This window comes from Amycolatopsis sp. NPDC043889, from assembly GCF_056435645.1.
Window position 1 is genome coordinate 34216 of record NZ_JBWKEC010000036.1, and the last position, 48646, is coordinate 82861.

Genomic DNA, 48646 nt, shown 5'->3' on the forward strand with positions numbered 1-48646 from the left:
ATCGGGCTTCCTGGAGGGGGAAAGGAATTTGGGGGGGGGGGGGGGGGGGGGGGGGGGGGGGTTTTTGGGTCCCCACCCAAACCCCCCCCCCACGACCCCCTAGACCCAAGCGACCGTGTGGCACCAAGAACCACCGGCGGCGTCCTGAAGGGCCCCTTCCCTACCTTCAGAGTAGGCAAGAGGCCCTTCACTACCCCGAGAAGCGCGGCAGCGGCTCGAGACCTCACTACGACAGGGCTTTGCCCAGCCGCCGCAATCCCTCGGCGATCGTCTCCGGCGCGTGGGTGGCGAACGACAGCCGCAACGCCGAGCGGTCCGGCTCCCCCACCTGGAACGCCGAGCCGGGCACGAAAGCGACGTCCTGCCGCAGCGCCTCGGGAAGCAGCCGGTCCGTGTCCGCGCCGCCGGGAAGGGTGACCCAGACGAACATCCCGCCGTCCGGGTCGGTCCACGTCGTCCCGGGCGGGGTGATCGCGGGCAGTTCGGCCAGCATCGCGTCACGGCGCACGCGGTACGTCGCGCACAGCTTCCGCACGTGCGCGTCGAGATCCGCGACGGCCAGATACTCGGCCGCGGCCGCTTGGTCGACGGTCGAGCTGTGCAGATCCGTCGCCTGCTTGAGGATCGTGACGCGGCGCAGCAGTTCCCTCGGCGCCCGGAACCAGCCCAGCCGCATCCCGGGCGCGATCACCTTCGAGAACGTGCCGAGATAGATCGTGCGCCCGGCGAGCTCGGGGCGGGCCGACAGCGGTTGCTCGCGTTCGCCGCGATAGCGCAGCTCGTGGTACGGATCGTCCTCGACGAGCCAGAACCCGTGACGCGCGATCACTTCCGCGAGCGCGCGGCGTCGCTCCGGACCGATCGTGCGCCCGGAGGGATTCGAGAACGTCGGGACGAGGTACAGCAGCGCCGGCCGTTCCCTGGCCGCGATCTCGTCCAGCGCGGCCGGATCGATCCCGTCCGCGTCGCCGGGAACGGGCACGACACGTGCCTCGGCGAGCTGGAAGCATTGCAGCGCCGACAGGTACACCGGTTCTTCCACCAGCACGGTGGCGCCGGGGTCGAGCAACGCGGTGCTCAGCAGTTGCAGGCCCTGCTGTGAACCCGTGGTGATCAGCAGATCGTCCACAGTGGTCGTGACCCCACGACCGGACAGCCGCTGCGCGAGCAGCTCGCGCAGCCGCGGATTCCCTTCGGTGGGCGAATACTGCAACGCGGACCTGTCGGCGAGTGCCCGGTCGAAGGCGGCGTGGAGGCCGTCCACATCGAACAGTTCCGGTGCGGGCATCCCACCGGCGAACGAGATCACGCCCGGGCGGGCGGTGAGCGCGAGCAGGTCGCGCACGGGAGAACTGGTGACGCCGTCCATACGACGGGCGAGGGGAAGAGACATGCAGGCTCCTCGGGAGAAACGAGCGGCTCCAGTGCAGCAGCCGGGGATCTTCCCGCGCGAGCAAGCAACTGCCGCCACGATAGCAGTTTCGCCTGCCCTAAGCTTGTGCTCGTGCCTCTCGTGGAAATCACCTACGCGCCCCATCTTCCCGAAGCCAAGCTGCGTGAGCTCGGCTCGGTTCTGCCGCATCTCGTGTCCGTCGCGGTGGAATGCCCCGAGGAGCCCTACGACGGCGACCTCCAGCCCGGCGACGTCGAACTGCGTTTCCGCGCACCGGGACCGTTCGACCGCTTCGGACTCGACCTCCTGGTGGAGGTCAGGTCGAAGTGGTTCCCGAGCCGGGCGGACAACCGCCAGGAGCGGGTGGACCTGCTGCGCACGAGCATCGAATCCGCGACCGGGATCGACGACGTCGGCGTGTACCTCTCACTGCCCGTCGCGGCTTGGTCGCAATCGGACTAGCCATCCCCGAACACGTGCCGCCGGACGAACGGGTTCCGGAACTTGCCGTCCGGGTCCAGTTCGCCGGCGAGCGCCCGGAAATCGGCCAGCTTCGGGTAATCCGCCGCGCGGTGGAAGAGTTTTCCCCAGTGCGGCCGGACGTCGAACGGTGCCAGCCGCTCCTCCATCACGGGCAGCAGCTCGCGGACCGCCTTCTCGTCCGGCAGCCACGTGAAGTGCAGCGCCAGCCGGCCTCCACCGTGGAACGGGCTGAGCCACAGGTCGTCCCCCGCGACCGTGCGGATCTCTGAGGTGAGCAGGACGGGCGCCAGCCGGTGCCCGAGTCCGCGCATCGCCTCCATTGCCGCGACGGCGTGCCGGACGGGCACGAAGTACTCGGTCTGGAGTTCGTTCCCGACGCTGGGCGTGAAGTCCAGGCGGAAATGCGGGATCCGTTCGTGCCACGGCCCGGTGACGCCGAGCTGACGCGTGCAGTTGTCCGCCGGGATGCCCGCCGCGTGGGCCGGATGCCGTGGCCCGTCCGCCGCCGTCGCGCCGAAGAAGTCCGCGCCCGGTTGCCCCGATCCTTTGACCCAGACCTGGTCGACCTCGTCGCGGGCCCAGTTCGTGAACAGGCTGACGCTGTAACCGGCGTCCTGGATCTCGTCGAAGTGCTCGTACACCGATTCCCAGGGAAGGCCGTCGAAGACGTCTTGCCGGAGATCGAACGACGGGACCAGCTCGAGGGTCAGCCGGGTCACCACACCCAGCGCGCCGAGGCCGACGACCACGCCGTCGTGCCGGGAGAAGGTCTTCAGCCCACCGTCGGCGGTCACCAGCTCCAAACCGGACACCGCCGACGCCAGGCTCTGGTTCCGCCGCCCGGAGCCGTGGGTCGCCGTCGCGACGGTGCCCGCCACCGTACAGTGCGGCAGCGAAGCGAGGTTGGCCAGCGCGAACCCGGCAGCGTGGACCTGGACGGCGATGTCGCCGTAGCGGGCCGCCGCGGGCACCGTGACCGTCGCCGAGTCCGCGTCGAGGACGGCGTCGCCGTCGAGCGCGGACAGATCGAGCAGGACGCCACCCGGACAGTCCGCGATGTCGTTGAAACAGTGCCCGCTGCCGAGAGCCCTGACCGCGGCCGCTCCGGCCACGACGTCCTGGATCTGATCGACGGTGCGCGGGCGGAAGATCCGTTCCGCGGTGAAGCTCTGATTTCCCGCCCAGTTCGTCTCTCGCACCAGGCCCAGCCTAGATTGCCGGAGTCGGCTTCACCCGGAGGAGGTTCGCACTGACAGGCTTTCCCGGCGAGATGGTGTCCATCGCGCTCTTGCTGGTCGTCCTGGCCTTCGCGGTGATCCGGCCACGCGGACTCCCGGAGGCGGTCGCGGCCGTCCCCGCCGCCGGGATCGTCCTGGCGGCCGGGGCGATCTCGTTCCCCGACGCCCTCGACGAAGTGACCAGGCTCGCCCCGGTCGTCGCCTTCCTCGCCGCGGTGCTCGTCCTGGCCAAATTGTGCGACGACGAAGGACTGTTCCAGGCGGCCGGGACACTCATGGCGCGGTTCAGCCGGGGACGGCCACAACGGCTGCTGCCGGCGGTGTTCGTCGTCGCCGCGGCGGTCACCGTGGTGCTCAGCCTGGACGCCACCGTCGTCCTGCTGACCCCGGTCGTGTTCGCCACCGCCGCGCGGATGGGCGCGCGGGCCAAACCGCACGCCTACGCCTGTACGCATCTGGCGAACTCGGCCTCGTTGCTGCTGCCGGTGTCCAATCTGACCAACCTGCTCGCCGTCGCCGCGACCGGGATCTCGTTCCTGCGGTTCACCGCGCTGATGACCTTGCCCTGGCTCGCGGCCGTGCTCACCGAATACGTGGTGTTCCGCCGGTTCTTCGCCGCCGACCTGGCGGCCCGGCCACGAGGGGGAAAAGCGGTCCCGGCCGGGAAAGTCCCGGCGTTCGTCCTCGTCGTGCTCGTCCTGACGCTGGCCGGGTTCGTGGTCGCGTCCCTGCTGGACGTCAGCCCCGCGTGGGCCGCGTTCGCCGGTGCCGCCGTCCTGGCCTGCCGTGCCCTCGCGCAGCGAAGGACGTCGCCCGCCGCGATCGTGCGATCGGCGAGCATCCCCTTCGTCGCTTTCGTGCTCGCGCTGGCGATCGTGGTCCGCGCCGTCGTCGACAACGGACTGGATGAGGCGCTCAGCCACCTGGTGCCGTCTTCCACCTCGTTCCCCGCCCTGCTCGGCGCCGCCGCGGTGGCGGCCGTCCTCGCCAACCTGATCAACAACCTGCCCGCCGTGCTCGTGCTGCTGCCGCTCGCCACCGCCGGCGGGACACCGGTGGTGCTGGCCGTGCTGATCGGGGTCAACCTCGGGCCGAACCTGACCTACGTCGGTTCGCTGGCGACGCTGTTGTGGCGGCGGATCTTGCACCGGCACGACACCCGCGCCGAGCTGGGCGAGTTCACCAGGCTCGGGCTGCTCACGGTCCCGGTGTCCATCGTGCTCGCCGTCGGCGGGCTGTGGCTCGGGCTCGTCTTGACTTCCACTCAGTGAGAGGATGGGCGCATGCCCGGGAACCTGTCGACCCCCGGTGCCAGCGTCACGTCGCGGGCGTTCGCGCTGCTCGGCGCCTTCGACGTCGACCATCGTGAGCTGTCGCTGACCGAACTCTCGCAGCGGGCCGGCCTGCCGCTGCCCACCGCCCACCGGCTCGCCCGCGAACTCGTCGGGCTGGGTGCGCTGGAGCGGCGCGAGGACCGGTACGCGGTCGGGAGACGGCTGTGGGACCTCGGGCTGCTCGCGCCCGTCCAGTTCGAACTGCGGCAGGTCGCCGCCCCCTTCCTCCAGGATCTCTACGGCGCGACCGGCGCCACCGTCCACCTCGGCGAACGTGACGGCGACCAGGTGCTCTACCTCGACCGGCTCTCCGGGAACGCGTCCGTGCCGGTGGTCAGCCGGATCGGCGGACGGCTGCCGCTGCACGCCACCGGGATCGGGAAGGTCCTGCTGGCCTGGGCACCGGAGGAGGTTCAACGGCAAGTGCTCGCTTCGCTGACCCGCGTCACGCCGTACACCGTCACGCAGCCCGGCCGCCTGCGCGAGCAGTTGCGGCGGGTCCGGCGAGAGGGCTACGCGCAGACCGTCGAGGAGATGAGCCGGGGCGCGTGCTCGGTCGCCGTCCCGATCCGGCCGTCGGGTGGCGACGTCGTCGCGGCGCTCGGCCTGGTCGTCCCGGATCTGAGCCGCGGCCGGGCCCGGCTGATCTCCGCACTCCAGGTCGCGGCCGCCGGAATCGGCCGGAGCCTGCGGGTTTCACTGAGTGGAAGCGACCGCTAGCGGTTCCGCGGCCGCGCGATCAGACTCCGGTCATGCGTACCCCAGTCGCCATCGTCGGCGCCGGCCCGGCCGGACTGCTCTTGTCGCATCTGCTCGATCTCGCAGGGGTCGAGTCGGTGATCGTGGAGACCCGCTCGCGCGAGTACGTCGAAGCGCGGATCCGGGCGGGCATCCTCGAACAGTCCACAGTGGACCTCCTTCGTGAGACAGGACTCGGCGACCGGCTCGATCGCGAAGGCGACGAGCACCGCGGTATCCATCTGCAATGGCCCGAGGAACGGCATCACCTCGACTTCGTGGACCTGGTGGGCCGAAGCGTCACCGTGTACGGCCAGACCGAGGTGACGAAGGACCTCGGCAAGGCGCGTGCGACTGCCGGGCAGCAGATCCACTACGAAGTCACCGGCACCGCCGTGCACGACATCGAGACCGAGCGGCCCTACGTCACTTTCACCGACGCGGACGGCACACAGCAGCGGCTGGACGCCGACGTCGTCGTCGGCTGCGACGGCTCCTTCGGCCCCTGCCGCACCGCGATCCCCGACGCCGTGAAGCAGACTTGGGAACGCACCTACCCGTACTCGTGGCTCGGCGTGCTCGCCGACGTCGCCCCTTCGACCGACGAGCTCATCTACGCGTGGCATCCCGACGGTTTCGCCATGCATTCGATGCGCTCGGCCAGCGTCAGCAGGCTCTACCTGCAGGTGCCCAACGGCACCGACATCGGCGCCTGGTCCGACGACCGGATCTGGGAAGCGCTCGCGACCAGGCTCGGTCACGGCCAGAACGGCTGGACGCTCACGCCGGGGCCGATCACGGACAAGAGCGTGCTGCCCATGCGCAGTTTCGTGCAGCAACCCATGCGGCACGGCCGCCTGTTCCTCGCCGGTGACGCCGCCCATATCGTGCCGCCCACCGGCGCGAAGGGCCTCAACCTCGCCGTCGCCGACGTCGCCCTCCTCGCCCCCGCGCTGGCCGCTTTGGTACGGGACAAGGACTCCGCTCTCGCCGACGCGTACTCCGACACCGCGCTGCGCCGGGTCTGGCGGTGTACGCACTTCTCGTGGTGGATGACGACGATGCTGCACCAGTCCGGCGACCCGTTCGATCGGCAGTTACAGCTTTCGCAGTTGCAGTGGCTGGCGCGGAGCGAGGCGGGCCGGGCGGGCCTGGCGGAGAACTACGCGGGACTGCCCATCGGGTTCTGAAGATCGGTGACCGCTGACGGTCGTCGGCGCGTACCTGACGCACCGGCGGTCCCATCGGGGACCGGCGGCAGGGCGTTGTGATTTCCCGAAACCCGCCACGCGGACGGCGGCTCACCGCATACGATCTCCGCGGCGTCGCCGGCCCCCGATCTCCGGCGGAGACCTGAGGAAGGCAGACATGTCACCCTTTGCGTTCGCGAGCATCGAGACCATCCCACTGGTGTTGCAACTCGCGGTGGGCCTGCTCGGTCTGATCGTCTCGGTCAAAGGACGCGCCCGGGGAGTCTCCGGCCTGATGGTGGCCGCCTTCACGGTCATGCTCGTCACGACGGTGATGAGCATCGTGTGGCAGTTCGTGGCGCTGAACGTGCCGGACTGGAGCGAGTCCGGCAACCTGTCCGTCGATGACATCCGCTCGATCTACCTGGTGATCGGCCTGCTGTTCGACTCCGCCTCACTGCTGTCCTGGCTGCTGGTCGCGGTCGCGGTCGTCAAGAGCGGCCGGTCGTCCCGGCAGCAGCCGGGCTTCGTCCCGCCGGTCCATTACCCGATGGCCGCCCAGCCGGGATACCCGGCCGCACAGCCCGGTTACGCCCAGCCAGGTCAGCCGGACCAGACACCGCCGAACCCGCCTGCTCAGCAGCCGCCGAGCTAGCGCGAGGCGACGTGAAGCCTCAGCAGGTCCTCGACTCCCTCGCGGAAGGTTTCACAGATCGGTTCGGGATCGGACAGGCAGCCGGTGGCCATCGCGCCGTCCCGAAGCAGCACGAAGCGCCGGGTCGCCGTCGGGCGAACCGCAGTGGCGCCTGGACGCCGTCCCGGCGCGGCCCGCGAGCGCCGCGGTGGCGCGCACCAAGTCGGCAAGGCGGGCTTTGCCTGGCCACGAGCTCATCGAAATAGGCGATGGCCCGGACCGTCGGCGTCCACCTCGGACAGCCGCAAGAGCAGACCCTTCATCGCTCCAGGTCAGGCCAGCCTCGCCGCAGGAAGACGAAAGCGGCGTCCAGCGCCGCGGCCGGATCAGCCTCGACTCCGGCCAGATCCGGCACCTCCAGGACATAACGCGCCAGCAACCGCACTGAGAAGTCGTCCTGACCCGATTCCTCGGCGATGACCTTCGTCAGCGCGTTCTCGCAACCCGTCCACAGCGCCCTGGCGTAGGCACGCAGCGCCGGGGTGGCGATCACCAGGTCCGCGACACGGCGCGACAGCGGGTCCGGATCCGGATGGAACGGGCCGCGGGTCGCGAGGAAGTCCCGCAACGCCTCGAGGATCGAGGTGCCCTCGGCCCGATCACGCACCGCGGCGGCCAAGGCCGCTTCGCGTTCATGGCCGTCTCCGAGGATCAGCGCCTCCTTGCCACCAGGGAAGTGCGCGAAGAGCGTCGACACCGCCGTGTCCGCCGCGTCCGCGATCTCGGCGACGGTGACGTTGTCGAAGCCCCGTTCCAGGAACAGCTCTCGGGCCGCCCTCGACAGGGCTTGGCGTGTCGCCGCCTTCTTGCGTTCACGCCTGCCCGGCTCGGTCCGTTCCACGCGACCACCTTATATCGAAGTCACTCCGAAATCGTAATGAGTGTATCTTCGGAGTGGATTCGACTTTGAGGAGCCTGTCATGGGTCACTGGGACGTCCACCATTTGCCGCGCGCCGACGGCAAGACCTTCCTGGTCACCGGCGGCAACGCGGGGATCGGCTACTTCGTCGCCGAACAGCTCGCCGGATCCGGCGCGACCGTGTTCCTCGGCAGCCGGAACGCCGCCAAGGCCGATGCCGCGATGACCTCGATCCGCACGCGGGTTCCGGACGCGAGACTCGGGCACCTGCGGCTCGACCTTTCCGACCTCTCGTCCATCGAGTCCTCTGTGGACACTCTGGGGACCGAACGGCTGGACGCCGTCGTCTGCAACGCGGGTGTGCTCCTGGAGGACCAGCCGAGGCAAGAGACCGCCGATGGCCTCGAACTGACCTTCGCCACCAACCATCTCGGGCATTTCGTGCTGGTGCACCGGCTGATGCCCCTGCTCGAAGCGGCGGAGTCCGGTCGCATCGTCACCACGGGCAGTTTCGTGGGCAAGTCGGCGGAACTCGACCTGGACGATCTTCAGAGCAAACGCGACTACCAGCCCAAACGCACTTATGCGCGCTCGAAGCTGGCCCAGATGCTGTTCGCCTTCGAACTCGACAGGCGGCTGCGCGCAGCAGGCAGCACGGTACTGAGTGTCGTCGACCATCCCGGTGGCGCGCTCGATTCCCTGACCCCGCCGCGGCCGGTGCACGCGGCACCGGCCGGGCGGAAGTTCCCGGCCGGGCTTCTGTTGCAGGGCAAGGAAGCCGGAGCCTGGCCCGCTGTCCGCGCTGTCCTCGATCCCGCCGTGCGCGGCGGCGAGATGTTCGGCCCCCGGCTGTTCGGCCTGCGCGGCGAACCCCGCCGGGAACCGGTCCGCGGGAAACTCGCCGACACCGCGCTCGCCGCCCGGTTGTGGGCGGCGAGCGCGGAACTCACCCGGTGACGTCGGTCGAGTCCGGTGTGGACCGGCCACGGGACCGCAGGCCCAGCAGCAGGTCGATCACCAGGAACGCCAGCAGGCTGATCCCGAACAGCGGCACGAACCAGCCGATCGCGGCCGCGAGGACGAGAAGACCCACCACCAAGGCGAGCGGCGCCTTGCGCCACTGACCGCGCGGGATGGGCCGCCCGAAGGTCAGCCCGGTGGCGCGGGTCGGCCGACGCCGCCACCACATGCGGTAGCCGAGCACGACCAGCGTGACCAGACCGGCGCCGAGCAGGAGCAGCACGAGCTGGTTGGGCCAGCCGAACAGCACGCCCATATGCGCGTCGATCCCCCAGCGGGCGAGCTTGGCCATCAGCGGGTAGTCGGCGAACCGCACCTCGCCCAGGATCTGCCCGGTGGTCCCGTCGACCGCGACGGCGTCGACCTGCGTCGGCCAGCCGCGCTCGACTTCCGCCACCTGCCACGGAGCGCCGGGTTCCGCGGGCAGCCCGATCTCCACCGACGGCGCGTCGACCCCGGCGGCACGGGCCGACGCGAGCATCGCGTCCACGCTCTCGGGTTTCGCGGCGGGCGCTTCACCGTGACCCGAGTGCCCGGCGTGGCCGGCGTGCTCGCCGGCGCCGGCCACCTTCAACGCCGGGGTGGCCCAGCCGAGGGATTCACGCAGCGCCGAGACGTTCTCGCCCGCGTACGCCGACCACGTCAGCCCTGTCGCGGAAAGGAACAGCGCGCCGAGCAGCACCCACAGGCCGACAGATCCGTGACGGCGCACCGACTTCCCGCGCGCGGATTCGCTCTTCTCGTTCCGGCGGGCGCGGCGGCGGCTCACCCACAGCACGAGACCGCCCAGCGCGACCACCCACAGCCAGGACGCGGCCAGTTCGCTGTAGAGCCGTCCTGGCTCACCGAGAAGCAGGTTGCGGTGCAACTGGTCGAGCGTGGTCCGGAACGGCAAGGCGCCGCTCGAGCCGTACGCGACGAGATCCCCGCGCACCTGCGCGGTGGCGGGGTCGACGAAGATCGCGCGTCGTTCGGACTCGCCGAGCCCGTCCTCGGCGAAGAGCACGCGGGTGGTGTCGCCCGGTTCGGGAGCGGGCCGGATGGCGACCAGGTCACCGCCGGGGTTCGCGGCTTGTGCCGCTTTGACCTGGTCGGAGAGTGAGACCTGGTTCAGCCCGACGGGTGCCCGGAGCTGATCGGCGTAGATCCAGGACTCCATCTGCGGAGTCGCCGCGTACAGAACGCCGGTGAGCGCGGCGATGAGGACGAACGGGCCGACGAGAACGCCGGCGTAGAAGTGGAGACGGAGGAACAGTCCGCGCCAGCCGGACGCGCGCGGCGGGCTCGTGGTCGATTCGATTCGCGTTGCCATGGGGGACTCCTGAGGCGTCGGTGGGGAGGCGTGCGCCTGCGCCGCGCGCCGGTGTGGTCACGGCACGCGTGCTGAGCCCTGCCGCGACAGGGGTCTCGGCAGGGTTTCGGGGATCAGGCGAACGTCACCGGCGGGCCGCGCCGGGAAAGCACGTCTCGCAGGAGCGCCTCGGTCGCGGGGAACTTCACCACGAGCGGGACGTGGATCCGCAGCGGCGCCGTCGCCAGCCGCGGTGTCAGACGGCGTGGAAGGACCGAAGCGATCAACGCCGTGAGCGCGAACAGGACGCGCTCGGCGCCCGCGAGCACCATCGCCACCACAAGGGTCGCCGCGGCGTGCCCGGCCGCCATGGCCAGGCCGTTGCCGGGGCCCTCGGCGTGGTGGGCGTGCGACTGCCAGGTCAGGAAGGTCAGGCAGGCGTGCATCGCCAGTTGCCCGCCCGCCACCAGGCCGAGGATGGCGAGCGGACCGCGACGGCGTCCCGCGAACGCGTACGCCACCCAGCTCAGCAGGACGACGAGCAGCACGACCACGCCGAGGTCGGGGACGCGTCCGCTGGTCCCGGCGTGCGCACCGGTCGCCAAAGTGCCGGTCAGGACCCCCACGGCCCCGCCGCGGAGGCGCCTGGCCGGGCCTCGGTCCGAGGTCGGCGTGCGCACGGGAGGCAGAGTAGAGCGCGAAAGGGCCTGCTGTCTCTCCTTGCTATCGTCACCCCGGTGTTCCGCAGCCTGTCGTTCCTCCGGCTCTGGACCGGGAACACCGCCTCCGGGCTGGCGACCTGGGCCCTGCCGTTCATCCTCGGACTCGCGGTGCTGGAACGGTCGCTTTCGGCTGTGGACCTCGGCATCGTGCTCGCCGCGCGGACCGCGGGATTCCTCGTGGCCGTACCGGTGGCGGGCGTACTGGCCGACCGGTACTCACGGCGCGGGGTCGTGCTCTGGGCCGGTTTCGTCGCGGGTGCCGCCACTCCCCTGATCGCGGTCGGTATGGGCCGATCGGTCGTGGTGATGGCCGTCGCGGCCGCCGTCGTCGGCATCGGGCAGGGCGCGTGCCGCCCGGCGTTCCAGGCGCTGACCGCCGAAGTGATCGCCGAAGACCGGCGCCAGCAGGCCAACGCCGCGATGACGCTCGCCGTCCGGGTCACGACCCTGGTCGCCCCCGGGCTCACCGCCTTGCTCTCGCAGTTCGCCTCTACGTCGGCCCTGGTGATCGGGACCGGAGTGCTGTGGCTGGGCGCGGCGATGATCCCGCCGCGAGGCACTTTCGCGCCCGCCCCGGCCACGACCAGGATCCGCTTCTTCGGCGAGTTCGCCGACGGTCTCCGCGAAGCTCGCCGTCATCCGTGGTTCCTGGCCGGGCTCGGCGCGCTGACCGCCGTGATCGCGACCGGCTATTCCGCCACCGGCGTCGTACTGCCGTTGGTCAGCCGCGACCGCTACGACACCGAAGCCGTCCTGGCCGCCGGGCTCACCGCGTACACCGTCGGCGCCCTCGCGGGCGCCGTCGTCATCGCGCGCTGGCGACCGAAACGGCAGGGCCGGGCGGCGCTGCTCGGGCTCGGCTGCTACGGCTTCGCGCCACTGAGCCTGCTGTTCCCGGTGCACCCGGCCTTCGTCATCGCCGCCTACGCGGTCGCCGGGCTGGGCATCGAACTGTTCAACGTCCCGTGGTTCACCGCGACCCAGCGGGAGGTCGAGCCGGGGAAGCTCGCGCGCGTGTCCTCTTTGGACTTCCTGTTCTCCTATGGACTGGCGCCCGCCGGGCTCGCGCTCATCGCCCCCGCGATCGACCGGTTCGGGGCGGAGCCGGTGCTGGCGGCGTGCGCGGTCGTCTGCTTCGCCGCGCCCGCGGCCGCCGCCCTCGTGCCTTCCTCGCGTGACTTTCGGGCAACCGCACCGATCAAGAGTGTCTAGTTTTTGCGCTCGCTTGCGGTAATGTTGCAACCATGACGCGTCGTCTTGCCGAAGTCGCCCGCAAGGTCGGGGTCAGTGAAGCCACGGTCAGCCGGGTGCTCAACGGCCGGTCCGGGGTCTCCGCCAGCACCCGGGCCGCCGTCCTCACCGCGCTGGACGTGATGGGCTACGAACGACCGACCCAGCTGCGCGGAGATCGTGCCCGACTGGTCGGACTGGTCCTTCCCGAACTCCAGAACCCCATCTTCCCCGCGCTGGCCGAGATCATGGGCAACGCACTCGCCCAGCAGGGCTTCACCCCGGTGCTGTGCACCCGCACCGCGGGCGGCGTCTCCGAAGCCGAGTACGTCGAACTGCTGCTGCAACAGCAGGTTTCCGGTGTCGTGTTCGCCGGCGGGCTCTACGCCCAGGCCGACGCGGTGCACTCCCACTACCACCATCTCGCCGAGCGCCGCCTGCCGACGGTGCTGATCAACGCCGCCGTCGACCACCTCGGACTGCCGCAGATCTCGTGCGACGACGCGGTCGCCGTCGAGCAGGTCGTCGGCCACCTGAGCTCACTCGGGCACGAGAAGATCGGTCTCGTCCTCGGCCCGAACGACCACGTGCCGTCGCGGCGCAAACTCGAGGCGTTCCGCGCCTACGCGGCGAAACTCGGGCTCCCGGTCCTGGACGAACTCGTCGAACACGGCATGTTCTCCATCGAGGGCGGGCACGCCGCCGCGGCCAGGCTGTACCCGCGCGGCGCGACGGCCGTCCTGTGCGCGAGCGATCTCCTGGCACTGGGCGCGATCCGCGCGGCCCGGCGGCAGGGCCTGTCGGTTCCCGAAGACGTCTCGGTGGTCGGCTACGACGATTCGGCCCTGATGAACTGCACCGATCCGCCGCTGACCACGACCCGCCAGCCGATCGAGGCGATGGGCCGCGCCGTGGTGGAACTGCTGGTCAAGCGCATAAACGGCGGCGAGGTCGCGGCCGAGGAACTGCTGTTCGCCCCCGAACTCGTCGTCCGGGGCTCCACCGCCCGCCGTATCTAGCCTCTCTCCCGGAACACGTGTGCCTGGAGCCGGATCACGCGTGCTTGAGGGCGGATGTGAGAGTTCCGCCTTCAGGCACGCGAGTTCCGGCTCCAAGCACGCGTGTTCGGTGAAGTACATGAAGGCCCCCTTCCCTCGACTCAGCCAAGGGGAAGGGGGCCTTCACGCGCTTGGGGCACTCGGCGACGAGGGATGTCGGAAAGTTGCAAGTTCTCATCCAGTTATTGCGTAGATCCGGGGCTTCACTTTAGAGTGACCGCAATCACGTGACAGCCGTCGCGATCCCGAGATGAGGCTTGAAGATGAGCAGCACTTGGTCCCCCACCGTGCGCCGCCGGATGTTCTGCCTGCTCCTCGCGGGCGGACTCATCCTGGGGGTGGCCGCCTGCGGTTCCGGTTCCGGTGAAAGCACCGGGGGCAAGGTCAAGATCACCGTGACCGGCCAGCCCCCGACCAGCCAGCCGTTCGAGCGCGGCGTGTTCGACGCCGACGTCAAGGAGTTCGAGGAGACCCACCCGGACATCGACATCGAGCCCCACGAAGGGTTCATGGATCCGAAGACGTTCTCCGCCAAGCTCGCCGGCGGGCAGCTCGAAGACGTCTACTACGTCTACTTCACCGACCCGGCGCAGATCATCACGCGCCGCCAGGCCGCCGACATCACCGAAGCGGCCAAGGGCCTGAAGAACTTCGGCGACATCAAACCGGAATTACTGGACAACTTCCGGGACGCCGACGGCAAGCTCTACGGCCTGCCGACGATGAACTACAGCATGGGCCTGGTCTACAGCCGCCCGCTGTTCCAGAAAGCAGGGCTGGACCCGAACAAACCGCCGCAGACCTGGGACGAAGTCCGCGACGCCGCGAAGAAGATCGCCGCGCTGGGCAACGGCACGGTCGGGTACGCCGACTACAGCAAGAACAACCAGGGCGGCTGGCATCTGACCGCCTGGCTCTACTCGATGGGCAGCGAGGTCGCCCGCAAGGACGGCGACAAATGGGTCGCCGCGTTCGACAACGACAAGGCCAAGGCCGCCCTGAACCAGCTGCGCGCCATGCGGTGGGACGACGACACCATGGGCAGCAAGCAGCTCCTCGAAGCACAGGACGTCCAGCGCATGATGGGCGCGGGCCAGCTCGGCATGTACATGGCCGCACCGGACAACGTCCCGGTGCTGGTCAAGCAGTTCAACGGCAAGTACGAGGACTACGGCGTCGCCGGGATGCCGGGCGGGCAGGGCACGCTGCTCGGCGGCGAGGGCTACATGATCAACCCCAAGGCCTCGCCGGAGAAGATCAAGGCAGGTCTGGAATGGGTCCGCTGGAAGTACCTCAACCCGGAGCGCTTCGAGAAGCACGTCCAGCAGTACGTCGACGGCAAACAGCCGGTGGGGCTGCCCGCCGAGCCGACCCCGGACGTCTGGCAGGGCGCGGTCCGCGACCAGCAGCTCGCGATTAAAGCCAAGCACGCCAACGTTCCCGCCGAGAACTACCAGTCCTATGTGGACGCCGGTTCGCGGATCAAGGGCAGTATCGAACCGCCGAACGCGCAGCAGGTCTACGCCATTCTCGACAGCGTGATGCAGGCGGTGCTCACCGATCGGAACGCGAACATCGATCAGCAGCTGTCGTCGGCCGTGTCGAAGGTCAACAGTGTCCTCGCCCAGGTCAAGTAGCGTTCTCGACTGGCCCGCGACAGCGTCGTCGCGGGCCGGTCGCCCGGTGGCTTCGGCCGCCGAACGCCGCCGGAACCGGTCGCGCCGCAAGCTCAAGGAGAATCTCACCGCGTACGGCCTGTTGTGCGCCGCGCTCGTGGTGTTCGCCCTGTTCTCCTGGTACCCGATCGTGCGCGGGGTCCTGCTGAGCTTCCAGCAGGTCGACTTCGTCAACCCGCCGACGTGGGTCGGCTTCGACAACTTCACCCGCCTGTTCGAAGACCCGCTGTTCGGCATCGCCTGGCGTAACACGCTGTTGTTCACCGTGCTCGCCCTGGTCTTCGGGTTCGTGGTGCCGTTCGTGACCGCGGTGCTGCTCAACGAACTGCGGCACGCCAAGGCGTTCTTCCGGCTCGCGGTCTACCTGCCGGTGATGCTGCCGCCGGTGGTCACCGCCCTGATGTGGAAGTGGTTCTACGACCCGGGCGCCGGCCTGTTCAACTCCGCACTCGGCGCCGTGGGCCTGCCCGGCGGCCAGTGGCTCGACTCGAGCGACACGTCGATGCTGTCGCTGGTGTTCGTGTCGACGTGGGCGAACATGGGCAGCACCACGCTGATCTACCTCGCCGCGCTCGGCACCATCCCTGGTGAGCTCTACGAAGCCGCGGAGCTGGACGGCGCCGGGCTGTGGAAACGCCTGATCCATGTCACGCTGCCGCAGACCCGGTTCGTGTTGCTGGTGCTCCTGTTGCTGCAGGTCGTCGCGACCATGCAGGTGTTCACCGAGCCGTACGTGATGACCGGCGGCGGACCGGACGACTCGACCGTCACCGTGCTCCTGCTGCTGTACCGCTACGCCTTCGTCTACAACGACTTCGGCTCGGCGAGCGCGTTGAGCCTGCTCCTGTTCGTCGCGCTCGGGGTGTTCTCCGCGTTGTACGTGCGCCTGACCCGGAAGGCGGATCAGTCATGAGGACGCTCGTCTCCCCCAGCACGCTCCGCAGTCCCGGCGGCAAGATCGGGTACGCCGTGATCTTCGGCTGCACCCTGCTCCTGTTCGTCATCGCGTTCCTGTTCCCGCTGTACTGGGCGGTGACCGGCGCGATGAAGTCACCGCAAGAACTGGCGCAGACGCCGGCGACGTTCATCCCGGACGAGTGGCATCCGGAGACCTTCGCCGACGCGTGGGACCAGCTGAGTCTCGGCAAGTACTTCCTCAACACCGTCATCGTCGCGGGCGGCGCCTGGCTGGCCCAGCTGGCGATCGACGTCCCCGCGGCGTTCGCGTTGTCGAAGCTGCGGCCGAAGTTCGGCAACGTCGTGCTCGGGCTGATGCTCGTGACGTTGATGCTGCCGGCGGCGGCGCTGCTGGTGCCCACCTACGTGACGATCACCGACCTGCCGCTGCTGAACGTCAACCTGATCAACTCGCCGGCGGCGGTCTGGCTTCCCGCCGCCGCCAACGCGTTCAACATCTACCTGCTGAAACGGTTCTTCGACCAGATCCCGGACGAGCTGATCGAGGCCGCGCGCCTCGACGGCGCGGGACCGGTGCGCACGCTGTGGCGCATCATCCTGCCGATCTCCCGGCCGATCCTGGCCGTGGTCTCGATCCTCGCGGTGGTGGCCGCGTGGAAGGACTTCATCTGGCCGCTGCTGGTGTTCCCGGACACCGAAAAGCAGACGCTGTCGGTGATGCTGCAGCGGGTGGCCATCGACATGCCGCTGAACGTGCTCGTCGCGGGCATGGTGCTGGCCAGTCTGCCGATGGTGGCGCTGTTCCTGGCGTTCCAGCGGCATATTCTCGCCGGGCTCACCGCCGGCAGCCTCAAGGGCTGAATTCTTCGCCGCATTCGGGGTATCCACGTACGACTGAGGAGGGCATTTCCGTGACCGCATTGGGGCAGTCCGCCGGATGGTGGCGGAGCGCGGCGATCTACCAGGTCTACATCCGCAGTTTCGCCGACGGGAACGGCGACGGCGTCGGCGATCTCGCCGGCGTCCGCGCGCGGCTGGACTACCTGGCCGAGCTGGGGATCGACGCGATCTGGTTCACCCCGTGGTACCCGTCGCCGATGGACGACGGCGGCTACGACGTCGCCGACTTCCGGGAGATCGACCCGCTCTTCGGCACGCTCGCCGAAGCGGAGGACCTGATCGCCGCGGCCCACGCCAAGGGGATCCGCGTGATCATCGACATCGTGCCGAACCACTGCTCCGACGAGCACCGCTGGTTCAAGGAGGCACTCGCGGCGGAGCCGGGATCACCGGAGCGGCAACGGTTCTGGTTCCGGCCGGGTCGCGGGCCGGACGGCTCCGAGCCGCCGAACAACTGGAAGTCGCGCTTCGGCGGCTCCGCGTGGACACGGGTCCCGGACGGCGAGTGGTACCTGCACCTGTACAGCTCACGCCAGCCGGACTTCAACTGGGACAACCAGGACATCCGCGCCGATTTCGAGGACGTGCTGCGGTTCTGGTTCGACCGCGGCGTCGACGGTTTCCGCATCGACGTCGCCGACGGGCTGGTGAAGGACCCGCGGCTGCCCGACGTCGATCCCGGCGACGAGACGCCGTTCTCCGATCAGGAGGGGCTGCACGAGATCTACCGGTCGTGGCGCAAGATCGCCGACAGCTACCCCGGCGACCGGGTGATGGTCGGTGAGATGTGGCTGCCGGACATGTCGCGGGCCGCGCGGTACCTCCGCCGCGACGAGCTGCACGCGGCGTTCAACTTCGATTTCCTGGTGTGCCCGTGGGATTCCGCGCGTTTCCGGGACGTCATCGAGCGGACGCTGGCGGCACACGAGGAGGTCGGCGCGCCCGCGGCCTGGGTGCTGTCGAACCACGACGTCACCCGGCACGTCACCCGGTACGGCCGCCAAGGTGACACCGGCTTCGCGTTCGCCGACCGGCTGCACGGCACCCCGGTGGACCGAGAACTCGGGACCAGGCGGGCGCGGGCGGCCGCGTTGCTGACCATGGCGCTGCCCGGTGGTCTGTACGTCTACCAAGGAGAGGAGCTCGGGCTATGGGAGATCGAGGACATCCCGGACGCACTGCGTCAGGATCCGGTGTGGGCCCGCACTGACGGCGCCGATCCGGGCCGTGACGGCTGCCGTGTCCCGCTCCCCTGGTCCGGTGACGCGCCGCCGTTCGGTTTCGGCACCGGTGGGACGTGGCTGCCCCAGCCCGGGGAATGGCGCTCCAGTACGGCGGAGGCGCAGGCGGCCGAACCCGGGTCGATGCTCCGGCTCTACCGCGCCGGTTTGCGCTTGCGGAACGAACTTCCCGCGCTGGGCCCCGGCAATCTGGAGTGGCTGGCGCTGGGCGACGGCGTGCTCGCGTTCACCCGGGAGCCGGGCTTCACGTTCGTGCTGAACTTCTCGGACAGGCCTGTGGCGTTGCCGCCGCACCGCGAAGTGCTCATGGCCAGTGGCCCCGTCGAGGGTGAACTCCCGACGGACACGGCGGTGTGGCTGCTCACCTGATCAACGACCGGTCGTGACCCGGCTGATCCGGCCGCGCATCCGTGCGCGGCCCGCCGGGTCACGCCATCGGAGGTGCCTGTCGAGCACCTCGCGGAGCACACCGCCGAGGACGAGGCCGTGGGTGGTGGTCTCGACGCAGGGGTGGTCGCGGAGCCAGTCGAACAGCTCCGACGACCGTCCTCCCGGCAGCACGGACCGGAGTAGGTCTTCGGTGGTGTGGTCCGCTTGCGCGCACACGTACAACGCCCACCGATGTGCCTCCGTCGGCGGATCACCGGCCAGCTGCGCGTAAACCGTGTCCACCACGAAGCGCTCCGCGTCGGGCCGCGGTGACCTGCTGATCTCGGCGGCCAGCGAAAGCGCGAACGGGTTGCCCGCCGCGAAGTCCACAATGGACTTCCGGAGCGCGGGCGCGACACCGCGTGCTTCGAGTAGCGCCACGGACTCGGCCTCGCTCAACGCTTCGAGTTTCCGGATCCGGAGCCTTCCCGCCCACGCCGGATCGACCAGCAGCCTGGCGTCCGGCCCGGCCCTGCCCGCGATCACGACCGTGGCGCCGTCGGGCAGGCGGCGCAGGACGCCCGCCGGATCGTCGAGCCCGTCGAACAGCCGCACGGGCTTGCCCATGGCCGCCGCGTCGTCGGCGAACGTCCGCAGCAAGGTCGATTTCCCGATGCCGGGCGGTCCGGTGAGGAACAGAACCTCGGCACCGTCGGCCGGGTCCCTCGCGAGCAGCCGCCGGAATTCCGCGCGTTCGCGCTCGCGTCCGGCGAACAGCGGTGCCGGGTCACGACGCGTGGGCACCGGATCGTCCTCGGCCCGAAGCACCTTCTCGTGCAACGCCCGCAGTTTCGGCCCCGGCCGAACCCCGAGTTCTTCGTCGAACAGCTCGTGGATCGAGCGGTAGAGTTCGAGCGCCTCGGCCCGGCGCCCGCCGCGATGAAGGGCGAGAAGATAGATCTCATACAGCGGTTCCTCGAGGCGGTTCCGCTCGATCAGCACGGGTACCTCGGCCATCACCTCGTCGTGTTCCCCGAGTTCGAGGCGCAGCCGGAGCAGTTCCTGGGTCGCGGTCAGTTTCAGTCGCTCCAGGCGCGCACGTTCCTGTTCGGCCGCTTCGCCGGGGACGCCGGCCAGCGCCGTTCCGGTCCAGAGACCGAGCGCGCGTTCCAGCAGCTTCGCCGCCGTGTCCACGTTGTGCGCCTGTCGCGCACTCTCGATCAGCCCGGCGAATTCGACGGCGTCCACCTCGAAACGATCCGGGTCCAGCCGGTAACCGCCGGACCGCGAGACGATCGCCGAGCCCAAGCCCTGCAAGGAGAGCAGCCGCCGGAGTCGGGAGATGTAGGTGCGGATGACGGCCTCACCGGTGGCAGGCGCCCGCTCGCCCCAGAGCCCGTCGATCAGCTCACCGGTCCGGACGAAACTGCCCGCGTTGGCCAGCAACAGCATCAAGACCGCCTGCTGCTGCGGCGAGCCGAGGTCGAGCCGGGTGCCACCGCTGGTGAAGCCGGGCGGGCCGAGCACGGTGAAGCGGTACCGGACTTCCTGCGGCAGGCTGGACATGAGCGGAAAGTAGGCGAGCGCGCGCGACGGCCGCGAGCGTCGGACGACGTCATCGGCGTACGTCGTCCACCCATGACGTACAGCAATGACGTCATCCGACGGGCGCCGCCGTCAGGTCGGGCTTCCTACGGTTTCGGCATGTCTGAAACCACGTACACCGCCGTCGCCACTTCGACCGCGGAAGGCCGCAACGGCGGCCGGGCGACCTCCGCCGACGGCATGCTCGACGTCGGCCTCGCCGTCCCCAAGGCCTTCGGCGGCTCCGGCGACGGCACGAACCCCGAGCAGCTGTTCGCCGCGGGCTGGGCGTCGTGCTTCGTGGGCGCCGTCCGCCGCGTCGCGGGCGTCAAGAAGGTCAAGCTGGAGGACCTCGCCGTCGTCGCCGAAGTGACGCTGCATCACGACACCGAAGCGGGTGAGTTCCACCTGAGCGCCGCGCTGCACCTGGAGGCCACCGGCATCGACCAGGCCACCGCCGACGAGCTGGTCCAGGGCGCGCACCAGGTGTGCCCTTACTCCAAGGCGACGCGGGGGAACGTGGAAGTGACGTTGGACGCGACGGTCGCGTGAGCCCTCTGGCTCGTGAGTGGCAAGGACGGTTCTAACCGTCCTTGCCACTCACGAGGGAACTGGACCAGCCTTAACGTGCCGTTGCCGGCGTTCTGGTGTCCGTGAAGGCCTCCTTCCCTACCTTCAGAGTAGGCAAGGAGGCCTTCACGGACCTGCGACCAACTGCCACCACATCCAGTAGGTACCTAAGACACCCTTGGCACTAACCGTCCTTGCCACTCACGAGCCCCAACGCACCCTTGAGCTCCGCCCGGGACTTCACCCCAAGCTTGGGGAAGATCCGGTGCAGGTGCGTGCCGACCGTCCGGTGCGACAGGTAGAGGCGCTGCCCGATCTCCCGGTTCGTCAGGCCCTCCGCGGCCAGCTGCACGATGCTCAGCTCGTGCGGGGTCAGTTTCTCCCGCGCGTCGGGACCACGGTTGGGGCTGGACTCCCCGGCGCTGCGGAGTTCACGACGCGCGCGTTCGGCCCACGCGGTCATGCCGAGCGCGTCGAACGTCTCCCGCGCTGTGCGCAGGTGCGCCCGTGAGTCCACGGCGCGCCGCTGCCGCCGTAGCCATTCGCCGTAGGCCAGGTGCAGCCGACCGCGTTCGGCGGGCCAGCCGTCCAGCTCCGCCCGCAGTGCGGTCCCGAACAGTTCGTCGCTCGGTTCGAGCACGGCGCGGGCGAAGCGCAAGCCGACGTGCAACGCGGGTGCCGGGGTGACCAGTGCGAGCTGTTCCATCTCCGCGACGATCTCGCGCAGGGCCTCGACCTGACCCGCCCGGATCGCGACCTCGGTGAGTTCCGCGACGAAGTAGACGCGCAGCGCCAGTTGGAAGGCGGGATCGGCGGGGTCGAACAGGCGCCGCAGATCGGCGAAAGCGTCGTCGAAGCGGCCCTCGCTCGACGCGGTGATCCCTCTGGCGAGCTGCACGGTCGCCAGCACCGGACGGGCACCGGCGGCGAGCGCGGTCCGCTCGGCCTCGTCGGCAAGGGCCTTGGCCTGTTTGTGTTCACCCCGCAGCGCGGCGATCTCGGCCTGTACGGCGGTGGCGAGGCCGTACATGAACGGTTGCCCTGTCTCCTTGGCGAATTTGGCCGCTTCCGCCGCGGCCGGCACGGCCGCGGCGAGGTCGCCGAGCCGGACCCGGCTCCACGCCTGGACCGCCAGCGCTCGCGGCAGCAGGCCTAGCCTGCCCTGTGCCCGCAGCCCCGGCGCCGCGGCCGCCGAGAACCGGGCCGCCAGATCGACCGCGCCGACCTGTAGCGACGCGCTGCCGAGAAAACGGTCGACCTCGGGATCGGCACCGGTGACGGCGGCGAGTTCGCGCAGCTCGGCGAGCACCGATCCGGCCCGGTCGAACGGCGCCACGTAGGCGGCGACGGCGACCAGGCGCGGGTCCGAGTTCTCGACCGGGAGGCGGTCCGCGACGGCCAGCAGCGTTCGCCGCGTGTCTTCACCGGGTTCGGCCCAGAAACAGCGCATCGCGGCACCCCACAGGACACGCATCGCCGGATCCGGCTGTCCGTCCTCCGCGACCGATTCGGCCAGCCGCGCCAGTTCCGCGATCCGCGACAGGTCCTCGCGGACACCGTCCTCGAACCCGCTGAGCAACCAGCTCGCCGTCGCTCGTTGCCGTGGCGTGAGTTCTCCCGCGCGGGCGTCCCGGACGAGCCGTTCCGCCGTCTCGCGACCGCCGGAGTCGACGGCCAGCTCGGCAGCGCGCAGCAACCTGTCCGCCCGCCGTTCCGGATCGCCGCTCACCAGCGCCGCTTGCTCCAGCGCCGCGACGGCGGCCGTCGCTCCGCCGCGGTGCCGGGCGCGATCGGCGGCGTGCTCCAGCTCCCGGGCCACGTCCTCGTCGGCGCCGGTCGCGGCGGCCGCCCGATGCCAAGCGCTGCGATCCGGCCGCCCGCGGAAGACGTCGGCGAGGCTCAGGTGCGCGCGGCGCAGTTCCTCGAACGGCACCGAAGCCGGGATCGCCGAGCGCATCAGCGGATGCCGGAACGAGACCGCCCGCGCTTCGAGGTCGATCAACCGGGCATCGGCGGCCGGTGCCAGTGCCGACGGCTCGACGTCCTCACCCAGCAACGCGCCTGCCGCCGCGAGTGTCTCGGCGAGCGAGCCGGTCTCGTTGAGCGCGGCGACCAGCGAAGTCGTCCGGGCCGGTTCCGGCAGCGCGGTGAACCGGTCCCCGAACGTCCGCTCGAGCCGTTCGGTCAGCGGCAGCACGGGCCCGGGCGCCTCGGTCACGGCCGACGGCAACTCGGTCAGGGCCAGCGGATTCCCGGCGGCTTCGGCGAGCACCCTGGACCGGACCGGCGAGGAGAGTCCGGGAGCGACGGAGTCGAGCAACTCGGCCGCCACGTCGCCGGGAAGGCGCTCCAGGTCCATTGAGGACAGTCCCGCGTCGCGCAGCGGCGACGGCTCCCCGTCCCGGACGGTCGCGATCAGCACGATCGGCTCCGTCTCGATCCGCCTGGCGACGAACGCGAGCGCGTCGGCGCTCTCGCGGTCCATCCAGTGGACGTCCTCGGCGACGATCAGCAACGGCTTGGCCGCCGCTTCGTCCGAAAGCAGCGTCAACGCGGCGAGCCCGACCAGGTACGCGTTGGGCTCGCCCGCTTCGGCGAGCCCCAGCGCCGCCCAGAGCGCGGAACGCTGCGGCGCGGGCAGGGTGTCGGCACCGGCCCGGATCGGATGGAGCAGCTGGTGCAGGGCGGCGTACGCGTAGTTCCGTTCGGCCTCGACGCCGGTCGTGCGCAACACCCGCAGGCCCCCGACCGTCGCGGCGGCCACCGCCTCCGCCACGACGGCGGACTTGCCGATACCCGGTTCGCCCTGGACGAGGACACCACCGCAACCCGCGGCGGGCCCGTCGACGAGCTCAGCCAGGTCCTTCAGCTCGGCTTCCCGTCCGAAAAGCGGCATGGTGCGGCATTCCTCCCCTCGGCCGTGGGCGGCCGCCCGTCCGACGATACCCAAACGGTCCGGTTAGGACTCCCCGGCGGCGTCCACAGGATGTAGACGGCGTGTCGACACGATCGGCCTAGCTTCGGGAAGGTGATGAGACGCAAGAAGTTGTTCCTGGCGGTGGCGCCGCTGGCCGCCCTGCTGCCGCTCGTGCTGACCTCGGTCACGCAGACGGCGCCCGCCGAAGCGGCGGCGACGTCGTGCTCGGCGGTCCCCGTCTCGGCGCCCGAGGGCACGCGAATCGAGTCGGTCCAGGCTGAGCAGAAGCCTGGCGGGACCGTCACGTTCCCGCCCACCCCGTTCTCGGCTCCGTCCGCGATCGCGGACGTGCCCGCGTACTGCGAAATCACCGTCACCCTGACCCACGGCAAGGCGGGTGACCATGTCAAGGTCGCCGTCGCAATGCCGCGGACCGGGTGGACGGGCAGGCTCCAGGCGGTCGGCGGCAGCGCCTACACCGCCGGTGACTTCGGTGCCCCGCTGATCCAGGCCGTCAAGGACGGCTACAGCGGCGTGACGACCGACGCCGGCGTTCCACTGACGTTCCTCGACACCTCATGGGCACTCACTCCCCAGGGCGAGATCGACAAGCCCCTGGTGACGAACTTCGCGACCCGTTCCGTGCACGAAGCGGCCCTCATCGGCAAGGACGTGACGCAGAAGTTCTACCAGCGGGAAGTCGGCTACTCGTACTGGAACGGATGCTCGACAGGAGGCCGTCAGGGTTACTCCGAAGCGCAACGGTACCCGGGAGACTTCGACGGCGTCCTGGCGAACGCTCCCGCCGTGCACTGGGCGGAGTTCGCGGTCGCGACCCTCTGGCCGCGAGTCGTGATGAACCAGGAGAAGACCTTCCCGGCGACCTGTGTCTTCACCGCCTTCCAGCAGGCGGCGATCAAGGCCTGCGACGGCCGGGACGGAGTCACCGACGGCATCGTGGACCGGCCGGACGAATGCGGCTACGACCCTCGATCGCTCGTCGGCACGGAGGTGCTCTGCGGCGACAGGGAGGTCACCGTCACCGCGGCGGACGCCGAAGTCGTCCGGAAGATCTGGGCCGGGCCGTCCGACGAGCACGGACGACGGCTCTGGGCCGGCCTTCCCAAAGGCGCCGACTTCGGCCCGGTGACGACCGCTCCCGGCTTCCCGGTGGCCACGGGCTGGGTGCGGACGTTCCTGAAGAAGCAGCCCGGATTCGACACGGAGACGCTCACCTATCGCCAGTTCGCCGACCTGTTCCGCCAGTCGGTGCGGGAGTACGACGACATCATCGGGACCTCGGACCCCGATCTGTCGGCGTTCCGCCGGGCGGGCGGCAAGCTGATCACCTTCGTCGGCACCGACGACCAGCTGATCCCGCCGGGCGGCACGCTGCAGTACCGCCGCGAGGTCGAGCGTGAGATGGGCGGCCCGAAGCGGGTCAACGACTTCTACCGGCTGTTCCTCGCGCCGGGTGTCGCGCACTGCTCCGGTGGCGCGGGTGCCGCGCCGACGAACGCGCTGGGCGCGCTCGTCGACTGGGTCGAACACGGCAAGGTGCCGTCGACCCTGCCCGCGGCGAACGGCGACAAGACCGTCACCCGTGATCTCTGCCCGTATCCGCAGGTCTCGCGATACCGCGGCCACGGTGATCCCGCGGTGGCCACGAGCTACCGCTGCACCGGCCACTGAGGCCCCGCACACCAGTGCCCGTCGTGCCGTCGCCCCCTCCGGCACGACGGGCACTTCCCCACACTGTGAGAAGTTCCGCCGTCCCCTTTGCCCTACCCCTCAAAAGTACGGTATGGACGACAGTGGACATTGCGGCGAAGCGCCTCAAACGTCGGTGCCGCCTTTCCGCCGGCAGCGGCTGAACCGTTGCACCGCAACGGAATCGCCACGCGGATCAGCACGGATCACCGCCATATCACCCCGCGTTCCAGCCGGGCGATATGACCCAAATGGTATGTACCAGTTGCGTGATCCGCCTCGTACGGTCGGGGACGAATCCCCTCCCCCGCCCGTTTCGAGGAAAGCGTTGAAATGAACAGAAAGATCTTAGCCGCCACAGCCGCGGCCATAGCCGGGGCAGGCCTGGTCACCGCCATCGCCCTCACCCCCAACGCGAGCGCCGGTCAGCAGGCCGCCTCCGGTGACCAGTCCCAGTCCGAAATGCTGGCCGCGATGGCCCGCGACCTCAAGATCAGCCCGGAACAGGCCAAGCTCCGGCTCGCGAGCGAACAGCGCGCCGCGGTCGCCGACAACACGCTGAAGAAGCAGCTCGGCACGTCATACGCCGGATCGTGGCTCGACGGCTCCGGGACCACGCTGACCGTGGCGGTCACCGACGCCGCCGTGGGCGACCTCGTCCGTGCCGCGGGCGCCACCCCGAAGACGGTCGCCCGCAGTGCCGCCGATCTCGACGCGGCGAAGCTGCGGCTCGACGCCAAGTCCGCCAAGGCACCGAAGACCGTGCCGGGCTGGTTCACCGACGTCACCACCAACTCGATCGTCGTCCTCGCCAACGCCGGTGGCGAATCCGCCGCGAAATCGTGGGCTGCCGAGGCCGGTGTGCCGTCCGACCTGGTCCGGGTCGAGGCCAGCACCGAACAGCCGCGTGCGCTGATCGACATCATCGGCGGCAACGCCTACACCTTCGGCTCGGGCCGCTGCTCCATCGGTTTCGCGGTCGACGGCGGCTTCGTGACCGCCGGGCACTGCGGCACCACCGGCACCCGCACCTCGAACCCCAGCGGAACCGTCGCCGGCTCCAGCTTCCCCGGCAACGACTACGCCTGGGTCCGCGCCGACGCGGGCAACACCCCGCGCCCGCTGGTGAACCGCTACCCCGGCACCGTGCCGGTCGCCGGTTCGACCGAGGCCCCGGTCAACTCGTCGGTGTGCCGCTCCGGCTCCACCACCGGCTGGCGCTGCGGCACCATCCTGCAGAAGAACACCTCGGTCACCTACCCCGAGGGCACCATCACCGGCCTGACCCGGACCAACGCCTGCGCCGAGCCCGGTGACTCCGGCGGTTCGTGGATCACCGGCGACCAGGCGCAGGGCGTCACCTCCGGTGGCTCCGGCAACTGCACCTCCGGCGGCACCATCTACTTCCAGCCGATTTCGGAGATCCTGAGCGTCTACAACCTGCGTCTGACGGTCAGCGGCAACCCGCCGTCCAGCACCACCACGACGCCGACCACGCCCACCACCCCGACCAGCCCGACGACGTCGAACCCGCCGGGCGGCACCTGGGCGCCGTACACGTACTACGGCTCCGGCGCGACCGCCAGCTACGGCGGCAGCAACTACCGGGTCATCCAGCCGCACACCTCCATGCCCGGCTGGGAACCGCCGAACGTGCCCGCGCTTTGGGAACTCGCCTGACCTGGACCGCCCCCGGCGACCTCACCTCGCCGGGGGCGGCTCCTCCCCCTGACGACGGCGCGCTGACGGCGGATCTCGAATCCCTCGTCCCCCGCGCCCGCCGCGGCGACCCCGCGGCGACGAACGAGCTGATGAACATCGTCCAGCCGGTGGTCGCGGACTACTGCCGGAGCCGGATGGACGGAACCGACGCGCGGGAGATCGCCGCGGACGACGTCGCGCAGGAGACCTGTCTCGCCGTGCTCAGCGGCCTGCCCACCGCGCGGACCACCGGCGGGTCTTTCCTCACCGCCGTCCTGGGAATCGCGGCAAGGAAGGTCGCCGCCGCTTTCCGGCGGCGAGCCCGGGACAAGTCGGAACCCACGCCCGATCCGCCCGAACGCGCGACGCCCGAACCCAACGAACCCGAGTGGCAGGCGCTGGCCGCCGACGGCCACGACCGGTTGACGCGGCTGATGAGCACCCTGCCCGGTATCCAGCAGGAGATCCTCCGGCTGCGGATCACGGTCGGCATGACGGCGCCCGAGGCGGGCGCGGTCCTGCGAGTGAGCCCCGGCCTGGTCCGGGTCGCCCAGCATCGCGCCCTGCACAAACTCCGCACGATCATCAGCGAGGACGACCTGTGATCAGCCCCCTGATCGGTCCCGGGGACGGCCACACCTGGCCGGCGGAGATCGATGTCCGGCATCTGCGCCTCCTCGACGCCATCGCGTCGGCGGGCAGCATCGCGAAGGCCGCGACCGCACTCGGGCTCTCCCAGCCCGCGTTGAGCACGCAGCTCCACCGAGTCGAACGGGCATTGGAACGGACGGTGTTCGAACGCGACCGGCACGGCGTGCGGCCCACCGCGCTGGGCGAGGTGCTCCTGAACCACGCGCGCCGGGTACTGGCCGCGGCGGACGACCTCGAACTGGCGATCCGCCGGTTCCACAGCGCGCCTTCCGAGGGACTGCTCCGGATCGGCGCGCTTCCGACCGTCTTCGCCGAGACGCTGAGCGGTGTGGTCGCCGCGGCGGCTCGTGGCCGTCCCGTCGAACTGCTGGCCGTGACCAGCCGGACGGCGTTGTTCTCGGCGCTGGTCGACGGCACGGTCGAATTGGCGCTGTACAAGGATCACCCCGGGCAGGAGATCGTTCCGCCCGACGGCGTCCACATGCTTCCTGTCGGCACGGAGCCGGTCTTCGTGGTCGTGTCCCCGGACCATCCCGCCGCCGGACTCGGCGAGGTGTCCCTGGCCGAGCTCGACGGCTCGGTCTGGCTGATGCCGTCGGACGAAGACGACGAGCTCCACGCTCACCTGACCGACCAGTGCGCCCGCGCCGGCCTAGGCGAGATCACCGTGCGGAAGCTGGATCCGATGGCGTTGCGGCAGAGCGTCCGGCACGAACCGCGCGCGGTGGCGCCCGCCCGCTCCCTCGATTCCGGTTCCACGATCCCGGGCCCGGTGGTGGCGCTGCGGGGTGTGCCGCTGAGGACGCGGCATCTCCTGCTGTGGCGGGACGGCTCGTCCATTGACGTGCCCACTGTCCGAAGCGGACTGGTGGACGCGATCACCGAGCCCGCCGCGATCCGGCATCGGCTTCCCGAGTGGGCGGCCGCCAACCCCGGCTGGCTCGGCACCTGACCGGATTCAGCGCTGGATGCAGTCGAGACCGAGGCCGAAGGCCGTGAGCACGTACTGACAGATATGCGTCGCGTGCGCTTCGTCGGTCTCGAGGCAGCCCACCGGCACGCCCAGCAGATCGACCGCGCACGACGCGTAGAACTGGTTCGGGCTGCCGGGCACCGGGTCCGCCATTGCGGGCGAGGCGGTGACGGCGCCCAAGAACGTGACCGCGGCCGCCAGCGCGGCGATTCGAGTCTTCATCGTGCTCTCCCTTCCGTCGATGCCCCCGTGTTCCCCGGATCCGGTCGGTTCACGTGGTGATCACCGGAACGTGTCACGGTGACGTACACCGATGACGTCGTCCGACGGGCGCCGCGGCCCCTTCGGCCGTCTTAGCGTGAATTCATGCCCGTACTGGGAAAGACCGTCCTCGCCGCCGCCGTCCTGCTCACCGCCGCGTGCGGTGCCCCCTCGCCCGCTCCGCCGGTGACCGCTCCCCCCGCCACGGCCGCCGGCTGGTCGCCGGCTCCCGTGGTGCCGTTGCCTTCCCAGCCGCCGCCGTCGCTGGTCGTGGACGCGCCGTTGCCAGAGCAGCTCGCGATGGGCCTGGTCGTGCTGCGGTACCGGGCGGAGAACCTCCGGATCGTCCCGGTGTACGGCCCCGCCGCACTGGACGTCACACCCCGGATCGGCCATATCCACGTGACCGTCGACGACGCGGCGTGGCACTGGGCCGACGGCAGCGGCGAACCGCTGATCATCCAGTCGCTGCCCGCGGGACCGCACAAGGTGTGGATCGGTCTCGCCGACCCGACGCACAAGGTCCTCGACCAGAAGACCGTGGACTTCGTCGTTCCCGCCCACACCGGACACCACTGAGGAGACGCTTTCATGACACTGGATCAGTACTACCTGCTCGGCCGCTCCGGACTGCGCGTCAGCCGGATCGCGCTCGGAACGATGAACTTCGGTACCGGCGGTTTCCACGCCGCGTACGGGAAATCCGAGGACGACGTCCGCCCGATCTTCCGCAAGTACCTGGAGGCGGGCGGGAACTTCATCGACACCGCGGACTTCTACACCGCGGGTGAGAGCGAGACCATCCTCGGCCGCCTCATCGCCGAGGCGAAGGTGCGCGACAGGGTCGTGCTCACCACCAAGTACACCAACAGCGTCGACCCCGGCGACCCGAACGCGGGCGGCAACGGGCGCAAGCACCTGATCAGGGCGCTGGAAGCGTCGTTGCGACGGCTGGGCACCGACCACGTCGACCTCTTCCTGCTGCACACCTGGGACCGCGTCACACCGGCGGAAGAGGTGATGCGCACGTTCGACGACCTGGTGCGCGCGGGGAAGATCCGCTACGCCGGGCTCTCCGACGTACCCGCCTGGTACGCCGCCCGGGCGCAGAGCTTCGCCGAGGCGAACGCGCTCACCCCGGCCGTCAATCTCCAGCTGCCCTACTCGCTCGTGGAACGGACGATCGAGACCGAGCACGTGCCGATGGGACAGCATCTCGGGCTCGGCATCACCGCGTGGAGCCCGCTGGCCGGCGGGTTCCTCACCGGCAAGTACCGCCAGACCGGCGAGACCACGAGCGGTGACGGCAGGCTGAGCGATCCGGGGAACGCCGGGAAGTCGTGGACGGACCGCGACTGGGCACTGCTGAAACCGCTGGAGAAGGTCGCTGACGAACTCGGCGTCACGATGGCCCAGGTCGCGATCAACTGGGTCGCGACCCAGCCGGGCGTCGCGGCCGCGATCGTCGGGGCGAGCAGCGCCGATCAGCTGGGCAAGAGCATGGCCGCACTGGACTTCACGCTTCCGCCGGACCTGCGGGCGCTCCTCGACGAGGCCAGTGCCGTCCCGCCGGAGTCGGTGTACCGGATGTTCACGCCCGCGTATCAGAACTGGGTGATCAGCCCCGGGGTGAAGGTCGGGGACAAGCCGGCGGGGTACGCGCCCGCGGTGCGGAACTGGTGAGCTGACCATCGGCGTGCCCACGGTCTGTCGCCGTTTCGCGGCAACAGGCCTGGGGCCGGGTTGTGGAGGGCCTCACGCCGCCGCTTGGCGTCGCCGGTTTTCGGCGACAAGCCGTCGGGGATCATGTCGCGGTGCCGCCACGGTTCTCGCCGTTATCCGTGGCCGTCGCCGATTCGCGGCAACGGGGCGTGGGCCACCCGGAACGTCGCCAATTCGCGGCTACCCATCGAGGCGGCCCTGGAGTCCAACTGCTGCGGCCGTCGCCGTTTCGCGGCAACGACCCACGGCTGGTCCCGGCGCAACCCTGATCCCATGCCTCGACAACCCCAGCAAGTCGCCGTTTCGCGGCAACAGGCCGCAGGCGTTACGAAGGCGGCCTTCCCGTCACTGCTCGGCATCGCCGATTCCCGGCGACAGGCCACCCGTGACCATGCCGCATGGCGGCCCAACCCCATCGCGCTCCGTGGCCGTCGCCGTTTCGCGGCAACGCCCCACGCTCGCCATGCCTACCGGTGACACGGTATAGGCCGTTATACGACTCCTCTCCGCGAGATCGCCGGCAGGGCGCGGCAGCACCCAAGCCAGGTCACCGGAGCACGCCGGACCGAGGAACTCCCCGGCTTGGCGCCGTGCATCCGATGCCCGCGCCCTCGATGGTCACCAGACGGCAGCCCGGAGTCAGTACCCACATCCGTTCCAGCGACACCCTGGTGACGTACTGGCCTGCCCGCCGCTGACCAACGGGTCGGCGCGGTGATCGCGGCGAGCCGATCCAGGCCATGATCAGGTCGATCAGCGCCAGTCGATCGGGTACCAACGGCTCCAAGGACTCGATCGGGTGCGGCGGAACACCGCCGCGTCCCGCCAGGCGCCGGGCGAGCAGCACGACGACCCGGCCGCCCAGCGAATGGCCGGCCAGACCCGCCCCCAGTAGATCCGCCACTCCGGCGGCCATCACCGCGAGCGAGTGCTTCTCCGTGTGGACGCTGCCCCGGCAGATCGACGGCCGGCCGGGCACGAAATCATCCCGAGGCGCGCAGCAGGACCACGGGCGCATCGACCTCGAACGGCGAGCATCAGGCCCGCAAGTGTGCCCGGTCCGGCGCGACGGCGTGCTCCAGCGGCTGCCCGAGCACGAACCGCCGCAGCTCTCGCACGACGAGCTCGCCCATCCGAGCGCGTTCGGCACCCAGCGCGCCCGCCAGATGCGGGGTGAGCACCACGTTCGGCAACGTGTACAGCGGCGAGTCCGGCTCGGGCGGTTCGGGCCAGGTGACGTCGAGGATCGCCGTGAGATCGGGGCGCTCGCGCAGCACGGGGACGACCGACGGCTCGTCGACGACGGCGCCACGGGCGGTGTTGATCAAGGTCGCACCGATGCCCATCCTGGCCACCAGCTCACCGTCGACCAGTCCTTCGGTCTCCGGCAGCAGCGGCGCGTGCAGGCTGACCACGGGACACGTGGTGAACAGTTCGTCCAGACCCACCAGCCGCACGCCGAGACCGTCGGCCGTCGCCGGGTCGACGACGGGGTCGCTCGCGAGCACGTCCACGTCGAAACCGCGCAAATGCGACGCGACGAGAGCGCCGATCTCGCCGAGGCCGAGCAGCCCGACCCGGGACAGGTAGGCACCCGCGACCCTCGGGTCCGGCGGATAGGCCCGCCGCTCCCGGATCTCCCGGGAGATCCGGTGCACCTGCTTGAGTCCTAAGAGGACCTGGGCAAGGGTGAACTCGGCGACCGGGACGGCGTTCGCGGCCGCGGCCGACACGATCGGCAGCTCACGCGCCCAGAACTCGGGCGTCGTCAGCGGCCGGACCGAGCCGGCGGCGACGAGCACGGCCCGCAGGTCCCGCGCGTGTCCCAAGAGGACGGAGTCCAGCACCGGGGCACCCCAGCCGGACAGCAGGATTTCGACGCCTTCCAGTGCCGCCGGGTTCTCCGCCAGCCGCTCACGGGTGAGCGGCTCACGCAGGTCCACCAGCGTTTCGATCTCCTTCAGCACCGCCTCGGGATAAACGTCGTCGCGGCGGCGTTCCTCCATCACGAGAAGTGCCGTCGGCCGGTGTCGCAGCTCGGTCATTCCTACCTCCGCGGCGACCATACATCGGATGCTTGACCCGGTCCACGCGCGGCGAGTCCCACGCAGAGGCGACCAGGGGCGATTGAAATTCGTAATGATCGGACCATTGACCGGAGACCGGGAAAGCGCTTACCGTCCCCTCCGAGGTAGACAGCGTGGTCCACAGTGAACAGGAGATGCGATGCGGAAATCGCGGTGGATCGGCGTGGGACTCACTGTCTCAGCGCTGGTCCTTTCGGGCTGCTCGGCAGGCCCCGCCGGAACGAACGTCGCGCAGGACACCAAGGCGCCGTTGGAACTGTGGACTCGGACGACCCCCGGCGGCCCCGGTGAACAGGCCACCAAGCGGCTCGCGGAAGCCTTCGAGAAGGCCACGGGATTCAAGGTGCAGGTCACCGCGATCTTCGACGACTTCGAGACGAAGCTCGCCCAGCGGGCCGCCCAGCGCGACCTGCCGGACATCGTGATGAACGACGTCACGCAGCTGGGCACGCTGAAGAGCCAGGGTCTCGTCCGCGAGGTCGAGCCGGGCAAGATCAAACACACCTCGGAACTCACCGAGCAGGCCCTGAAGTCGAACCAGACCGCGGACGGCAAGCTGTACGGCCTGCCCTACAGCGCGCAGGCCTCGGCGCTGCTCATCCGCAAGGACTGGCGGGAGAAGCTCGGCAAGAGCGTCCCGCAGAGCTGGGCCGAGCTGGCGGACCTCGCCAAGGCCTTCACCACCGGCGACCCCGACGGCAACGGCAAGGCCGACACCGCGGGCCTGAACGCGACGCTGTCGACCAAGCGGGGCTACGCCTCCTGGTACTTCTCGAACTTCCTCTGGGCCGCCGGCGGCGACTTCATCTCCGAGACCGGTGGTGGCAAGTACAAGCCGGCGATGAGCACGCCCGAATCCGTGGCCGCGGTGCAGTGGTTCCGCGACCTCGGCTGCAAGGACAACGTCATCCAGCCCGGTTCGGTCACCATGCCGACCCCGGCGACCAACGAGACCTTCGAAGCGGGCAAGGCCGGGATGTACGTCGTCGGCCCGTACCTGCTGCCGCGGTTCGACAAGTCGCTCGGCAAGGACAAGTACGAGGTCGTCCCGATGCCGAAGGGCGCCAAGAACGCCGACGTCCTCGCCGAGGGCCTGTCGATCTACATGATGGCCGGTTCGCCGAACCAGGCCGGGCAGGACGCCTTCGGTGACTTCGCGATCTCGGTCGACGGCCAGAAGATCGGCATGGAGGGCGAATCGGCCTTCATCGTGCAGCTTCCGGTGAACAAGAACGTCGACATCACCCAGGTCCGCTCCGACCCGCGCTGGAAGACCTACGCCGAGATCTACACCAAGTCCGGCCACTACGCGCCGTCCATCCCGAACTGGACGCCGGTCCGCCAGGACACCGCCGACACGATCAGCGCGCTCGTCGCCGACTGCAAGCTCGATCTCAAGGCGGAACTGTCCAAACTCGACACCAAGCTCGCGGCGACCTTGCAGCAACAGGGGATCAGCGCCTCATGACCGTAGATCACGCCAAGCCGGCGGCCGTCGGCGCGGACCGTCCCGCCGTCAAGCGGGCACCCGCGCCGAAGGCCCGCAGGCGCAGCGACCGCGACGGGAAGTGGTGGACGCCGTGGCTGTTCCTGGCCCCCGCCCTGATCCTGTTCGTGTACTTCAAGTTCATCCCGATGTTCACCGCGGTGACGATGTCCTTCCAGGACGTCCAGCCGTACCTGGGCAACCAGTGGGTCGGCGGGCAGAACTACAGCACCGTCCTCGGTGACGAGGCGTTCCACTCCGCGATCTGGCACACCATCGTGATCGCGGTCGGGCAGACCGCGGGGTCGATGATCATCGGCCTCGCGCTCGCCCTGCTGATGGAGGGCCAGAGCAAGCGGCTGAAGTTCCTGCGGTCGGCGGCGTTCCTGCCGGTGGTCGTGCCGATCGCGGTGGTCGCCGAACTGTGGCGCATCATGTACCACCCGACCGAGGACGGGATGCTGAACTCCATCCTCGGCCTGGTCGGGATGGGCCCGTCGGGCTTCATCAACGATCCCGACAGCTCGATGATCTCGGTCATCATCACCGGGATCTGGCGCGGTGCCCCGTACGACATGATGATCTTCCTCGCGGGCCTCGCCGGAATCGACAGGGGACTCTACGAAGCGGCCACTGTGGACGGTGCCTCCCGCTGGCGCAAGATCCTCCACGTGACGCTGCCGGGCCTGCGATCGGTGTTCTCGATCCTGTTCGTACTCGCCGCGATCCGCGGCCTGCGGGTGTTCACCGAGGTGTTCCTGCTGACCAACGGCGGGCCGAACGGCTCGACCGAAGTGGCGATGACCCTGATCTACAAACTCGGCCTGGAACAGAACCGGCTGGGCGTGGGCGCGGCGGGCGCGGTCCTGCTGTTCCTCGCGACGCTCGTGCTGACCCTGTTCGTCCAGGTGCTCCGACGGAGGCGAGACGCATGACCGCGGCCAACGATTCCGCACTCGGCCTCGACGCCGTCAAGTCACCGGCCGGGCGGATCCTCAAGTTCGTCCTGTACGCCCTGTTGCTCCTCGTGTTCGCCGGACCGCTGCTGGCACTGCTGGTCAGCGCGTTCAACGACGTCTCGGATCCGACGGCGCTGAGCGTCGTCCCGTCCAGCCCGACGCTGGACAACTTCGGCATCGCCTTCGACCTTGGCGTGGGGATGTACCTCCTCAACTCGTTCCTGGTGGTCGGCTTCGGCCTGCTGCTCCAGGTCGTGATCTCGGTGCTGGCAGGCTACGCGCTGGCGCGCAAGAAATTCCGGTTCATGACCTTCGTGCTGGTCGCGATCCTGGCGACGCTGATGCTCCCGGAGGAGATCCTCGCGATCCCGCTGTCGCTGATCCTGTCGGATCTGCCGGTGGTGCATCTGAACCTGATCGGCAGCCTCGCCGGGATGATCGTGCCGCTGGGCGCGTGGGCCTTCTCGATCCTGGTGATGACCGAGTTCATGAAGGACGTCCCTCGCGAGCTCGAAGAGGCCGCGCGGATCGACGGGGCCGGCGACCTGCGGATCTTCGCCCAGATCATCCTCCCGATGTGCAAGCCCGCGCTCGGCGTGATCGGCGTCTTCGGCTTCACGATGATCTGGGACCAGTACCTGCTGCCGTTGCTGGTGTCGACCGATGCTTCGACCTACACCCTGCCGCTGGCCCTGCGGACCCTGCGGATCGACACGAACGTCACGCCCGGCGTGATCATGGCCGCGTCGCTGCTGGCGCTGCTCCCGTCGGTCGCCGCGTTCCTGTTCTTCCAGCGTTCGTTCGTCCGCGGCCTCGCCTCGGGCGCGCTCAAGGGCTGAGTCACCAAAGACAATCAAGGAGCGATCCTGCAGTGAGTTCCACCGTCTGGTTCACCCACGACCGGTTCGGGATGTTCGTCCACTGGGGACTGTATTCCCTCGCCGCCCGGCACGAATGGGTGCAGAACCGCGAAAAGCTGACCGACGAGCAGTACCGGGTGTACTTCGACCACTTCGAACCGGACAAGTACGACCCGCGTTCCTGGGCGCGCGCCGCGAAGGCCGCGGGCATGACCTACGTCGTTCTGACCACCAAGCACCACGACGGTTTCTGCCTGTGGGACAGCGACCTCACCGACTTCAAGGTGACGAACACTCCGTACGGCAAGGATCTGCTCGGCCCGTTCGTCGACGCCTGCCGCGAAGAGGGCTTGAAGGTCGGCTTCTACCACTCGTTGATCGACTGGCATCACCCCGCGTTCCCCGTCGACGGCACCCATCCCCGCCGTGACGACGCCGAGTACATCGCGGCGCACCAGTACGCCGACATCGCCGAGTACCAGCTCTATCTGCACGGTCAGGTGCGCGAACTGCTCACCCGCTTCGGCACGATCGACTACCTGTTCTTCGACTTCTCCTACAAGGGCCGCAAGGAATGGTGGGGCGGCAAGGGGCCGGACGACTGGGACTCCCCCGGCCTGCTCGCGCTCGTCCGCGAACTCCAGCCCGGCATCCTGGTCAACGACCGCACCGGGATCCCGGGGGACTTCATCACCCCGGAGCAGTACCAGCCGTCCGGCCCGATGGCCCGCGACGGCGTCCCGGTGGTGTGGGAGGCGTGCCAGACACTGAACGGCAGCTGGGGTTACGACCGCGACAACCTCGACTACAAGAGCCCGGAACTGCTCATCCGGATGCTGGTCGACGGCGTGTCCAAGGACGGCAACCTGCTGCTCAACGTCGGCCCGAACGGCCGGGGTGAGATCGACCCCCGTGCGCACGAAGTCCTCGCCGAGATCGGCCGCTGGATGGACCGGCACGAACGCTCCGTCCGCGGCTGCGGCCCGGCCGAGTTCACCGCGCCCGCCGACGGCCGCTACACCCAGCGCGGCGACCGGCTCTATCTGCACCTGTTCAGCTGGCCGATGAACCACGTCCACCTGCCCGGGCTCGCCGGGCGGGTGCGCTACGCCCAGTTGCTCGACGACGCCTCGGAGATCCGGCAGGTGCACACGGATCCCGGGCAGACCGCGCAGAACACCCAGATGGGCGGGCAGCCGGAAGGCACGCTCACCCTGAAACTCCCCATCCGGAAACCGGACACCCCGGTCCCGGTGATCGAACTGTTCCTGAGCAAAGAAAGCCCCGCCGCCGAAACCCTCCCCACCGATTGAGCACGGAGGCATCATGGATCGCAGAAGGTTCCTCAGCGGCGCCACCCTCGGCGCCGCGCTGATCACCGTCCCCTGGGTCACCGCGGGCACGGCGTCGGCCAAACCGAAGGGGCTGTGCGCTCTGAACGTCAGTTCGCTGACCGAACTGCAGAACGCGATCAACCAGGCGGGCCCCGGTGACGTCATCACCGTGAACAACGGGACGTACACCGTGCCGTCGGGCAAGCCGATCAGCGTCAAGGGCAGGCGTGGCACGAAGGACCAGCCGATCACCATCGTCGCCCAGTCCCGCGGCGGCGTGACGCTCAACGGTGAGCAGAGCTTCGTCTTCGACGACTCCACCGGCGTCACGCTCAGCGGATTCAATTTCCGGCAGAGCACCACCCTGGAGATCCCGGCGAACTGTTCGCGGATCCGCCTGACCCGCAACGACTTCCAGCTGGCCGACCTCCCGGACCTGCACTGGGTGATGGTCCGCGCCGACTACAGCAAGATCGACCGCAACCACTTCCACCACAAGACGACGCTCGGCGTCATGCTCTGCATCGAGGGCGCGGACGACGACAAGATGGCGACAGGCGTCCACGTCGTGCGGAACTACTTCTCCGACCACACCTTCGCCGGCGAAAACGGCGGCGAGCCGATCCGGCTCGGCGTCAGCCCGCGCGCGCTGAGCACCGCCGGCGCCACGGTGGAGTACAACCTGTTCGAACGCGCGAACGGCGACCCGGAGGCGATCTCGGTCAAGTCGTCGGGCAACTTCATCCGCAACAACACCATCCGGAACAGCCTGGGCGGCATCGTTCTGCGCCACGGGAACAAGTCCGTCGTCGAATCCAACTTCATCCTCGGCGGCAAGGAAGGCATCCGGATCTACGGCAACGACCACAAGATCCTCAACAACTACATCGCCGGCGTGTCCAGCAGGGCACTGGTCATCGGCAGCGGCACCGTTCGGGACCACTTCCCCGGTGAATCAAAGGAATCACGGCGCAAGAACGACGCGGCGGACCGGGTGCTCATCGCGCACAACACGTTGCTGAACAACGGCAGCACGCTCTCCGGCGAGACCAACCGGACGGTCGAACCGCGCGACTGCACGATCTCGGACAACATCTTCGTCGGCGACAACGAAGACCTGGTCGCGATGAGCACCACGGGCAACTTCACCTGGTCCGGCAACATCCTGTGGGGTTCGGGCGGGAACGGCAACATCCCGGCGGGCACCTTCCGCCGGATCGACCCGAAGCTCGTGCAGGGCAGCGACGGCGTCTCGCGGCTCGCCGCGGGCAGCCCCGCGATCGACGCGGCGACCCTGTCGACCGCACCGGTCACGCTGGACATCGACGGTCAAGCCCGTGGCAGCCTGCGTGACGTCGGCGCCGACGAGTACTCGACGGCCGCCATCGCCAACCGGCCGCTCACCACCGCGGACGTCGGCCCCGGCGCTCCGTAGCCGGGCGGTCGGCATCAGAGCCGGGCTCACGCCGGTGTCAGCCCACACCGGCGTGAGCCCACCGCACCACCGAGTGCCCGTTGGCGGAGCCGAATAAGTACCCGAGAAGCGACCAAACGCGTGAACCCGCCTCGGCCGAAGGCCCCGCCATCGCGGTGGCAGGGCGCCCTGCACGTCCACCGCGACGTGGCAGACCAGCCGGCGGCCTGCCGACGTCGATCGCGGTCGCGGGTTCACCGCCAGACTCCGAGGAGGAACCATGGCGCAGCGCGCCGCGGGTTCGGCCACCCTGGCCGACGTCGCCCGCGAGGCCGGAGTGTCGCTCGCGACGGCGTCGAGGGCGCTCAACGGCGGGACCAGACAGGTCAGCGTGACGCTGCGCGAATCGGTGCTGCGGGCCGCGGAACGGCTGCAGTACACGGCGAACGTGCCCGCGCAGGCGATGGCCCGCGGCCGCGGCAACGTCGTCGGGCTGCTGGTGCACGACATCGTCGACCCGTACTTCTCCTCGATCGCGTCGGGTGTGATGCGCGTGGCGGCGCGACACGGGCTGACGGTCACCATCGCGAGCACCGAGAACCATCCGGAGAAGGAACTCGAGTACGTCACCACGTTGCGAGGGCAACGGGCACGAGCGGTCATCCTCGCCGGGTCGCGTAACGAAGACAGTGCCCTGCAACGGAATCTGACCAAGGAGCTCAAGGCGTTCGAGGCCGCCGACGGTCAGGTCGTGGTGATCGGCCAGCGGAAGCTGCCGTTCGACACCGTCATGCTGGAGAACCGGGCCGGAGCGGCGGATCTGGCGGAGAACCTCGCCGTGCTCGGGCATCGGGACTTCCTCGTGCTCGCCGGGCCGACCGGCCTGCTGACGTCGCGGGATCGTGTCCTCGGTTTCCGTGACGGGCTCGCCCGGCACGGTATCCCGCTGCCCGAGAACCACGTGCTGCGGGCGGAATTCACCCGCGACGGCGGCTACGCGGCGATGGTGCGCGCGATCGAGAACGGCTTCCGCGGCTGCGTTTTCGCGGTCAACGACGTGATGGCCGTCGGCGCGATGGCCGCCTGCCGCGACCGTGGGCTGCTGGTCCCCGCGCAGATCGCGATCGCCGGGTTCGACGACATTATTACGTTGCGCGACATAAGGCCTTCGCTGTCGACTGTGCGTGTGCCAATCGAGCGCATGGGAGAACAAGCACTCGATTTCATCCTCGACGACCGCGCGGCCGCTCCTCGGGTCAAGCCGATCACCGGTGAGGTCGTGCTGCGCGAAAGCACTCAACCGTTGGAGGGAAAATGATCCGCCCGGGACTGTGTTCGGTGACGCTGCGGCGGCTGGACGCCGACGAAGTCGCCAGCCGCGCCGAAAAGGCGGGCCTGCAAGTGATCGAGTGGGGCGCGGACGTCCATGTGCGCCCCGGTGACGACTGGGCGGCCGAGCGCGCGTTCGAGGCCATGGCACGGCACGGGCTGACCTGCGACTCCTACGGTTCCTACTTCCGCGCCACCCCGGTGGAGGCCGGGAAGTTCGGTGACATCGCCGCCACCGCGGTCCGGCTCGGCGCCTCGCGGATCCGAGTGTGGGCGGGCAAAGCGGGCTCCGAGGACGTCGACCCCGACGAACGCGAGCAGGTCGCCGCCGGTCTCCGCGAGGCCGCCGACGTAGCGAACGAACACGGTCTGGAGGTCGCGCTGGAGTTCCACGGCGGGACGCTGACCGACACCGCGGAATCGACCGTCCGGCTGCTCGAAGAGGTCGGCCGCGACAATCTCGGCACCTACTGGCAACCGCCGCAGGACCTGCCGGACGACCAGGCGCTGACCGGCCTGGAACTGGTGCTCGACCACGTGCGCGCGGTGCACGTCTTCTCGTGGTGGCCCAGCAACGAGCGGCATCCGCTGACCTTCCGGGCGGATCTGTGGACGCGGGCGTTCGGCCTGCTCGCCAGGACCGGACGGCCGCTCGACGCGCTGCTGGAGTTCGTCCCGGACAACGATCCGGACCTGCTCCCTGGCGAGGCCGACTCGCTGCGGAAGCTGATCGAGGCGGGCGCGTGAGGTTCACCGAAACCGACAGGTTGCTCTTCGCCGGCGACTCCATCACCGACTCCAGCCGCGATCGCGCCGATCCCGCGTCGCTGGGCAAGGGGTATGTCCGGCAGATCGCGGACTTCGTCGGTGACGGACCGGAGGTGATCAACAGAGGCGTCAACGGAAACCGGATCTACGACCTCGAAGCCCGGTGGGCCATCGACGTCCTCGCGGCGCGCCCGACGGTGCTGACGGTGAAGATCGGCATCAACGACACCTGGCGGACCTTCGATCGCGGCCTGTCGAGCCCGATCGGGAAGTTCCGTGCCGCCTACTCCCGGCTGCTGGCCGGTGCGCGGGAGCACCTCCCGGCCGAGTTGTACGTGATCACGCCGTTCCTGCTGCCGGTGGAGCCGGGACAGCGGGAGTGGCTCGGTGATCTGGCGCCCCGCGTCGAAGCGGCGATCGACGTGGCGACCGAGTTCGGCGCGCGGCTGGTGCGCGCGGACCTGTTCATGCCGCGCGCGGCGGCCGAGCACGGGGCGGCGACGCTCGCCCCGGACGGCGTCCACCCCAGCCCGCTGGGTCACCGGTTACTCGCCGAAGCATGGCTCGCGGCGGCCGGTGCACCGGTCGAGGAGGCCAGGCTCACCTAGGCCGTGCCCGGCAAGCCTGGCCGATACAGTTGCCCCGTGAACCGGAACGCCATCATCGCCGGTCGTTACCGGCTGGAGCACAAGGTCGGCCGGGGCGCGATGGGCGTGGTGTGGCAGGCGCGGGACGAGCGGCTCGACCGCACGGTCGCGGTCAAGCAGTTGCTGCCGGACAACTCCCCGGGCGACGCGCCGTTCCGGTCGATCGTGCGCGCGATGCGGGAGGCCCGGGTCGCCGCGCGGATCAAGCATCCGCACGCCGTCACCGTCTACGACGTCGTCGAACAGGACGGAACCCCGTACCTGATCATGGAGTTCCTCTCATCGCGGCCGCTGACGGAACTCCTCGCGGACGGCGGCCCGCTCCCCGCGGGCCGCGTCGCTGAGCTCGGCGCGCAGATCGCCTCCGCGCTGGCCGCCGCCCACGAGGACGGCATCCTGCACCGGGACGTCACACCCAACAACATTCTGATCACCGAGGACGGGCAAGCGAAGATCGCCGACTTCGGCCTGTCCCACGCCACGGGCGAAGGGACGATGACCGGCGACGGTCTCGTCGTCGGCACACCGGCGTACCTCTCCCCCGAGGTCGCCGACGGTGACGAACCCGGGTACCCGTCGGACGTGTTCTCGCTCGGCTCCACGCTCTACACCGTGCTGGAAGGCGCGCCGCCGTTCGGCACCGACGGCAACCAGATCGCCCTCCTCAAACGGGTCGCCCGCGGCGAGATCATCGCACCGCGATCCACCGGCCCGCTCACGGACGTCGTGCTGCGGCTGCTCCGGCGCGATCCGCGGGAACGGCCGGACATGGCCGAAGCCGCGCGGATGTTCGCCGCCGTCGCCGACGGCCGTCCGGCGATCCTGTCCGGCACCAAACGGCTTCCCGCGCCCACCCGCCGTTCGCGGTTGCCGTTCGCCATCGCGGGCGGCGTGGTCGCGGCGGGTGGTGTCCTGGCGGGGATCCTGCTGTTCGACGGCGGTCCGCCCGACGCCGCCGCTCCAGTGGCGGCGCCGTTGCCTTCGGCTGCGAAACCGGTGTGCGAAGCGCGATACGAGGTCGCCAACCGCTGGCCCGGCGGTTCGGAGATCCGCGTCTCCGTCCGGAACGCCCAGGACACCCGGCTCACCGGCTGGGAGGTCAGCTGGACCCTGCCGCCCGGCACCCGCATCGCCAACCTGTGGAACGGTTCCCTGACGCAGGACGGCGATCGCGTACGAGTGTCCGAAGTGGACTGGAACGCGGTACTGCCCGTCGGCGGGACGACCACCTTCGGGTTCATCGCGACCACCGAGGGCGACGGCGGGGCCGCACCGGTCGCGGTGTGCCGGAGTTCTTAGCGAGCGGTCGATTCCCGCGCGTTCAAACGCACGGGGACTTCGATCCGGCGCGGCTCGCCGTCGGCCGTCTTCCCCTCGACGAGGTCCATCAACGCCGTGGCCGCACGGCCGCCCACCTCGCGTGGATGCACGAACATCCCGGTCACCTGCGGCGAAACGAGGCGGAGCGAACCGCTGTCCACCGCACTGCAGATCCCGAGCGCGCCGGGCACCGCGAGCCGTCGGCGGCGGGCCTCGTGGAGGACGCCGAGGGCGAGGTTCTCCGATGTCGTGAAAACGGCGTCCGGGCACACCCGCCGGTCGAGGAGTCTGCCCAGTGCTTCCGCCGTGCCTTCGGTGGTCGGCGGCTCGTCGATCTCGGCCACCACCGGCTCCAGCCCCCGGCCTTCCATCCAGCCGGTGTACCCCGCGACAAGATCGGCCGCGTAGGAGCGGGCGGTGTCGGTGGCGATCATCGACGGCCGCTCGTAACCGTTGTCCGCCAAGTGATCCAGCATCAGCCGGGCGGCCGCGACGAGGTCGTTGTCGACGACGACCGGCACCGGGCACGGCGCCGCCATCGGACGTCCGACGGTCACCAGCGGCCTGTCCTGGCACCAGCCGGTCGCGAAGAAAGGCTCGTCTCCGCGGGGATCCACCAGGATCGCGCCGTCGACGGCGAAGGCGTTCAGCCGGTCGAGGTCGGCGTCCATCGGGGTCAGAAGCAGGGCGTACGAACCTTTCGACGCGGCCTCGGCCGCGCCGTTGAGGACCTCCAGGAAGTAGTCCGAATTGGGCACGAGCGCGCAGGCGCTGCTCGCGTCGACCGAGTTCGCGAGCTGGATCGCCAACGTGCGGCTGCGCCGGGTGACCAGCTGCTGCGCGTGCACGCTGGCCTGGTAACCGAGTTCGGCCGCCGCCCTCGCGACGCGCTGCCGGGTCTCCTCGGAGATCCGGCCTTGCCCGCTGAGCACATGGGAAACGGTGGTGATCGAAACCCCCGCGGCGGCGGCGACGTCACGGATGGTCGGCGACACTCAGGCCTCCACGGGCGGTCCCCAAACGCGGTTCGGCCGGTCGGTGTCCAGCCGATAGTCGGTGACATGGGCGTCGCCCAGCCTACGGCCGAGGTCCGCCGCCGCCGCCAGCGGCCGCGCGGGATCGCGCTCCACCTCGCCCCGGCTGTTGCCGACGCCGACCACGATCCCGGCGAGGTCCTGGCGCAGGTATCGGGTGAGCTCCTGGAACTGGGCCTCCAGGCCGAGTGTCGCGCCGCGGTAGCTCTCCTCGCACGAGATCAGCACCGCGGCGCGTTTGTGCATCAACCCCGGCACGACCTCCGCGGTATGCGGCGAACTGCCGGAGGTGTAACAGAAAAGCCGGTCGAAGAAGGACTTGAGCCGTCCGGTCATGCCGTACCAGTGCAGCGGTGTCGCGTAGACGATCGCGTCCGCCGGGAGCACATGATCGAACAACAGGCGCTCGTAGCCGTCGCCGATGCCGCAGGACCGGTCGCTCAACCGGCAGCCGCGGCAGTCCCCCAGCGGCGACTCGACGAAATCGGAGAGCCGGATGAAGCCGACCGTGTGCCCGGCTTCATCCGCCCCCTTGGCCAGCGCCTGCGCGAGCGCCCAGGAGTTGCCTTCACGGCGTGGGCTCGAATCGAGCACCAAGACCTTCATGCGGTTCTCCCCCGGAGAGACTGCCAAAACGTTTTAGCAGTCTCTCCGGGGAGGGTTTCCCCTGTCAAGCGACCTTGGCCGCCGCGGCGAGGAGGACCTCCGCGACGACGTCCGGCCGCGAGACCGAGACAGCGTGCGAAGCGTCGACCCTGGTGACCTCCGAACCGGCACGCTCGGCCATGAACGCCTGCGCGGCGGCGGGGATCGCGTGGTCCTGCTCGGCGATCAGCGCCCACGAAGGCAGGTTCTTCCACGCCGGCTCACCGTCGAACGGCGTGGCGAGCGCGCGCTCGGTGACCGGACGCTGGGTGACCGCCATGACGTCGGCGGTCTCCGCGGGGACGTCGGCCGCGAACACGTCCGAGAAGTTCTCGGGCTTGATCGACAGCTCACCCTGCGCGGCCAGGACGTTCGTGGTGTCCGGGCCGAGCTTGCCGCCTTCGAACCGGCCGGACAGCTCGAACACGCTCTCCCCCGCCTCCGGCTGGAAAGCGGCGATGTAGACGAGCGCCTCGACGTTCGGCGCGGTGGTGGCCGCACGGCTGATCACCACGCCGCCGTAGGAGTGCCCGGCCAGCACCACGGGACCGTCCACGCCGTTGACGACGTCGGACACGTAGTCCGCGTCGGACTCGATCCCGCGCAGCGGGTTCGCGGCGGCCAGCACGCGATAGCCCTGCTCACGCAGCTTCGGGACGACGCCGTTCCAGCTGGACGAGTCGGCGAAAGCGCCGTGGACCAGGACGATGGTGGGCTTCTGGTTGCTCATGATGACTCCTTCAGTTCAGGGAGAACGATCGGTCTTTCTGCCTGAACAATGCTCGCCGGCGAGGTCTTCCGCAACGTGACGAAGCCGACCTAGTGGAATGACCGTTCTTTCTCTAAGGTTGGGGAATGCCGACTGTCGATCGGGACGTCCACCCGAAGATCCGGCTGCTCGAGACAGCGTCGCGACTCTTCTACGCCGAGGGCATCCATGCCGTCGGCGTGGAGCGCCTGGTCTCCGAAGCGGCCGTGACCAGGGCGACGTTCTACCGCCACTACCCCACCAAGGACGACCTCGTCGCCGCCTACCTGAGCACTACGAGCGAGCGGATCCGCGCGGGCGTCGACGCGGTCACGCAAGGGAAGCCCGCTCGCGAAGCACTGCTCGCCGCACTGGGCATCGTCGGCGACCGGACGCTCGACGACGACTTCCGCGGCTGCCAGTTCCTCAACGCCGCGGCCGAGTACCCCGATCCCGCGCACCAGGTGCGCCAGGTCATCGACGACCACCGGGACTGGTTCTTCGGCGTGCTTCGCGACTTGGCGCGCGACGCGGGTCATGCCGATCCCGAGCACGCCGCCCGCACCCTCGTCCTCCTCCGCGACGGCGCGCTTCACGGCGGGAACCTCGACGACGCCGCGACCGTGCGCACCACTTTGCACCGAGCCGTGGCCGAGCTCGTCCCCTGACGTTCATCGCGTCTTCTCGACGGTCGTAACAAGTGCTACCTTCGCGGAAGGGGGCACGGCCGGACCGAGGAGCGGCGACGATGAGGCTTTCTCCCAGCGCGCACGTCGACCCGTTCTGCCGTGACCGGCTGCCGCCCGCCGATCAGTGGCCGGAGTTCGTGTTCGACCTGCCGGAACTCCGGTACCCGGACAGACTGAACGCCGCGACCGGGCTGCTCGACGACACCGCCGCGCGCCTCGGCCACGACAGGCCATGCCTGCTCTCCCCCGCCGAAACGTGGACATACGGCGAAGTCCTGGCCCGCGCCAACCGCGTCGCCCACGTCCTGGTCACCGAGTTCGGGGTCGTTCCCGGAGACCGGGTGCTGTTGCGGGGCACCAACACACCCTGGCTCGCGACGGCATGGCTGGCCGTGCTCAAAGCGGGCGCGGTGGCCGTCACTACCATGCCGATGCTGCGGCGCACCGAACTCGACAAGATCGCCGGCCGCGCGAAACCCGCGGTCGCGGTCTGCGACGAACGACTGCTGGACGAACTCCCGCCCGATCTCCCCGTCGTGTCCTACGGAACCGAACTCGCGGCCCGCGCGGAACGGCATCCGGTGACGTTCGCCGATGTCCCGACCGCGGCCGACGACGTCGCCCTGCTGGCCTTCACCTCCGGCACGACAGGATCCCCGAAGGCGACGATGCATTTCCATCGCGACCTGCTCGCGATCGCCGACACCTTCTCCCGCCACGTCGTACGCCCGACGTCCGACGACCTCTTCTGCGGTACACCGCCGCTGGCCTTCACCTTCGGCCTCGGCGGCCTGCTGGTCTTCCCTCTGCGCGCGGGCGCGGCGACACTGCTCGTCGAGCGCGCCACCCCGGCGGAACTCGCCGCCATCGTCGCCACGAAGAACGTCACCGTTCTCTTCACCGCCCCGACCGCGTACCGGGCGATTCTGAACGCAGGCGAGGGCCAGTTGCTGACCGGAGTACGCCGGGCCGTCTCGGCGGGCGAGTCGCTTCCCGCTCCCGTGGCCGAGCAGTACCGGGAGATCGTCGGACGGCCGCTCATCGACGGGCTCGGCAGCACCGAGATGCTGCACGTGTTCATCTCCTCCGCCGACGGCGACGCGCGTCCCGGCGCCACCGGCAAAGTCGTGCCCGGCTACCAAGCGGCCGTTCTCGATGCCGACGGTTCGCCCGTTCCCGACGGCACTCCCGGTTTCCTGGCGGTTCGAGGGCCCACCGGTTGCCGCTACCTCGAAGACCCGCGCCAGCAGAACTACGTCCGCGGCGGCTGGAACCTCACCGGCGACACCTACGTCCGCGACACCGACGGCTACTTCCGGTTCGTCGCGCGCAGCGACGACATGATCATCTCGTCGGGGTACAACATCGCCGCCCCCGAGGTCGAGGAGGTCCTGCTCACCCATCCGGACGTGGACGAATGCGCCGTGATCGGCACGCCGGATCCCGATCGCGGCTCGGTCGTGACGGCGTTCGTCGTTCCCCGGCCCGGTATCGAGCCGGGCGTGGATCTGGTGCGGGCATTGCAGGACCACGCCAAGGCGACCGCGGCGCCGTACAAGTATCCGCGGCGGGTGCGGTTCATCGAGGCATTGCCGCGCAATGCGAGCGGGAAGCTGCAGCGATATCTGCTTCGGGAGCTGTGAGCTCTGTCCACATCGGACCTCGTCTGAGGTCTTTCGATCTCCCGCAAGTCATTGAGGGCAAGGCGGATGTGTCGGACGCGGCGGGTGGTCACCAAGGGGCACGTCGGCAAGTAGACCTTCGCAAGATTTAACTTTGCGAAGGTGACTTTGCGACCTGCCTCGTTTGTCTTATGACCCACTCAGGTCGAAATCCCCGCCTTCGCCAGAATGCGAAACAAATTCCGAAGCGCTTTTCATATTCGCACACCTGTTCGAACGCTGGTATTCTTGCGGGGTGTCCAGCCAACGAATCCTCGAACCGCCGCAGGAGCTGTGGCGTGCCGGTGCGCGCGAGCTCGCGCACGGCGTGGTCGAGCGGTTGTCGGTGGCACGACAGGCTTTGGCCGAGGTCGGGCAGTTCCTGGCCGAGATCGAGTCCCGCGGTCCGATGGAGTTGTTCGGGCACGGTTCGACCGCGGGCTGGTTCGCCGAGACCGCCCGGATCAGCCCGAAAGAAGCTCGCGACACCGTGGCCCGCGCGCTGGCGGTGAACGAAAGCCGGAACCTGGACGGCACCCCCGCCCCCGCTTTCGCCCCCATCGCCGGAGCCGCCGCGGCCGACGGGGACCTCGGGCACCAGCAACTCGACCCACTCCTGGCGGTACTGAAGAAAATCCCCGCCGACGTATCCGCCGAAGACCGATCCGGCGCGGAACAGATCCTGGTGGACCTGGCCCGCCACGCCGGGCCGCAGCAGATCGTCAACGGCGGCGCCGAACTCTTGGCGCACCTGGATCCCGACGGCAACGAGCCCAAAGACGAAGACCTGAAGCCGCCGTCGCGTGAGGTCCATCTCCGGAAACGCGACGACGGCTGGTGGCGGCTCAACGGCCTCCTGGACCCCGAATTCGGCGCCCGCGCCAACGCGTTGTTCGAAACCTGGGGACAACGAAGACCCATCGACGAAGACGGCAACCGCGACCCCCGCACCCCCGGCGAACGCCACGGCGACGCCTTGTTCGACGCCATCCACTACGCCATGACCAACGACAAGGCTCCCACGCTGTCCGGGGATCGGACGACGGTGGTGGTCACCATCCCCCTGGAGACCCTGACCTCCGGACTGGGATCCGCCTGCGTGGACGAGGTCTCCCAGATCACCGCCCGCCACGCCCGCATGCTCGCCTGCGACGCCAAAATCATCCCCGCCGTCCTCGGCACCGAAAGCGAACCCCTCGACATCGGCCGCGCCACCCGCAG

Annotated in this window: 44 protein-coding genes; 31 read left to right on the forward strand and 13 right to left on the reverse strand. The window is 69.6% G+C overall.

Going from position 1 to position 48646, the window contains the following annotated elements; genetic code table 11:
• Positions 1-226: 226 nt before the first annotated feature.
• Positions 227-1393, reverse strand: a complete 1167-nt coding sequence (locus AC0685_RS37790; protein ID WP_478229873.1) for an aminotransferase-like domain-containing protein — start codon at positions 1391-1393, stop codon at positions 227-229.
• A 111-nt stretch (positions 1394-1504) separates the two neighbouring features.
• Between AC0685_RS37790 and AC0685_RS37795 the strand changes: the two genes are divergently transcribed.
• Positions 1505-1855 carry a hypothetical protein gene (locus tag AC0685_RS37795; protein WP_410647831.1) on the forward strand — a complete coding sequence of 117 codons (351 nt, stop codon included), beginning with the start codon at positions 1505-1507 and terminating at the stop codon, positions 1853-1855.
• Here the strand turns inward: AC0685_RS37795 and AC0685_RS37800 are convergent.
• Positions 1852-3075, reverse strand: coding sequence for an FAD-binding protein (locus tag AC0685_RS37800; RefSeq protein ID WP_478229874.1), 1224 nt, complete (start codon positions 3073-3075; stop codon positions 1852-1854). The two genes, AC0685_RS37795 and AC0685_RS37800, sit on opposite strands and share 4 nt — an antisense overlap.
• 71 nt (positions 3076-3146) lie before the next feature.
• On the opposite strand from AC0685_RS37800, the gene AC0685_RS37805 reads away from it, so the two are divergent.
• The 4 genes from AC0685_RS37805 to AC0685_RS37820 all read left to right on the forward strand — a co-directional run bounded on the left by AC0685_RS37805 (position 3147) and on the right by AC0685_RS37820 (position 7031).
• Positions 3147-4385 (forward strand): ArsB/NhaD family transporter, encoded by a 1239-nt coding sequence (locus AC0685_RS37805; protein WP_478229875.1) that lies wholly within the window; start codon positions 3147-3149, stop codon positions 4383-4385.
• 12 nt (positions 4386-4397) lie between these two features.
• On the forward strand, positions 4398-5168 hold the full coding sequence (locus AC0685_RS37810; protein WP_478229876.1) for an IclR family transcriptional regulator: 771 nt from the start codon (positions 4398-4400) through the stop codon (positions 5166-5168).
• A gap of 32 nt (positions 5169-5200) precedes the next feature.
• Entirely contained in the window at positions 5201-6376 is a 1176-nt protein-coding gene (locus AC0685_RS37815; RefSeq protein ID WP_478229877.1) for a 4-hydroxybenzoate 3-monooxygenase, read from the forward strand.
• 178 nt (positions 6377-6554) lie between these two features.
• Positions 6555-7031, forward strand: a complete 477-nt coding sequence (locus AC0685_RS37820; protein ID WP_478229878.1) for a hypothetical protein — start codon at positions 6555-6557, stop codon at positions 7029-7031.
• A 298-nt stretch (positions 7032-7329) separates the two neighbouring features.
• Here AC0685_RS37820 and AC0685_RS37825 read toward each other — a convergent pair whose 3' ends face one another.
• Positions 7330-7911 (reverse strand): TetR/AcrR family transcriptional regulator, encoded by a 582-nt coding sequence (locus tag AC0685_RS37825; RefSeq protein ID WP_478229879.1) that lies wholly within the window; start codon positions 7909-7911, stop codon positions 7330-7332.
• Between the two features lie 79 nt (positions 7912-7990).
• Between AC0685_RS37825 and AC0685_RS37830 the strand changes: the two genes are divergently transcribed.
• The gene (locus AC0685_RS37830) at positions 7991-8887 is read left to right on the forward strand and encodes an SDR family NAD(P)-dependent oxidoreductase (protein ID WP_478229880.1); all 897 of its coding nucleotides are present in this window, start codon (positions 7991-7993) and stop codon (positions 8885-8887) included.
• On the opposite strand, the gene AC0685_RS37835 is transcribed toward AC0685_RS37830, so the two are convergent.
• Both AC0685_RS37835 and AC0685_RS37840 read right to left on the reverse strand, forming a co-directional pair.
• A complete protein-coding gene (locus AC0685_RS37835) occupies positions 8877-10262 on the reverse strand; it encodes a PepSY-associated TM helix domain-containing protein (protein ID WP_478229881.1) in 1386 nt (461 codons plus the stop codon). The two genes, AC0685_RS37830 and AC0685_RS37835, sit on opposite strands and share 11 nt — an antisense overlap.
• 113 nt (positions 10263-10375) lie before the next feature.
• Positions 10376-10921 carry a hypothetical protein gene (locus AC0685_RS37840; RefSeq protein WP_478229882.1) on the reverse strand — a complete coding sequence of 182 codons (546 nt, stop codon included), beginning with the start codon at positions 10919-10921 and terminating at the stop codon, positions 10376-10378.
• Positions 10922-10978: 57 nt separating this feature from the next.
• Here AC0685_RS37840 and AC0685_RS37845 point away from each other — a divergent pair, with 57 nt between their 5' ends.
• The 6 genes from AC0685_RS37845 to AC0685_RS37870 all read left to right on the forward strand — a co-directional run bounded on the left by AC0685_RS37845 (position 10979) and on the right by AC0685_RS37870 (position 18355).
• On the forward strand, positions 10979-12175 hold the full coding sequence (locus AC0685_RS37845) for an MFS transporter (protein ID WP_478229883.1): 1197 nt from the start codon (positions 10979-10981) through the stop codon (positions 12173-12175).
• A gap of 32 nt (positions 12176-12207) precedes the next feature.
• The gene (locus tag AC0685_RS37850) at positions 12208-13212 is read left to right on the forward strand and encodes a LacI family DNA-binding transcriptional regulator (RefSeq protein WP_340682345.1); all 1005 of its coding nucleotides are present in this window, start codon (positions 12208-12210) and stop codon (positions 13210-13212) included.
• Positions 13213-13514: 302 nt separating this feature from the next.
• Complete coding sequence (locus AC0685_RS37855) at positions 13515-14888, forward strand: ABC transporter substrate-binding protein (protein WP_478229884.1); 1374 nt, start codon at positions 13515-13517, stop codon at positions 14886-14888.
• Positions 14866-15840 (forward strand): carbohydrate ABC transporter permease, encoded by a 975-nt coding sequence (locus AC0685_RS37860; protein WP_478229885.1) that lies wholly within the window; start codon positions 14866-14868, stop codon positions 15838-15840. The genes AC0685_RS37855 and AC0685_RS37860 overlap by 23 nt, the downstream gene beginning before the upstream one ends.
• On the forward strand, positions 15837-16706 hold the full coding sequence (locus AC0685_RS37865; RefSeq protein WP_478229886.1) for a carbohydrate ABC transporter permease: 870 nt from the start codon (positions 15837-15839) through the stop codon (positions 16704-16706). Before AC0685_RS37860 ends, AC0685_RS37865 begins: the two co-directional genes overlap by 4 nt.
• A 50-nt stretch (positions 16707-16756) precedes the next feature.
• Positions 16757-18355, forward strand: coding sequence for a glycoside hydrolase family 13 protein (locus AC0685_RS37870; RefSeq protein ID WP_478229887.1), 1599 nt, complete (start codon positions 16757-16759; stop codon positions 18353-18355).
• On the opposite strand, the gene AC0685_RS37875 is transcribed toward AC0685_RS37870, so the two are convergent.
• Positions 18356-19921: a BTAD domain-containing putative transcriptional regulator gene (locus tag AC0685_RS37875; RefSeq protein ID WP_478229888.1), complete on the reverse strand. Its 1566-nt coding sequence runs from the start codon at positions 19919-19921 to the stop codon at positions 18356-18358. It abuts the gene before it with no gap.
• Positions 19922-20059: 138 nt separating this feature from the next.
• Between AC0685_RS37875 and AC0685_RS37880 the strand changes: the two genes are divergently transcribed.
• A complete protein-coding gene (locus AC0685_RS37880; protein ID WP_478229889.1) occupies positions 20060-20491 on the forward strand; it encodes an organic hydroperoxide resistance protein in 432 nt (143 codons plus the stop codon).
• A gap of 202 nt (positions 20492-20693) precedes the next feature.
• On the opposite strand, the gene AC0685_RS37885 is transcribed toward AC0685_RS37880, so the two are convergent.
• Positions 20694-23405: a helix-turn-helix transcriptional regulator gene (locus AC0685_RS37885; protein WP_478229890.1), complete on the reverse strand. Its 2712-nt coding sequence runs from the start codon at positions 23403-23405 to the stop codon at positions 20694-20696.
• A gap of 135 nt (positions 23406-23540) precedes the next feature.
• On the opposite strand from AC0685_RS37885, the gene AC0685_RS37890 reads away from it, so the two are divergent.
• From AC0685_RS37890 to AC0685_RS37905, 4 genes are all read left to right on the forward strand, one after another.
• Entirely contained in the window at positions 23541-25118 is a 1578-nt protein-coding gene (locus AC0685_RS37890) for a tannase/feruloyl esterase family alpha/beta hydrolase (protein ID WP_478229891.1), read from the forward strand.
• A gap of 351 nt (positions 25119-25469) precedes the next feature.
• Positions 25470-26816: an alpha-lytic protease prodomain-containing protein gene (locus tag AC0685_RS37895; RefSeq protein ID WP_478229892.1), complete on the forward strand. Its 1347-nt coding sequence runs from the start codon at positions 25470-25472 to the stop codon at positions 26814-26816.
• Entirely contained in the window at positions 26801-27442 is a 642-nt protein-coding gene (locus AC0685_RS37900) for a sigma-70 family RNA polymerase sigma factor (protein ID WP_478229893.1), read from the forward strand. The genes AC0685_RS37895 and AC0685_RS37900 overlap by 16 nt, the downstream gene beginning before the upstream one ends.
• Complete coding sequence (locus AC0685_RS37905; protein WP_478229894.1) at positions 27439-28440, forward strand: LysR family transcriptional regulator; 1002 nt, start codon at positions 27439-27441, stop codon at positions 28438-28440. The genes AC0685_RS37900 and AC0685_RS37905 overlap by 4 nt, the downstream gene beginning before the upstream one ends.
• Before the next feature lie 6 nt (positions 28441-28446).
• Here the strand turns inward: AC0685_RS37905 and AC0685_RS37910 are convergent, their stop codons facing one another.
• Positions 28447-28683, reverse strand: a complete 237-nt coding sequence (locus AC0685_RS37910) for a hypothetical protein (RefSeq protein WP_125678639.1) — start codon at positions 28681-28683, stop codon at positions 28447-28449.
• Positions 28684-28827: 144 nt separating this feature from the next.
• Between AC0685_RS37910 and AC0685_RS37915 the strand changes: the two genes are divergently transcribed.
• Both AC0685_RS37915 and AC0685_RS37920 read left to right on the forward strand, forming a co-directional pair.
• Complete coding sequence (locus tag AC0685_RS37915) at positions 28828-29301, forward strand: DUF6130 family protein (RefSeq protein ID WP_478229895.1); 474 nt, start codon at positions 28828-28830, stop codon at positions 29299-29301.
• A gap of 12 nt (positions 29302-29313) precedes the next feature.
• The gene (locus AC0685_RS37920; protein ID WP_478229896.1) at positions 29314-30405 is read left to right on the forward strand and encodes an aldo/keto reductase; all 1092 of its coding nucleotides are present in this window, start codon (positions 29314-29316) and stop codon (positions 30403-30405) included.
• A gap of 586 nt (positions 30406-30991) precedes the next feature.
• Here AC0685_RS37920 and AC0685_RS37925 read toward each other — a convergent pair.
• Complete coding sequence (locus AC0685_RS37925; RefSeq protein WP_478229897.1) at positions 30992-31423, reverse strand: alpha/beta fold hydrolase; 432 nt, start codon at positions 31421-31423, stop codon at positions 30992-30994.
• A 58-nt stretch (positions 31424-31481) separates the two neighbouring features.
• Positions 31482-32489 carry a hydroxyacid dehydrogenase gene (locus tag AC0685_RS37930; protein ID WP_478229898.1) on the reverse strand — a complete coding sequence of 336 codons (1008 nt, stop codon included), beginning with the start codon at positions 32487-32489 and terminating at the stop codon, positions 31482-31484.
• A 181-nt stretch (positions 32490-32670) separates the two neighbouring features.
• Here AC0685_RS37930 and AC0685_RS37935 point away from each other — a divergent pair, with 181 nt between their 5' ends.
• The 9 genes from AC0685_RS37935 to AC0685_RS37975 all read left to right on the forward strand — a co-directional run bounded on the left by AC0685_RS37935 (position 32671) and on the right by AC0685_RS37975 (position 42627).
• Positions 32671-33999, forward strand: a complete 1329-nt coding sequence (locus AC0685_RS37935) for a sugar ABC transporter substrate-binding protein (RefSeq protein WP_478229899.1) — start codon at positions 32671-32673, stop codon at positions 33997-33999.
• Positions 33996-34952: a carbohydrate ABC transporter permease gene (locus tag AC0685_RS37940; protein WP_478229900.1), complete on the forward strand. Its 957-nt coding sequence runs from the start codon at positions 33996-33998 to the stop codon at positions 34950-34952. Before AC0685_RS37935 ends, AC0685_RS37940 begins: the two co-directional genes overlap by 4 nt.
• Positions 34949-35815 (forward strand): carbohydrate ABC transporter permease, encoded by an 867-nt coding sequence (locus AC0685_RS37945; RefSeq protein ID WP_125690702.1) that lies wholly within the window; start codon positions 34949-34951, stop codon positions 35813-35815. Before AC0685_RS37940 ends, AC0685_RS37945 begins: the two co-directional genes overlap by 4 nt.
• Positions 35816-35847: 32 nt before the next feature.
• Entirely contained in the window at positions 35848-37149 is a 1302-nt protein-coding gene (locus AC0685_RS37950; protein ID WP_478229901.1) for an alpha-L-fucosidase, read from the forward strand.
• 13 nt (positions 37150-37162) lie between these two features.
• A complete protein-coding gene (locus AC0685_RS37955; RefSeq protein WP_478229902.1) occupies positions 37163-38605 on the forward strand; it encodes a chondroitinase-B domain-containing protein in 1443 nt (480 codons plus the stop codon).
• Positions 38606-38864: 259 nt separating this feature from the next.
• Positions 38865-39902: a LacI family DNA-binding transcriptional regulator gene (locus tag AC0685_RS37960; protein ID WP_478229903.1), complete on the forward strand. Its 1038-nt coding sequence runs from the start codon at positions 38865-38867 to the stop codon at positions 39900-39902.
• The gene (locus AC0685_RS37965; RefSeq protein WP_478229904.1) at positions 39899-40660 is read left to right on the forward strand and encodes a sugar phosphate isomerase/epimerase family protein; all 762 of its coding nucleotides are present in this window, start codon (positions 39899-39901) and stop codon (positions 40658-40660) included. The genes AC0685_RS37960 and AC0685_RS37965 overlap by 4 nt, the downstream gene beginning before the upstream one ends.
• Positions 40657-41289, forward strand: a complete 633-nt coding sequence (locus AC0685_RS37970) for an SGNH/GDSL hydrolase family protein (RefSeq protein ID WP_478229905.1) — start codon at positions 40657-40659, stop codon at positions 41287-41289. The genes AC0685_RS37965 and AC0685_RS37970 overlap by 4 nt, the downstream gene beginning before the upstream one ends.
• 36 nt (positions 41290-41325) lie before the next feature.
• Complete coding sequence (locus tag AC0685_RS37975; protein ID WP_478229906.1) at positions 41326-42627, forward strand: serine/threonine-protein kinase; 1302 nt, start codon at positions 41326-41328, stop codon at positions 42625-42627.
• On the opposite strand, the gene AC0685_RS37980 is transcribed toward AC0685_RS37975, so the two are convergent.
• The 3 genes from AC0685_RS37980 to AC0685_RS37990 form a co-directional block, all read right to left on the reverse strand.
• On the reverse strand, positions 42624-43643 hold the full coding sequence (locus tag AC0685_RS37980) for a LacI family DNA-binding transcriptional regulator (protein WP_478229907.1): 1020 nt from the start codon (positions 43641-43643) through the stop codon (positions 42624-42626). The two genes, AC0685_RS37975 and AC0685_RS37980, sit on opposite strands and share 4 nt — an antisense overlap.
• Positions 43644-44288, reverse strand: a complete 645-nt coding sequence (locus AC0685_RS37985; protein ID WP_478229908.1) for a flavodoxin family protein — start codon at positions 44286-44288, stop codon at positions 43644-43646. It abuts the gene before it with no gap.
• A 64-nt stretch (positions 44289-44352) separates the two neighbouring features.
• Entirely contained in the window at positions 44353-45057 is a 705-nt protein-coding gene (locus AC0685_RS37990) for an alpha/beta fold hydrolase (protein ID WP_478229909.1), read from the reverse strand.
• A gap of 125 nt (positions 45058-45182) precedes the next feature.
• Here AC0685_RS37990 and AC0685_RS37995 point away from each other — a divergent pair, with 125 nt between their 5' ends.
• The 3 genes from AC0685_RS37995 to AC0685_RS38005 all read left to right on the forward strand — a co-directional run.
• Complete coding sequence (locus AC0685_RS37995) at positions 45183-45743, forward strand: TetR/AcrR family transcriptional regulator (RefSeq protein ID WP_478229910.1); 561 nt, start codon at positions 45183-45185, stop codon at positions 45741-45743.
• 80 nt (positions 45744-45823) lie between these two features.
• Positions 45824-47407, forward strand: coding sequence for an AMP-binding protein (locus tag AC0685_RS38000; protein WP_478229911.1), 1584 nt, complete (start codon positions 45824-45826; stop codon positions 47405-47407).
• A gap of 274 nt (positions 47408-47681) precedes the next feature.
• A partial coding sequence (locus AC0685_RS38005; protein WP_478229912.1) for a DUF222 domain-containing protein occupies positions 47682-48646 on the forward strand: 965 nt, incomplete at its 3' end.

Bases quoted from the DNA above. Each gene is read 5' to 3' on its own strand.
- AC0685_RS37790 (WP_478229873.1), bottom strand. From the start codon at position 1,393: ATGTCTCTTCCCCTCGCCCGTCGTATGGACGGCGTCACCAGTTCTCCC.
- AC0685_RS37805 (WP_478229875.1), top strand. From the start codon at position 3,147: ATGGTGTCCATCGCGCTCTTGCTGGTCGTCCTGGCCTTCGCGGTGATC.
- AC0685_RS37810 (WP_478229876.1), top strand. From the start codon at position 4,398: ATGCCCGGGAACCTGTCGACCCCCGGTGCCAGCGTCACGTCGCGGGCG.
- AC0685_RS37815 (WP_478229877.1), top strand. From the start codon at position 5,201: ATGCGTACCCCAGTCGCCATCGTCGGCGCCGGCCCGGCCGGACTGCTC.
- AC0685_RS37820 (WP_478229878.1), top strand. From the start codon at position 6,555: ATGTCACCCTTTGCGTTCGCGAGCATCGAGACCATCCCACTGGTGTTG.
- AC0685_RS37830 (WP_478229880.1), top strand. From the start codon at position 7,991: ATGGGTCACTGGGACGTCCACCATTTGCCGCGCGCCGACGGCAAGACC.
- AC0685_RS37835 (WP_478229881.1), bottom strand. From the start codon at position 10,262: ATGGCAACGCGAATCGAATCGACCACGAGCCCGCCGCGCGCGTCCGGC.
- AC0685_RS37850 (WP_340682345.1), top strand. From the start codon at position 12,208: ATGACGCGTCGTCTTGCCGAAGTCGCCCGCAAGGTCGGGGTCAGTGAA.
- AC0685_RS37855 (WP_478229884.1), top strand. From the start codon at position 13,515: ATGAGCAGCACTTGGTCCCCCACCGTGCGCCGCCGGATGTTCTGCCTG.
- AC0685_RS37865 (WP_478229886.1), top strand. From the start codon at position 15,837: ATGAGGACGCTCGTCTCCCCCAGCACGCTCCGCAGTCCCGGCGGCAAG.
- AC0685_RS37875 (WP_478229888.1), bottom strand. From the start codon at position 19,921: ATGTCCAGCCTGCCGCAGGAAGTCCGGTACCGCTTCACCGTGCTCGGC.
- AC0685_RS37880 (WP_478229889.1), top strand. From the start codon at position 20,060: ATGTCTGAAACCACGTACACCGCCGTCGCCACTTCGACCGCGGAAGGC.
- AC0685_RS37885 (WP_478229890.1), bottom strand. From the start codon at position 23,405: ATGCCGCTTTTCGGACGGGAAGCCGAGCTGAAGGACCTGGCTGAGCTC.
- AC0685_RS37890 (WP_478229891.1), top strand. From the start codon at position 23,541: ATGAGACGCAAGAAGTTGTTCCTGGCGGTGGCGCCGCTGGCCGCCCTG.
- AC0685_RS37895 (WP_478229892.1), top strand. From the start codon at position 25,470: ATGAACAGAAAGATCTTAGCCGCCACAGCCGCGGCCATAGCCGGGGCA.
- AC0685_RS37910 (WP_125678639.1), bottom strand. From the start codon at position 28,683: ATGAAGACTCGAATCGCCGCGCTGGCGGCCGCGGTCACGTTCTTGGGC.
- AC0685_RS37915 (WP_478229895.1), top strand. From the start codon at position 28,828: ATGCCCGTACTGGGAAAGACCGTCCTCGCCGCCGCCGTCCTGCTCACC.
- AC0685_RS37920 (WP_478229896.1), top strand. From the start codon at position 29,314: ATGACACTGGATCAGTACTACCTGCTCGGCCGCTCCGGACTGCGCGTC.
- AC0685_RS37930 (WP_478229898.1), bottom strand. From the start codon at position 32,489: ATGACCGAGCTGCGACACCGGCCGACGGCACTTCTCGTGATGGAGGAA.
- AC0685_RS37935 (WP_478229899.1), top strand. From the start codon at position 32,671: ATGCGGAAATCGCGGTGGATCGGCGTGGGACTCACTGTCTCAGCGCTG.
- AC0685_RS37940 (WP_478229900.1), top strand. From the start codon at position 33,996: ATGACCGTAGATCACGCCAAGCCGGCGGCCGTCGGCGCGGACCGTCCC.
- AC0685_RS37945 (WP_125690702.1), top strand. From the start codon at position 34,949: ATGACCGCGGCCAACGATTCCGCACTCGGCCTCGACGCCGTCAAGTCA.
- AC0685_RS37955 (WP_478229902.1), top strand. From the start codon at position 37,163: ATGGATCGCAGAAGGTTCCTCAGCGGCGCCACCCTCGGCGCCGCGCTG.
- AC0685_RS37960 (WP_478229903.1), top strand. From the start codon at position 38,865: ATGGCGCAGCGCGCCGCGGGTTCGGCCACCCTGGCCGACGTCGCCCGC.
- AC0685_RS37965 (WP_478229904.1), top strand. From the start codon at position 39,899: ATGATCCGCCCGGGACTGTGTTCGGTGACGCTGCGGCGGCTGGACGCC.
- AC0685_RS37985 (WP_478229908.1), bottom strand. From the start codon at position 44,288: ATGAAGGTCTTGGTGCTCGATTCGAGCCCACGCCGTGAAGGCAACTCC.
- AC0685_RS37990 (WP_478229909.1), bottom strand. From the start codon at position 45,057: ATGAGCAACCAGAAGCCCACCATCGTCCTGGTCCACGGCGCTTTCGCC.
- AC0685_RS37995 (WP_478229910.1), top strand. From the start codon at position 45,183: ATGCCGACTGTCGATCGGGACGTCCACCCGAAGATCCGGCTGCTCGAG.
- AC0685_RS38000 (WP_478229911.1), top strand. From the start codon at position 45,824: ATGAGGCTTTCTCCCAGCGCGCACGTCGACCCGTTCTGCCGTGACCGG.